The organism is Amycolatopsis sp. NPDC057786 (assembly GCF_042797905.1).
Lineage (GTDB): Bacteria > Actinomycetota > Actinomycetes > Mycobacteriales > Pseudonocardiaceae > Amycolatopsis.
In genome coordinates this window covers 1-53,455 of the sequence record NZ_JBHVKW010000056.1, presented here as the reverse complement: position 1 = coordinate 53,455, position 53,455 = coordinate 1, and the positions used below count along the sequence as shown (strand labels likewise).

The 53,455-nt window shown below is 70.7% G+C and carries 42 protein-coding genes and 1 pseudogene; 27 read left to right on the top strand and 16 right to left on the bottom strand.

Annotated elements, in window-relative coordinates; translation table 11 throughout:
* Window positions 1-168 precede the first annotated feature (168 nt).
* The gene (locus tag ACFVM3_RS25635; RefSeq protein ID WP_034316469.1) at window positions 169-600 is read right to left on the bottom strand and encodes an organic hydroperoxide resistance protein; all 432 of its coding nucleotides are present in this window, start codon (window positions 598-600) and stop codon (window positions 169-171) included.
* 138 nt (window positions 601-738) lie between these two features.
* Here ACFVM3_RS25635 and ACFVM3_RS25630 point away from each other — a divergent pair, with 138 nt between their 5' ends.
* On the top strand, window positions 739-2,304 hold the full coding sequence (locus ACFVM3_RS25630) for a BTAD domain-containing putative transcriptional regulator (RefSeq protein WP_378442430.1): 1,566 nt from the start codon (window positions 739-741) through the stop codon (window positions 2,302-2,304).
* On the opposite strand, the gene ACFVM3_RS25625 is transcribed toward ACFVM3_RS25630, so the two are convergent.
* The 6 genes from ACFVM3_RS25625 to ACFVM3_RS25600 form a co-directional block, all read right to left on the bottom strand.
* Complete coding sequence (locus tag ACFVM3_RS25625; RefSeq protein WP_378442428.1) at window positions 2,305-3,903, bottom strand: glycoside hydrolase family 13 protein; 1,599 nt, start codon at window positions 3,901-3,903, stop codon at window positions 2,305-2,307.
* 51 nt (window positions 3,904-3,954) lie between these two features.
* Window positions 3,955-4,824 carry a carbohydrate ABC transporter permease gene (locus ACFVM3_RS25620; RefSeq protein WP_378442426.1) on the bottom strand — a complete coding sequence of 290 codons (870 nt, stop codon included), beginning with the start codon at window positions 4,822-4,824 and terminating at the stop codon, window positions 3,955-3,957.
* The gene (locus ACFVM3_RS25615; protein ID WP_378442424.1) at window positions 4,821-5,795 is read right to left on the bottom strand and encodes a carbohydrate ABC transporter permease; all 975 of its coding nucleotides are present in this window, start codon (window positions 5,793-5,795) and stop codon (window positions 4,821-4,823) included. The genes ACFVM3_RS25620 and ACFVM3_RS25615 overlap by 4 nt, the downstream gene beginning before the upstream one ends.
* The gene (locus ACFVM3_RS25610) at window positions 5,773-7,146 is read right to left on the bottom strand and encodes an ABC transporter substrate-binding protein (protein WP_378442422.1); all 1,374 of its coding nucleotides are present in this window, start codon (window positions 7,144-7,146) and stop codon (window positions 5,773-5,775) included. Before ACFVM3_RS25610 ends, ACFVM3_RS25615 begins: the two co-directional genes overlap by 23 nt.
* Window positions 7,147-7,352: 206 nt before the next feature.
* Window positions 7,353-8,357 carry a LacI family DNA-binding transcriptional regulator gene (locus ACFVM3_RS25605; RefSeq protein ID WP_378442420.1) on the bottom strand — a complete coding sequence of 335 codons (1,005 nt, stop codon included), beginning with the start codon at window positions 8,355-8,357 and terminating at the stop codon, window positions 7,353-7,355.
* Between the two features lie 32 nt (window positions 8,358-8,389).
* A complete protein-coding gene (locus tag ACFVM3_RS25600) occupies window positions 8,390-9,586 on the bottom strand; it encodes an MFS transporter (RefSeq protein ID WP_378442418.1) in 1,197 nt (398 codons plus the stop codon).
* 57 nt (window positions 9,587-9,643) lie between these two features.
* On the opposite strand from ACFVM3_RS25600, the gene ACFVM3_RS25595 reads away from it, so the two are divergent.
* Window positions 9,644-10,189, top strand: a complete 546-nt coding sequence (locus tag ACFVM3_RS25595) for a hypothetical protein (RefSeq protein WP_378442416.1) — start codon at window positions 9,644-9,646, stop codon at window positions 10,187-10,189.
* Between the two features lie 114 nt (window positions 10,190-10,303).
* Window positions 10,304-11,689, top strand: a complete 1,386-nt coding sequence (locus ACFVM3_RS25590) for a PepSY-associated TM helix domain-containing protein (protein WP_378442414.1) — start codon at window positions 10,304-10,306, stop codon at window positions 11,687-11,689.
* Here the strand turns inward: ACFVM3_RS25590 and ACFVM3_RS25585 are convergent.
* From ACFVM3_RS25585 to ACFVM3_RS25570, 4 genes and pseudogenes are all read right to left on the bottom strand, one after another.
* Window positions 11,679-12,101, bottom strand: a pseudogene (locus ACFVM3_RS25585) (short-chain dehydrogenase); the annotation flags it as partial. The gene ACFVM3_RS25590 and the pseudogene ACFVM3_RS25585 sit on opposite strands and share 11 nt — an antisense overlap.
* 322 nt (window positions 12,102-12,423) lie before the next feature.
* Window positions 12,424-13,599 carry a 4-hydroxybenzoate 3-monooxygenase gene (locus ACFVM3_RS25580; RefSeq protein ID WP_378442412.1) on the bottom strand — a complete coding sequence of 392 codons (1,176 nt, stop codon included), beginning with the start codon at window positions 13,597-13,599 and terminating at the stop codon, window positions 12,424-12,426.
* A 32-nt stretch (window positions 13,600-13,631) separates the two neighbouring features.
* Complete coding sequence (locus ACFVM3_RS25575; protein WP_378442410.1) at window positions 13,632-14,402, bottom strand: IclR family transcriptional regulator; 771 nt, start codon at window positions 14,400-14,402, stop codon at window positions 13,632-13,634.
* 12 nt (window positions 14,403-14,414) lie between these two features.
* Window positions 14,415-15,692: an ArsB/NhaD family transporter gene (locus ACFVM3_RS25570; RefSeq protein WP_378442408.1), complete on the bottom strand. Its 1,278-nt coding sequence runs from the start codon at window positions 15,690-15,692 to the stop codon at window positions 14,415-14,417.
* 32 nt (window positions 15,693-15,724) lie between these two features.
* Between ACFVM3_RS25570 and ACFVM3_RS25565 the strand changes: the two genes are divergently transcribed.
* Window positions 15,725-16,948 (top strand): FAD-binding protein, encoded by a 1,224-nt coding sequence (locus ACFVM3_RS25565; RefSeq protein WP_378442406.1) that lies wholly within the window; start codon window positions 15,725-15,727, stop codon window positions 16,946-16,948.
* Here ACFVM3_RS25565 and ACFVM3_RS25560 read toward each other — a convergent pair.
* Window positions 16,945-17,274, bottom strand: coding sequence for a hypothetical protein (locus ACFVM3_RS25560; protein WP_378442404.1), 330 nt, complete (start codon window positions 17,272-17,274; stop codon window positions 16,945-16,947). The genes ACFVM3_RS25565 and ACFVM3_RS25560 overlap by 4 nt on opposite strands.
* 111 nt (window positions 17,275-17,385) lie before the next feature.
* On the opposite strand from ACFVM3_RS25560, the gene ACFVM3_RS25555 reads away from it, so the two are divergent.
* Window positions 17,386-18,555 carry a PLP-dependent aminotransferase family protein gene (locus ACFVM3_RS25555; RefSeq protein ID WP_378442402.1) on the top strand — a complete coding sequence of 390 codons (1,170 nt, stop codon included), beginning with the start codon at window positions 17,386-17,388 and terminating at the stop codon, window positions 18,553-18,555.
* A gap of 221 nt (window positions 18,556-18,776) precedes the next feature.
* On the opposite strand, the gene ACFVM3_RS25550 is transcribed toward ACFVM3_RS25555, so the two are convergent.
* Window positions 18,777-19,667, bottom strand: coding sequence for an alpha/beta fold hydrolase (locus ACFVM3_RS25550; protein WP_378442400.1), 891 nt, complete (start codon window positions 19,665-19,667; stop codon window positions 18,777-18,779).
* Window positions 19,668-19,759: 92 nt separating this feature from the next.
* Here ACFVM3_RS25550 and ACFVM3_RS25545 point away from each other — a divergent pair, with 92 nt between their 5' ends.
* On the top strand, window positions 19,760-20,368 hold the full coding sequence (locus tag ACFVM3_RS25545) for a TetR/AcrR family transcriptional regulator (RefSeq protein WP_378442398.1): 609 nt from the start codon (window positions 19,760-19,762) through the stop codon (window positions 20,366-20,368).
* Here ACFVM3_RS25545 and ACFVM3_RS25540 read toward each other — a convergent pair.
* Window positions 20,365-21,069: a FadR/GntR family transcriptional regulator gene (locus ACFVM3_RS25540; RefSeq protein ID WP_378442396.1), complete on the bottom strand. Its 705-nt coding sequence runs from the start codon at window positions 21,067-21,069 to the stop codon at window positions 20,365-20,367. The two genes, ACFVM3_RS25545 and ACFVM3_RS25540, sit on opposite strands and share 4 nt — an antisense overlap.
* 145 nt (window positions 21,070-21,214) lie before the next feature.
* Between ACFVM3_RS25540 and ACFVM3_RS25535 the strand changes: the two genes are divergently transcribed.
* From ACFVM3_RS25535 to ACFVM3_RS25520, 4 genes are read left to right on the top strand one after another with little or no spacing between them, the layout of a single operon-like run.
* On the top strand, window positions 21,215-22,492 hold the full coding sequence (locus ACFVM3_RS25535; RefSeq protein WP_378442394.1) for an SLC13 family permease: 1,278 nt from the start codon (window positions 21,215-21,217) through the stop codon (window positions 22,490-22,492).
* Window positions 22,493-22,503: 11 nt separating this feature from the next.
* Window positions 22,504-23,913, top strand: coding sequence for an acyl-CoA synthetase (locus ACFVM3_RS25530; protein ID WP_378442392.1), 1,410 nt, complete (start codon window positions 22,504-22,506; stop codon window positions 23,911-23,913).
* Complete coding sequence (locus ACFVM3_RS25525) at window positions 23,906-25,162, top strand: carboxyl transferase domain-containing protein (RefSeq protein ID WP_378442390.1); 1,257 nt, start codon at window positions 23,906-23,908, stop codon at window positions 25,160-25,162. Before ACFVM3_RS25530 ends, ACFVM3_RS25525 begins: the two co-directional genes overlap by 8 nt.
* A gap of 10 nt (window positions 25,163-25,172) precedes the next feature.
* Entirely contained in the window at window positions 25,173-25,994 is an 822-nt protein-coding gene (locus ACFVM3_RS25520) for an SGNH/GDSL hydrolase family protein (protein ID WP_378442389.1), read from the top strand.
* Here the strand turns inward: ACFVM3_RS25520 and ACFVM3_RS25515 are convergent.
* Window positions 25,975-26,904: a helix-turn-helix domain-containing protein gene (locus ACFVM3_RS25515; protein WP_378442387.1), complete on the bottom strand. Its 930-nt coding sequence runs from the start codon at window positions 26,902-26,904 to the stop codon at window positions 25,975-25,977. The two genes, ACFVM3_RS25520 and ACFVM3_RS25515, sit on opposite strands and share 20 nt — an antisense overlap.
* Before the next feature lie 99 nt (window positions 26,905-27,003).
* On the opposite strand from ACFVM3_RS25515, the gene ACFVM3_RS25510 reads away from it, so the two are divergent.
* Complete coding sequence (locus ACFVM3_RS25510) at window positions 27,004-28,005, top strand: saccharopine dehydrogenase family protein (RefSeq protein ID WP_378442386.1); 1,002 nt, start codon at window positions 27,004-27,006, stop codon at window positions 28,003-28,005.
* On the opposite strand, the gene ACFVM3_RS25505 is transcribed toward ACFVM3_RS25510, so the two are convergent.
* Window positions 27,995-28,501 carry a M15 family metallopeptidase gene (locus ACFVM3_RS25505; protein ID WP_378442432.1) on the bottom strand — a complete coding sequence of 169 codons (507 nt, stop codon included), beginning with the start codon at window positions 28,499-28,501 and terminating at the stop codon, window positions 27,995-27,997. The genes ACFVM3_RS25510 and ACFVM3_RS25505 overlap by 11 nt on opposite strands.
* Before the next feature lie 154 nt (window positions 28,502-28,655).
* Here ACFVM3_RS25505 and ACFVM3_RS25500 point away from each other — a divergent pair, with 154 nt between their 5' ends.
* The 16 genes from ACFVM3_RS25500 (at window position 28,656) to ACFVM3_RS25425 (ending at window position 53,128) form a co-directional block, all read left to right on the top strand.
* The gene (locus ACFVM3_RS25500; RefSeq protein WP_378442384.1) at window positions 28,656-29,387 is read left to right on the top strand and encodes a response regulator; all 732 of its coding nucleotides are present in this window, start codon (window positions 28,656-28,658) and stop codon (window positions 29,385-29,387) included.
* Window positions 29,384-30,790 (top strand): ATP-binding protein, encoded by a 1,407-nt coding sequence (locus ACFVM3_RS25495; protein WP_378442382.1) that lies wholly within the window; start codon window positions 29,384-29,386, stop codon window positions 30,788-30,790. Before ACFVM3_RS25500 ends, ACFVM3_RS25495 begins: the two co-directional genes overlap by 4 nt.
* Window positions 30,787-31,248, top strand: coding sequence for a GerMN domain-containing protein (locus ACFVM3_RS25490; protein ID WP_378442380.1), 462 nt, complete (start codon window positions 30,787-30,789; stop codon window positions 31,246-31,248). Before ACFVM3_RS25495 ends, ACFVM3_RS25490 begins: the two co-directional genes overlap by 4 nt.
* A gap of 296 nt (window positions 31,249-31,544) precedes the next feature.
* A complete protein-coding gene (gene dhbA / locus ACFVM3_RS25485) occupies window positions 31,545-32,294 on the top strand; it encodes a 2,3-dihydro-2,3-dihydroxybenzoate dehydrogenase (protein WP_378442378.1) in 750 nt (249 codons plus the stop codon).
* A 145-nt stretch (window positions 32,295-32,439) separates the two neighbouring features.
* The gene (locus tag ACFVM3_RS25480) at window positions 32,440-33,636 is read left to right on the top strand and encodes an isochorismate synthase (protein WP_378442376.1); all 1,197 of its coding nucleotides are present in this window, start codon (window positions 32,440-32,442) and stop codon (window positions 33,634-33,636) included.
* The gene (locus tag ACFVM3_RS25475) at window positions 33,633-35,255 is read left to right on the top strand and encodes a (2,3-dihydroxybenzoyl)adenylate synthase (RefSeq protein WP_378442374.1); all 1,623 of its coding nucleotides are present in this window, start codon (window positions 33,633-33,635) and stop codon (window positions 35,253-35,255) included. The genes ACFVM3_RS25480 and ACFVM3_RS25475 overlap by 4 nt, the downstream gene beginning before the upstream one ends.
* Window positions 35,252-35,923, top strand: a complete 672-nt coding sequence (locus ACFVM3_RS25470; RefSeq protein WP_378442372.1) for an isochorismatase family protein — start codon at window positions 35,252-35,254, stop codon at window positions 35,921-35,923. The genes ACFVM3_RS25475 and ACFVM3_RS25470 overlap by 4 nt, the downstream gene beginning before the upstream one ends.
* On the top strand, window positions 35,920-36,153 hold the full coding sequence (locus ACFVM3_RS25465) for a phosphopantetheine-binding protein (protein WP_378442370.1): 234 nt from the start codon (window positions 35,920-35,922) through the stop codon (window positions 36,151-36,153). Before ACFVM3_RS25470 ends, ACFVM3_RS25465 begins: the two co-directional genes overlap by 4 nt.
* Window positions 36,150-37,004: a siderophore-interacting protein gene (locus ACFVM3_RS25460; RefSeq protein ID WP_378442368.1), complete on the top strand. Its 855-nt coding sequence runs from the start codon at window positions 36,150-36,152 to the stop codon at window positions 37,002-37,004. Before ACFVM3_RS25465 ends, ACFVM3_RS25460 begins: the two co-directional genes overlap by 4 nt.
* A gap of 27 nt (window positions 37,005-37,031) precedes the next feature.
* On the top strand, window positions 37,032-38,033 hold the full coding sequence (locus ACFVM3_RS25455; protein ID WP_378442366.1) for an ABC transporter substrate-binding protein: 1,002 nt from the start codon (window positions 37,032-37,034) through the stop codon (window positions 38,031-38,033).
* Window positions 38,030-39,013 carry a FecCD family ABC transporter permease gene (locus tag ACFVM3_RS25450; RefSeq protein ID WP_378442364.1) on the top strand — a complete coding sequence of 328 codons (984 nt, stop codon included), beginning with the start codon at window positions 38,030-38,032 and terminating at the stop codon, window positions 39,011-39,013. The genes ACFVM3_RS25455 and ACFVM3_RS25450 overlap by 4 nt, the downstream gene beginning before the upstream one ends.
* On the top strand, window positions 39,010-40,032 hold the full coding sequence (locus tag ACFVM3_RS25445; protein ID WP_378442362.1) for a FecCD family ABC transporter permease: 1,023 nt from the start codon (window positions 39,010-39,012) through the stop codon (window positions 40,030-40,032). The genes ACFVM3_RS25450 and ACFVM3_RS25445 overlap by 4 nt, the downstream gene beginning before the upstream one ends.
* Window positions 40,029-40,805: an ABC transporter ATP-binding protein gene (locus ACFVM3_RS25440; protein ID WP_378442360.1), complete on the top strand. Its 777-nt coding sequence runs from the start codon at window positions 40,029-40,031 to the stop codon at window positions 40,803-40,805. The genes ACFVM3_RS25445 and ACFVM3_RS25440 overlap by 4 nt, the downstream gene beginning before the upstream one ends.
* On the top strand, window positions 40,799-50,710 hold the full coding sequence (locus ACFVM3_RS25435; protein ID WP_378442358.1) for an amino acid adenylation domain-containing protein: 9,912 nt from the start codon (window positions 40,799-40,801) through the stop codon (window positions 50,708-50,710). The genes ACFVM3_RS25440 and ACFVM3_RS25435 overlap by 7 nt, the downstream gene beginning before the upstream one ends.
* A complete protein-coding gene (locus ACFVM3_RS25430) occupies window positions 50,707-52,104 on the top strand; it encodes a DHA2 family efflux MFS transporter permease subunit (protein ID WP_378442357.1) in 1,398 nt (465 codons plus the stop codon). The genes ACFVM3_RS25435 and ACFVM3_RS25430 overlap by 4 nt, the downstream gene beginning before the upstream one ends.
* Entirely contained in the window at window positions 52,091-53,128 is a 1,038-nt protein-coding gene (locus tag ACFVM3_RS25425) for a 3-deoxy-7-phosphoheptulonate synthase (protein ID WP_378442355.1), read from the top strand. The genes ACFVM3_RS25430 and ACFVM3_RS25425 overlap by 14 nt, the downstream gene beginning before the upstream one ends.
* The last annotated feature ends 327 nt before the right edge of the window (window positions 53,129-53,455 follow it).

Below are 53,455 nucleotides of genomic sequence, written 5' to 3'. Positions count from 1 at the left end.
CCTTCAACGTTGCGAAAGTGGCTTTCGCAACGTCGGCCGTGGCCGTGCCCGGCACCGTCCTGGTGAGCATGTCGCGAAAGCCACTTTCGGGACATCAGACGTCTCGAAAGTGGCTTTCGCGACACCGCCTCCAGACCCCCAGGGCTTACCACTCACGAGAGCGATGGGTCACGCGACCGTCGCGTCCAGGGTGACCTCGACGTTCCCCCGCGTCGCCTTGGAGTACGGGCACACCTGGTGCGCGCCCTGGACCAGTTCGTCGGCGGTGGCCTGGTCGATTCCGGTGGCCTCCAGGTGCAGCGCGGCGCTCAGGTGGAATTCGCCCGCTTCGGTGTCGTGGTGCAGTGTCACCTCGGCGACGACGGCGAGGTCCTCCAGCTTGACCTTCTTGACGCCCGCGACGCGGCGGACAGCGCCGACGAAGCACGACGCCCAGCCCGCGGCGAACAGCTGCTCGGGGTTCGTGCCGTCGCCGGAGCCGCCGAACGCCTTGGGGACGGCGAGGCCGACGTCGAGCACGCCGTCGTCGGAGGTCGCCCGGCCGCCGTTGCGGCCTTCCGCGGTCGAAGTGGCGACGGCGGTGTACGTGGTTTCAGACATGCCGCAACCGTAGGAATCCAGGCCTGACGGCGGCGACCGTCGGATGACGTCATTTCTGTACGTCATGGCTGGACGACGTACGCCGATGACGTCGTCCGACGCTCGCGGCCGTCGCGCGCGCTCGCCTACCTTCCGTTCATGTCCAGCCTGCCGCAGGAAGTCAGGTATCGCTTCACCGTGCTCGGCCCGCCCGGTTTCACCAGCGGCGGCACCCGGCTCGACCTCGGCTCGCCGCAGCAGCAAGCGGTCCTGACGGCGCTGCTGGCCAACGCGGGCAGTTTCGTCCGGACCGCCGAGCTGATCGACGGGCTCTGGGGCGAGCGGGCGCCTGCCACCGGCGAGGCCGTCGTCCGCACTTACATCTCCCGTCTCCGGCGGCTGCTCTCCTTGCAGGGCTTGGGTTCGGCGATCGTCTCGCGGTCCGGCGGCTACCGGCTGGACCCGGATCGCTTCGAGGTGGACGCCGTCGAATTCGCCGGGCTGATCGAGAGCGCGCGTCAGGTGCACAACGTGGACACGGCGGCGAAGCTGCTGGAACGCGCGCTCGGGCTCTGGACCGGAACGGCACTGGCCGGCGTCCCCGGCGAAGCGGCAGAACGGGAACGCTCGCGCCTGGAGCGACTGAAGCTGACCGCCACCCAGGAACTGCTCCGGCTACGTCTCGAACTCGGGAAACACGACGAGGTGATGGCCGAAGTGCCCATGCTGATCGAGCGGAACCGCCTCGAAGAACCGCTGTACGAGATCCACCTTCTCGCCCTTCACCGAGCCGGGCGCCGGGCCGAGGCGCTCGAACTCTACCGCTCGATCCACGAACTGTTCGACGAAGAACTCGGGGTTCGGCCGGGGCCGAAATTGCGGGCGCTGCACGAGAAGGTGCTTCGTGCCGAGGACGATCCTGCACCCAGCCTCCGTGATCCGGCCCCGCTGTTCGTCGGCCGCGAGCGCGAACGCGCGGAATTCCGGCGGCTGCTCGCGAGAGACCCGGCCGACGGTGTCGAAGTCCTGTTCGTCACCGGACCGCCCGGCATCGGGAAGTCGACCCTGCTGCGGAAGTTCGCCGACGACGCGGCGGCCATGGGCAAGCCCGTGCGGCTGTTCGACGGGCTCGACGATCCGGCGGTTGCCCTGCGCCGCCTGCCCGAAGACGCCACGGCCGTGATCGCGGGCCGGACCGGGCCGGACGCCACACTGCTGGTCGATCCGGCGTGGGCGGGGAGGATCCGGGTCCGGAAGCTCGAAGCCTTGAGCGAGAACGAGTCCGTGGCGCTGCTCGAAGCACGCGGTGTCGGCCCCGCGCGGCGGAAGTCCATTGTGGACTTCGCGGCGGGCAACCCGTTCGCGCTCTCGCTGGCCGCCGAGGTCGGCAGGTCACCGCGGTCCGACGCGGCACGCTACGTGGTGGACACGGTGTACGCGCATCTTGCCGGTGATCCGCCGACGGAGGCACATCGGTGGGCGCTCTATGTGTGCGCGCAGGCGGAGCACACCACCGAAGACCTCCTCCGGTCCGTGCTGCCGGGAGGACGGACGTCGGAGCTGTTCGACTGGCTCCTCGACCACCCCTGCGTCGAGACCGCCCCGCACGGCCTCGTCATCGGCGGTGTGTTCCGCGAGGTGCTCGACAGGCACCTCCGGTGGCGTGACCCGGCGGGCCGCGCGCGGATGCGCGGCCGGATCAGCCGGGTCACGACCGGCCGTTGATCAGGTTCGCAGCCACACCGCCGTGTCGGTCGGGAGTTCACCGTCGACCGGGCCACTGGCCATGAGCACTTCGCGGTGCGGCGGCAACGCCACCGGCTTGTCCGAGAAGTTCAGCACGAAGGCGAAACCCGGCTCGCGGGTGAACGCGAGCACACCGTCGCCCAGTGGCAGCCACTCCATCTCGCCATGCCCGAGCGCGGGAAGTTCGCTCCGAAGGCGCAAACCGGCGCGGTAGAGCCGGAGCATCGACGCCGGATCGGCCGCCTGCGCCTCCGCTGTGCTGGCGCGCCATTCCCCGGGCTGGGGCAGCCACGTCCCGCCGGTGCCGAAACCGAACGGCGGCGCGTCACCGGACCAGGGGAGCGGGACCCGGCAGCCGTCCCGGCCGGGATCGGCGCCGTTCGTCCGGGTCCACACCGGATCCTGACGCAGCTCGTCCGGGATGTCCTCGATCTCCCACAGCCCGAGCTCTTCCCCTTGATAGACGTACAGACCACCGGGTAGCGCCATGGTCAGCAACGCCGCCGCCCGCGCCCGCCGGGTCCCGAGTTCGCGGTCCACCGGGGTGCCGTGCAGCCGGTCGGCGAACGCGAAGCCGGTGTCGCCTTCGCGTCCGTACCTGGTCACGTGCCGGGTGACGTCGTGGTTCGACAGCACCCAGGCCGCGGGCGCGCCGACCTCGTCGTGCGCCGCCAGCGTCCGCTCGATGACGTCCCGGAACCGCGCGGAATCCCATGGGCACACCAGGAAATCGAAGTTGAACGCCGCGTGCAGTTCGTCGCGGCGAAGGTACCGCGCGGCCCGCGACATGTCGGGCAGCCACATCTCGCCGACCATCACCCGGTCGCCAGGGTAGCTGTCGGCGATCTTGCGCCACGATCGGTAGATCTCGTGCAGCCCCTCCTGATCGGAGAACGGCGTCTCGTCGCCGGGATCGACGTCGGGCAGCCGCGGGTCCTTCACCAGGCCGTCGGCGACGTCGATGCGGAAACCGTCGACCCCGCGGTCGAACCAGAACCGCAGCACGTCCTCGAAATCGGCGCGGATATCCTGGTTGTCCCAGTTGAAGTCCGGCTGGCGCGAGCTGTAGAGGTGCAGGTACCACTCGCCGTCCGGGACCCGTGTCCACGCGGAGCCGCCGAAGCGCGACTTCCAGTTGTTCGGCGGCTCGGAGCCGTCCGGCCCGCGGCCCGGCCGGAACCAGAACCGTTGCCGCTCCGGTGATCCCGGCTCCGCCGCGAGTGCCTCCTTGAACCAGCGGTGCTCGTCGGAGCAGTGGTTCGGCACGATGTCGATGATCACGCGGATCCCCTTGGCGTGTGCCGCGGCGATCAGCTCCTCCGCTTCGGCGAGAGTGCCGAAAAGCGGGTCGATCTCCCGGAAGTCGGCGACGTCGTAGCCGCCGTCGTCCATCGGCGACGGATACCACGGGGTGAACCAGATCGCGTCGATCCCCAGTTCGGCCAGGTAGTCCAGCCGCGCGCGGACGCCGGCGAGATCGCCGACGCCGTCGCCGTTCCCGTCGGCGAAACTGCGGATGTAGACCTGGTAGATCGCCGCGCTCCGCCACCATCCGGCGGACTGCCCCAATGCGGTCACGGAAGTGCCCTCCTCAGTCGTTTCGTGGATACCCCGAATGCGGCGAAGAATTCAGCCCTTGAGGCTGCCGGCGGTGAGCCCGGCGAGGATGTGCCGCTGGAACGCCAGGAACAGCGCCACCATCGGCAGGCTGGCCAGCACCATGCCGGCGACGAGCACGTTCAGCGGCATGTCGATGGCCACTCGCTGCAGCATCACCGACAGCGTCTGCTTTTCGGTGTCCGGGAACACCAGCAGCGGCCAGATGAAGTCCTTCCACGCGGCCACCACCGCGAGGATCGAGACCACGGCCAGGATCGGCCGGGAGATCGGCAGGATGATGCGCCACAGCGTGCGCACCGGTCCCGCGCCGTCGAGCCGGGCGGCCTCGATCAGCTCGTCCGGAATCTGGTCGAAGAACCGTTTCAGCAGGTAGATGTTGAAGGCGTTCGCGGCGGCAGGCAGCCAGACCGCCGCCGGCGAGTTGATCAGGCTGATGTCCAGCAGCGGCAGGTCGGTGATCGTCACGTAGGTGGGCACCAGCAGCGCCGCCGCCGGGAGCATCAACGTCACGAGCATCAGCCCGAGCACGACGTTGCCGAACTTCGGCCGCAGCTTCGACAACGCGAACGCCGCGGGGACGTCGATGGCGAGCTGGGCCAGCCAGGCGCCGCCCGCGACGATGACGGTGTTGAGGAAGTACTTGCCGAGACTCAGCTGGTCCCACGCGTCGGCGAAGGTCTCCGGATGCCATTCGTTCGGGATGAACGTCGCCGGCGTTTGCGCCAGCTCCTGCGGTGACTTCATCGCGCCGGTCACCGCCCAGTACAGCGGGAACAGGAACGCGATGACGAACAGGAGCAGGGTGCAGCCGAAGATCACGGCGTACCCGATCTTGCCGCCGGGGCTGCGGAGCGTGCTGGGGGAGACGAGCGTCCTCATGACTCATCCGCCTTCCGGGTCAGGCGCACGTACAACGCGGAGAACACCCCGAGCGCGACGAACAGCAGCAGGCTCAACGCGCTGGCCGAGCCGAAGTCGTTGTAGACGAAGGCGTAGCGGTACAGCAGCAGGAGCACGGTGACGGTCGAGTCGTCCGGGCCACCGCCGGTCATCACGTACGGCTCGGTGAACACCTGCATGGTCGCGACGACCTGCAGCAACAGCAGCACCAGCAACACGAACCGGGTCTGCGGCAGCGTGACATGGATGAGGCGCTTCCACAGTCCGGCGCCGTCCAGCTCCGCGGCTTCGTAGAGCTCACCGGGGATGGTGCCGAGCGCGGCGAGGTAGATCAGCGTGGTGCTTCCCATGTTCGCCCACGTCGACACGAACACCAGCGACAGCATCGACGTGTCGCTCGAGTCGAGCCACTGGCCGCCGGGCAGGCCCACGGCGCCGAGCGCGGAGTTGAACAGACCGGCACCCGGGTCGTAGAACCACTTCCACATCAGGGCGGTGACCACCGGCGGCAGCATCACCGGGAGGTAGACCGCGAGCCGGAAGAACGCCTTGGCGTGCCGCAATTCGTTGAGCAGCACGGCGGTCACGAACGGCACCACGAACCCGAAGACCAGGGCGAGCACGGTGAACAACACCGTGTTGCGCCAGGCGATGCCGAACAGCGGGTCTTCGAACAGGCGGGTGAAGTTGTCGAAGCCGACCCACGTCGGCGGGTTGACGAAGTCGACCTGCTGGAAGCTCAGCAGAACCCCGCGCACGATCGGGTACCAGGAGAACAGCGCGAACACCACGAGCGCGGCGCACAACAGGCCGTACGCGGTGAGATTCTCCTTGACCTTGCGGCGCAACCGGTTCCGGCGGCGTTCCTTGGCCGAAGCGACCGGGCGACCGGCCCGCGACGACGCTGTCGCGGGCCAGTCGAGGACGCTACTTGACCTGGGCGAGGACACTGTTGACCTTCGACACGGCCGACGACAGCTGCTGATCGATATTCGCGTTCCGATCGGTGAGCACCGCCTGCATCACACTGTCGAGAATGGCGTAGACCTGCTGCGCGTTCGGCGGTTCGATACTGCCCTTGATCCGCGAACTCGCGTCCACATAGGACTGGTAGTTCTCGGCGGGAACGTTGGCGTGCTTTGCCTTGATCGCGAGCTGCTGGTCGCGGACCGCGCCCTGCCAGACGTCCGGGGTCGGCTCGGCGGGCAGGCCCACCGGCTGTTTGCCGTCGACGTACTGCTGGACGTGCTTCTCGAAGCGCTCCGGGTTGAGGTACTTCCAGCGGACCCATTCCAGACCGGCCTTGATCTTCTCCGGCGAGGCCTTGGGGTTGATCATGTAGCCCTCGCCGCCGAGCAGCGTGCCCTGCCCGCCCGGCATCCCGGCGACGCCGTAGTCCTCGTACTTGCCGTTGAACTGCTTGACCAGCACCGGGACGTTGTCCGGGGCGGCCATGTACATGCCGAGCTGGCCCGCGCCCATCATGCGCTGGACGTCCTGCGCTTCGAGCAGTTGCTTGCTGCCCATGGTGTCGTCTTCCCACCGCATGGCGCGCAGCTGGTTCAGGGCGGACTTGGCCTTGTCGTTGTCGAACGCGGCGACCCATTTGTCGCCTTCCTTGCGGGCGACTTCGCTGCCCATCGAGTAGAGCCAGGCGGTCAGATGCCAGCCGCCCTGGTTGTTCTTGCTGTAGTCGGCGTATCCGACGGTGCCGTTGCCCAGCGCGGCGATCTTCTTCGCGGCCGCACGCACCTCGTCCCAGGTCTGCGGCGGTTTGTTCGGGTCGAGACCGGCCTTCTGGAACAGCGGGCGGCTGTAGACCAGGCCCATGCTGTAGTTCATCGTCGGCAGGCCGTAGAGCTTGCCGTCGGAGTCCCGGAAGTTGTCCAGTAGTTCCGGTTTGATGTCGCCGAAGTTCTTCAGGCCCTTGGCCGCTTCGGTGATGTCGGCGGCTTGGCGGCGCGCGATGATCTGCGCCGGATCGGTGAAGTAGACGTAGTAGACGTCTTCGAGCTGTCCGCCGGCGAGCTTGGCGGAGAACGTCTTCGGATCCATGAACCCTTCGTGGGGCTCGATGTCGATGTCCGGGTGGGTCTCCTCGAATTCCTTGACGTCGGCGTCGAATACGCCGCGCTCGAACGGCTGACTGGTCGGGGGCTGGCCGGTCACGGTGATCTTGACCTTGCCCCCGGTGCCTTCACCGGAACCGGAACCGCAGGCGGCCGCCCCCAGGGTGAGTCCACCCGCAAGGAGCAGGCAGAACATCCGGCGGCGCACGGTGGGGGACCAAGTGCTGCTCATCTTCAAGCCTCATCTCGGGATCGCGACGGCTGTCACGTGATTGCGGTCACTCTAAAGTGAAGCCCCGGATTAACGCAATAACTGGATGAGAACTTGCAACTTTTCGACAGGCGATGCCCACGAGGTGCCTCAAGTACACGAAGGCCCCCTTCATGGCGCTAGGCGCAAGGAAGGGGGCCTTCGTGTACTTGAGGGCGGTTGGTCGGCTAAACGCGGCGGGCGGTGGAGCCCCGGACGACGAGTTCGGGGGCGAACAGCAGCTCCTCGGCCGCGACTTCACCACCGTTTATGCGCTTGACCAGCAGTTCGACCACGGCGCGGCCCATCGCCTCGATCGGCTGGCGGGTCGTGGTGAGCGGCGGGTCGGTGCAGTTCATCAGGGCCGAATCGTCATAGCCCACCACCGAGATGTCTTCGGGCACCGACAATCCCTGGCGCCGGGCCGCGCGGATCGCGCCCAGGGCCAGGAGGTCGCTCGCGCACAGCACGGCCGTAGCGCCGCGCGGGTACAGCCTGGCCGCGGCCGCGTGCCCGCCTTCGATGGAGAACATGCCGTGTTCGACGAGTTCGTCCAGGACCGGGAGCCCGAGTTTCGCCGCGTAGGCGCGGAACGCCTCGAGTTTGCGCTGCGAGGGCACGTGGTCGTTCGGGCCGAGGACGAGGCCGATCTTCTCGTGGCCGAGCGAGCTCAGGTGCCCGACGACCTGCTCGACGGCGACCGCGTCGTCGCACGAGATCTGCGGCAGTCCGAGGTGGTCGACGGCGGCGTTGATCAGCACCGTCGGCAGGCGGCGCTCGGCGAGATGGTGGTAGTGCGAATGCACCGCGTCGGACTGGGCGTAGAGCCCGCCGGCGAACACGACACCGGAAACCTGCTGTTGCAGCAGCAGTTCGACGTACTCCGCTTCGGAGACGCCACCCGCGGTACGGGTGCACAACACCGGGGTGAATCCCTGCTGGGCGAGTGCGTTGCCCATGATCTCGGCCAGCGCGGGGAAAATGGGGTTCTGGAGTTCGGGAAGGACCAGTCCGACCAGGCGGGCACGATCCCCGCGCAGCTGGGTCGGCCGTTCGTAGCCCATCACGTCCAGCGCGGTGAGGACGGCGGCCCTGGTGCTCGCGGAGACCCCGGACCGGCCGTTGAGTACCCGGCTGACCGTGGCTTCACTGACCCCGACCTTGCGGGCGACTTCGGCAAGACGACGCGTCATGGCTGCAACTTTACCGCAAGCGAGCGCAAAACCTAGACACTCTTGATCGGTGCGGCGGCCCGGAAATCCCGTGAAGAGGGAACGAGGGCGGCCGCGGCAGGTGCGGCGAAGCAGACGACCGCGCACGCCGCGAGCACCGGCGCCGCCCCGAACCGGTCGATCGCGGGGGCGATGAGCGCGAGCCCGGCAGGCGCCAGTCCGTAGGAGAACAGGAAGTCCAAAGAGGACACTCGCGCGAGCTTCCCCGGCTCGACCTCCCGCTGGGTCGCGGTGAACCACGGGACGTTGAACAGCTCGATGCCCAGCCCGGCGACCGCGTAGGCGGCGACGACGAAGGCCGGGTGCACCGGGAACAGCAGGCTCAGAGGCGCGAAGCCGTAGCAGCCGAGCCCGGCCAGTGCCGCCCATCCCTGCCGTTCCGGCCGCCAACGCGCGATGACGACGGCGCCCGCGAGCGCGCCGACGGTGTACGCGGTGAGCCCGGCGGCCAGGACGGCTTCGGTGTCGTAGCGGTCGCGGCTGACCAAGGGCAGTACGACACCGGTGGCGGAATAGCCGGTCGCGATCACGGCGGTCAGCGCGCCGAGCCCGGCCAGGAACCACGGATGACGGCGAGCTTCGCGGAGACCGTCGGCGAACTCGCCGAAGAAGCGGACCTTGGTCGTGGCCGGGCCCGGCGCGTAAGTGCCTCGCGGCGGGATCAGTGCCGCGCCCAGCCACAGCACCCCGGTCCCGATCACCAGGGCCGACGTCGAGGTGAACTGCGAGAGCAAAGCGGTGAGCCCGGGGGCGACCAGGGTCGTGACCCGGACGGCGAGCGTCATCGCGGCGTTGGCCTGCTGGCGCCGGTCTTCGGCGATCACTTCGGCGGTCAGCGCCTGGAACGCCGGGCGGCACGCGCCCTGCCCGACGCCGACGACGGCGGCCGCGACGGCCATCACCACGACCGAACGGCCCATACCGACCGCGATCAGGGGAGTGGCGACACCCGCGACGAGACCGGCCCAGAGCACGACCCCGCGCCGCGAGTACCGGTCGGCCAGCACCCCCGCCACCGGGACCGCCACGAGGAATCCCGCGGTCCGCGCGGCGAGCACGATGCCGAGGTCCACAGCCGAAAGCGACCGTTCCAGCACCGCGAGTCCGAGGATGAACGGCAGCGCCCAGGTCGCCAGCCCGGAGGCGGTGTTCCCGGTCCAGAGCCGGAGGAACGACAGGCTGCGGAACACCGGGGTGACGATAGCAAGGAGAGACAGCAGGCCCTTCCGCGCTCTACTCTGCCTCCCGTGCGCACGCCGACCTCGGCCCGAGGCCCGGCCAGGCGCCTCCGCGGCGGGGCCGTGGGGGTCCTGACCGGCGCTTTGGCGACCGGTGCGCACGCGGGGACCAGTGGACGCGTTCCCGACCTGGGCGTGGTCGTGCTGCTCGTCGCCCTGCTGAGCTGGGTGGCGTACGCGTTCGCGGGACGCCGTCGCGGGCCGCTCGCCATCCTCGGCCTGGTGGCGGGCGGGCAACTGGCGATGCACGCCTGTCTGACGTTCCTGACCTGGCAGTCGCACGCTCACCACGACGAGACCACGGGGAACGGCCTGGCCATGGCGGCTGGGCACGCCGCGGCGACCCTTGTGGTGGCGATGGTGCTCGCGGGCACCGAGCGCGTCCTGTTCGCGCTCACGGCACTGATCGCGTCGGTCCTTCCACACCGCCTGACACCGCGGCCGGCGACGGCACCGCTGCGGATCCACGTCCCGCTCGTGGTGAAGTTCCCCGCGACCGAGGCGCTCCTGCGTGACGTGCTTTCGCGGCGCGGCCCGCCGGTGACGTTCGCCTGATCCCCGAAACCCTGCCGAGACCCGTGTCGCGGCAGGGCTCAGCGCGCGTGCCGTGACCATCCCGGCGCGCGGCGCAGGCGCACGCCTCCCCACCGACGCCTCAGGAGTTTCCCCATGGCAACACGAATCGAATCGACCACGAGCCCGCCGCGCGCCTCCGGCTGGCGCGGACTGTTCCTCCGTCTCCACTTCTACGCCGGCGTTCTCGTCGGACCGTTCGTCCTCATCGCCGCGCTCACCGGCGTTCTGTACGCGGCGACTCCGCAGATGGAGTCCTGGATCTACGCCGATCAGCTCCGGGCACCCGTCGGGCTGAACCAGGTCTCACTGGCCGACCAGGTCAAAGCGGCTCAAGCCGCGAACCCCGGCGGTGACCTGGTCGCCATCCGGCCCGCCCCCGAACCGGGCGACACGACCCGCGTGCTCTTCGCCGAGGAGGGCCTCGGCGAGTCCGAACGACGCGCGATCTTCGTCGACCCCGCCACCGCGCAGGTGCGCGGAGATCTCGTCGCGTACGGCTCGAGCGGTGCCTTGCCGTTCCGGACCACGCTCGACCACTTGCACCGGAATCTGATGCTCGGCGAACCGGGACGGCTCTACAGCGAGCTGGCCGCGTCCTGGTTGTGGGTGGTCGCGCTGGGAGGCCTCGTGCTGTGGGTGAGCCGTCGCCGTGCCCGCCGGAACGAGAAGACCGAGTCCGAGCGGGGGAGGTCGGTGCGCCGTCACGGATCCGTCGGGTTGTGGGTGCTGCTCGGCGCGCTGTTCCTTTCCGCGACGGGGCTGACGTGGTCGACGTACGCGGGGGAGAACGTCTCGGCGCTGCGTGAATCCCTCGGCTGGGCCACTCCGGCGCTGAAGGTGACCGGCGCCGGCGAGCACGCGGGCCACGGCGAGCACTCGGGTCACGGCGAAGCGCCCGCCGCGAAACCCGAAAGCGTGGACGCGATGCTCGCGTCGGCCCGTGCCGCCGGGATCGACGCACCCTCGGTGGAGATCGGACTGCCCAGCGAACCCGGCGCTCCCTGGCAGGTGGCGGAAATCGAGCGCGGCTGGCCGACACAGGTCGACGCCGTCGCGGTCGACGGGACCACCGGGCAGATCCTGGGCGAGGTCCGGTTCGACGACTACCCGCTGATGGCGAAGCTCGCCCGCTGGGGGATCGACGCGCATATGGGCGTGCTGTTCGGCTGGCCCAACCAGATCGTGCTGCTCCTGCTCGGCGCCGGTCTGGTCACGCTGGTCGTGCTCGGTTACCGCCTGTGGTGGCGGCGCCGTCCGACCCGCGCCACCGGGCTGACCTTCGGCCGACCCATCCCGCGTGGTCAGTGGCGCAAGGCGCCGCCCGCCTTGGTGGTGGGCCTTCTCGTCCTCGCCGCCGCGATCGGCTGGTTCGTGCCGTTGTTCGGGCTCAGCCTGCTGGCGTTCCTCGTGATCGACCTGCTGCTGGGCCTGCGGTCCCGCGGCCGGTCCACACCGGACTCGACCGACGTCACCGTGTGAGTTCCGCGCTCGCCGCCCACAACCGGGCGGCGAGCGCGGTGTCGGCGAGTTTTCCCGCGGACCGGTTCCCGGCGTGGTTCGCCGCGCAGGCCGAACACCCGTGGGCCGAACATCTCGCCGCGCGCACAGCGGGATCGAGGACGGCGCTGACAGCGGGCCATGCTCCGGTTTCCTTGCCCTGCAACAGAAGCCCGGCAGGGAATTTTCGCCCGGCCGGCGCCGCGTGCACCGGCCGCGGCGGGGTCAGGGAATCGAGCGCGCCACCGGGATGGTCGACGACACTCAACACTGTGCTGTCTGCCGCGCGCAGCCGCCTGTCGAGCTCGAAGGCGAACAGTATCTGGGCCAGCTTCGAGCGCGCATAGGCGCCTTCGGGCTGGTAGTCGCGTTTGCACTGAAGGTCGTCCAGGTTCGAGTTCCGCGCTGAGCCGGCCGAGACGGATCGCCGAAACGAGGAAGAACACCCCGCCGAGGAAGGCGTGTCCGGCCAGGTTCAGCAGTGTGGCGTCCGGTTGGGCGGCCTGCAGGGTGAAGGAAGTTCCGGCGAGGGCCGAGATGGCCCCGCTGGCGATCATCGCCCACTGGCCGCCCAGCTCGCGGAAGCCGATGCCGGCGATCGCGCTGATCGCGGTCACGATGTGCTGGCCCCCGTGGGGCGCGCTCAGGCCGAACTCGCGGCCCGGCGCTTCGCCCTGCTCCGGACGGTTAGAACCGTCCCTACCACTCACGAGGCTTCAGAACCCGATGGGCAATCCCGCGTAGTTCTCCGCCAGTCCCGCTCGTCCTGCCTCGCTCCGCGCCAGCCACCGCAACTGCGAGAGCTGCAACTGCCGGTCGAACGGGTCACCGGATTGGTGCAGCATCGTCGTCATCCACCACGAGAAATGCGTACACCGCCAGACCCGGCGCAGCGCGGTGTCGGAGTACGTGTCGGCGAGCGCGAAGTCCTTGTCCCGTACCAAAGCGGCCAGTGCGGGGGCGAGGAGGGCGACGTCGGCGACCGCGAGGTTGAGGCCTTTCGCGCCGGTGGGCGGCACGATATGGGCGGCGTCGCCGGCGAGGAACAGGCGGCCGTGCCGCATGGGCTGCTGCACGAAACTGCGCATGGGCAGCACACTCTTGTCGGTGATCGGTCCCGGCGTGAGGGTCCAGCCGTGCTGGCCGTGGCCGAGCCTGGCCGCGAGCGCTTCCCAGATCCGGTCGTCGGACCAGTCGCCGATGTCGGTGCCGTTGGGCACCTGGAGATAGAGCCTGCTGACGGTGGCCGAGCGCATCGAATGCATGGCGAAACCGTCGGGATGCCAAGCGTAGATGAGCTCGTCGGTCGAGGGGGCGACATCGGCGAGCACGCCGAGCCACGAGTACGGGTAGGTGCGTTCCCAAGTCTGCTTCGCGGCGTCGGGGATCGCGGTGCGGCAAGGCCCGAAGGAGCCGTCGCAGCCGACGACGACGTCGGCGTCCAGCCGTTGCTGTGCGCCGTCCGCGTCGGTGAAAGTGACGTAGGGCCGCTCGGTCTCGATGTCGTGTACGGCGGTGTCGGTGACTTCGTAGTGGATCTGCTGCCCGGCCGCCGCACGCGCCTTGCCGAGGTCCTTCGTCACCTCGGTCTGGCCGTACACGGTGACGCTTCGGCCCACCAGGTCCACGAAGTCGAGGTGGTGCCGTTCCTCGGGCCATTGCAGGTAGATACCGCGATGCTCGTCGCCTTCGCGGTCGAGCCGGTCACCGAGTCCCGTCTCGCGAAGCAGGTCCACTGTGGACTGTTCGAGGATGCCCGCCCGGATCCGCGCCTCGACGTACTCGCGCGAGCGGGTCTCCACGATCACCGATTCGACCCCTGCCAGATCGAGCAGATGCGACAGGAGCAGTCCGGCCGGGCCGGCGCCGACGATGGCGACTGGGGTGCGCATGACCGGAGTCTGATCGCGCGGCGGCGGAATCGCTAGCGGTCGCTTCCACTCAGTGAAACCCGAAGGCTCCGGCCGATTCCGGCGGCCGCGACCTGGAGCGCGGAGATCAGCCGGGCCCGGCCGCGGCTCAGATCGGGGACGACCAGGCCGAGCGCCGCGACGACGTCGCCACCCGACGGCCGGATCGGGACGGCGACCGAGCAGGCGCCCCGGCTCATCTCCTCGACGGTCTGCGCGTAGCCCTCTCGCCGGACGCGGCGCAACTGTTCGCGCAGGCGGCCAGGCTGGGTGATGGTGTACGGCGTGACCCGGGTCAGCGACGCGAGCACTTGCCTCTGGACGTCCTCCGGTGCCCAGGCCAGCAGGACCTTCCCGACTCCGGTGGCGTGCAGCGGCAGCCGTCCGCCGATCCGGCTGACCACCGGTACGGACGCGTTCCCGGAGAGCCGGTCGAGGTAGAGCACCTGGTCACCGTCACGTTCGCCGAGGTGCACGGTGGCACCCGTCGCGCCGTAGAGATCCTGGAGGAAGGGGGCGGCGACCTGCCGCAGCTCGAACTGGACGGGCGCGAGCAGTCCGAGATCCCACAGGCGCCTGCCGACGGCGTACCGGTCCTCGCGCCGCTCCAGCGCGCCCAAGCCCACGAGTTCGCGGGCGAGCCGGTGCGCGGTGGGCAGCGGCAGGCCTGCTCGCCGCGCGAGGTCGGTCAGCGACAGCTCACGATGGTCGACGTCGAAGGCGCCGAGCAGTGCGAACGCCCGCGACGTGACGCTGGCGCCGGGTGTCGACAGGTTCCCGGGCATTGGCCCATCTTCTCACTGAGTGGAAGTCAGGGCGAGCCCGAGCCACAGCCCGCCGACCGCGAGCACGATGGACGCCGGGACGGTGAGCAGCCCGAGCCGGGTGAACTCGCCCAGTTCGGCGCGGGTGTCGTGCCGGTGCAGGATCCGCCGCCACAACAGCGTCGCCAGCGAACCGACGTAGGTGAGGTTCGGCCCGAGGTTGACCCCGATCAGCACGGCCAGCACCACCGGTGTCCCGCCGCCGGCGGCGAGCGGCAGCAGCACGAGCACGGCGGGCAGGTTGTTGATCAGGTTGGCGAGGACGGCCGCCACCGCGGCGGCGCCGAGCAAGGCGAGGAACGAGGTGGAAGCCGGCACCAGGTGGCTGAGTGCCTCGTCCAGTCCGTTGTCGACGACGGCGCGGACCACGATCGCCAGCGCGAGCACGAAAGCGACGAAAGGGATGCTCGCCGACCGCACGATCGCGGCGGGCGAGGTCCGCCGCCGCACGAGGGCACGGCAAGCCAGGACCGCGGCACCCGCGAACGCGGCCCACGCGGGGCTGACGTCCAGCAGCGACGTGAGCACGAACCCCGCCAGTGTCAGGCCGAGCACCACGAGGACGAACGCCGGCACCTTCCCGGCCGGGACCGCCTTGCCTCCCCGCGGCCGGGCCGCCAGATCGGCGGCGAAGAACCGGCGGAACACCAGGAATTCGGTGAGCACCGCGGCCAGCCAGGGCAAGGTCATCAGCGCGGTGAACCGCAGGAACGAGATGCCGGTCGTGGCGACGGCGAGCAGATTGGTCAGATTGGACACCGGGAGCAGCAGCGAGGCCGAGTTCGCCAGATGCGTGCAGGCGTAGGCGTGCGGTTTGGCCCGCGCGCCCATCCGCGCGGCGGTGGCGAACACGACCGGGGTCAGCAGGACGACGGTGGCGTCCAGGCTGAGCACCACGGTGACCGCCGCGGCGACGACGAACACCGCGGGAAGCAGCCGTTGCGGACGTCCCCGGCTGAAGCGGGCCATGAGCGTCCCGGCCGCCTGGAACAGTCCTTCGTCGTCGCACAATTTGGCCAGGACGAGCACCGCGGCGAGGAAACCGGCGACCGGGGCGAGCCTGGTCACTTCGTCGAGGGCGTCGGGGAACGAGATCGCTCCGGTCACCAGGACGATCGCCGCGGCGGGGACGGCGGCGACCGCCTCCGGGAGCCCGCGTGGCCGGATCACCGCGAAGGCCAGGACCACCAGCAAGAGCGCGATGGACAGCAACTCGCCCGGAATGCCTGTCAGTGCGAACCTCCTCCGCATGAAGCCGACTTCGGCAATCTAGGCTGGGCCTGGTGCGAGAGACGAACTGGGCGGGAAATCAGACCTTCTCCGCGGAGCGGATCCTCCAGCCACGCACGATCGGGCAGGTGCAGGAGGCCGTCGCCGGGGCGAGAGCGGTCAAGGCGCTCGGCAGCGGGCACTGTTTCAACGACATCGCGGACAGTCCGGGTGGCGTCCTGCTCGATCTGTCCGTGCTCGACGTGGAGACCGGCCTTGACACGGAGTCGGCGACGGTCACGGTGCCCGCGGCGGCCCGCTACGGCGACATCGCCGTCCAAGTGCACCACGCCGGGTTCGCGCTGGCCAACCTCGCCTCACTGCCGCACTGCACGGTGGCGGGTACCGTCGCGACGGCGACCCACGGCTCCGGGCGGCGTAACCAGAGTCTGGCGTCGGCGGTGTCCGGTTTGGAGCTGGTGACCGCCGACGGTGAGCGGAAGACCTTCTCCCGGCACGACGGCGTGGTCGTCGGCCTCGGCGCGCTGGGGGTGGTGACCCGGCTGACCCTGGACCTGGTGCCGTCGTTCTACCTCCGCCAGGACGTCTTCGACGGCCTGCCCTGGGAATCGATGTACGAGCACTTCGACGAGATCCAGGACGCCGGTTACAGCGTCAGCCTCTTCACGAACTGGGCCCGCGACGAGGTCGACCAGGTCTGGGTCAAAGGACCGGGGCAGCCGGGCGTGGACTTCTTCGGCGCGACGGCGGCGGACGGGCCACGGCATCCGGCCCACGCGGCGGGCATCCCGGCGGACAACTGCACGCGGCAGCTCGGCGTCACCGGCCCGTGGCACGAACGGATCCCGCATTTCCGCCTGGACTTCACGCCCAGCATCGGGAACGAACTCCAGACCGAGTACTTCGTGCCCATCCGGCACGCCGTCGAGGCGATGGAGGCGATGCGCGGACTCGGGCACCGGCTGGCACCCGTCTTGCTCACGTCCGAGATCCGCACGGTCGCGGGGGACGAGCTGTGGCTCAGCCCGTTCCACGGCGGCGACCGGCTGGCCCTGCACTTCACCTGGCTGCCGGACGAGAAGGCCGTGCGCGAGCTGCTGCCCGTGATGGAGGAGCGGCTGGCACCGTTCGACGTCCGGCCGCACTGGGGAAAGCTCTTCCACCACGCGGCGGATTACCCGAAGCTGGCCGATTTCCGGTCGCTCGCCGGCGAACTGGACCCGGACGGCAAGTTCCGGAGCCCGTTCGTCCGGCGGCACGTGTTCGGGGAGCGCTAGTCGGATTGCGACCAGGCCGCGACGGGCAGTGAGAGGTACACGCCGACGTCGTCGATCCCGGTCGCGGCTTCGATGCTCGTGCGGAGCAGGTCCACCCGGCTCGGAAACCACTTCGACCGGGCCTCCACCAGGAGGTCGAGTCCGAAGCGGTCGAACGGTCCCGGTGTGCGGAAACGCAGTTCGACGTCGCCCGGCTGGAGGTCGCCGTCATAGGGTTCCTCGGGGCATTCCACCGCGACGGACACGAGATGCGGAAGAACCGAACCGAGCTCTCGCAGCTTGGCTTCGGGAAGATGAGGCGCGTAGGTGATTTCCACGAGAGGCACGGCACAAGCCTAGGGGCGGGCGAAACTGCTATCCTGGCGCCAGTTGCTTGCTCGCGCGGGAAGATCCCCGGCTGCTGCACTGGAGCCGCACGTTTCTCCCGAGGAGCCTCCATGTCTCTTCCCCTCGCCCGTCGCATGGACGGCGTCACCAGTTCTCCCGTGCGCGACCTGCTCGCGCTCACCGCCCGCCCGGGCGTGATCTCGTTCGCCGGCGGGATGCCCGCGCCGGAACTGTTCGATGTGGACGGTCTCCGCGCCGCCTTCGACCGGGCACTCGCCGACAGGTCCGCGTTACAGTATTCGCCCACCGAAGGGAATCCGCGGCTGCGTGAGCTGCTCGCACAGCGGCTGTCCGATCGCGGCGTCGCGACCACTGTGGACGATCTGCTGATCACCACGGGTTCGCAGCAGGGCCTGCAACTGCTGAGCACCGCGTTGCTCGACCCCGGCGCCACCGTGCTGGTGGAAGAACCGGTGTATCTGTCGGCGCTGCAATGCTTCCAGCTCGCCGAGGCACGCGTCGTGCCCGTTCCCGGTGACGCGGAAGGGATCGACCCGGCCGCGCTGGACGAGATCGCGGCCAGGGAACGGCCCGCGCTGCTCTACCTCGTCCCGACGTTCTCGAATCCCTCCGGGCGCACGGTCGGTCCGGAGCGGCGCCGCGCTCTCGCGGAAGTGATCGCGCGGCACGGGTTCTGGCTCGTCGAGGACGATCCGTACCACGAACTGCGGTATCGCGGCGAACGCGAGGAACCGCTTTCGGCCCGTCCCGAGCTCGCCGGGCGCACGATCTATCTCGGCACGTTTTCGAAGGTGATCGCGCCAGGAATGCGGGTGGGCTGGTTCCGGGCGCCGAGGGAACTGCTGCGCCGGGTCACGATCCTCAAACAGGCGACCGATCTGCACAGTTCGACCGTCGACCAGGCGGCCGCCGCCGAATATCTGGCCGTCGCGGATCTCGACGCGCACGTGCGGAAGCTGTGCGCGACCTACCGCGTGCGCCGCGACGCGATGCTGGCCGAGCTGCCCGCGATCACCCCGCCCGGGACGACGTGGACCGACCCGGACGGCGGGATGTTCGTCTGGGTCACGTTTCCCGGCGGCGCGGACACGGACCGGTTGCTTCCCGAGGCGCTGCGGCAGGACGTCGCCTTCGTGCCCGGCTCGGCATTCCAGGTGGGGGAGCCGGATCGGTCGGCGTTGCGGCTGTCGTTCGCGACGCACGCGCCGGAGACGATCGCCGAGGGTTTGCTGCGGCTGGGCAAAGCGCTGGCGCAGTGAGGTAAGCGTCGTTCGGGGTCTCGTACCGGCCCGGGCGCGCGAGGGGCGATTCGGGTTGGAACCAACCGTGTCTCAAGGGACGACACACGTGTCCAGGTGGACGACACACGTGATCCGACGGACGACACGCGTGTCCAGGTGGACGACACGCGGCGGACCGGCCGCGGGCGTGTGCCGTCCCTCTGATCACGTGTGCCGTCCATCCGGTCACGCGAGGCCTCTCACAGAAGCTGCCGCGCCCATTCGGTGATCACGGCGGCCGTCTTCGCCGGCTGGTCCTCGGCCGTGTAGGCGTAACTGTCGGGAATGGTCTTCAACGGCGCGTCCAGTCGTTCGGCGAACCGCCGCGCGTGGGCGAGCGGGAACACGCGGTCCTCCGCGGCCCAGGCCAGCAGGATCGGTTTGCCGAACCGGGCCGGGAGGAGGGCGGCCGCCTCGCGGCTGTATCGCGCGGACACGCTGCCGATGGCCTTGCGGCCGTCGTGGCGGATCGCCGGATCGGTCAGGACGGGGCCGATGAAGCTCTCCATGGCCCGTGTGTCGACGGGGTATTTGGCGAGCCACCCGTAGGTGTTGCGCCGGCGCCAAGTGCGGCGGATCCGCAACGCCTGGTAGAGCGCGCGGTAAGTCGCGGGATGGGCGGCGGTCGCCTTGAGGAGCCCGAAACCGCCGGGCTTGGGCGGCCAGGAGCACTCCGGGGTTTCGCAGCTGTTGAGTACCAGGCGCGCGATCCGGTCGGGGTACGTCGTGGCGACGATCTGGCTGTAGGCGCCGCCGGAATCGTTGCCGATCAGCGTGACCTCGGTCAGGCCGAGGGCGTCGAGGAACTGCGCGATCACGGCGGCCATCCCGGACGGGGAAAGGTCGGCGTCGCGGCGCATCGGGATCAGATGGGCACCGAGCGGCCAATCCGGTGTCACACAACGAAAAGCGGGGGAGAGTAGCGGGACGAGCGCGCGCCACAGGTTCGCGTTCACCAGGTAGCCGTGGACGAAGACGAGGGTCGGCCCGGACCCGCTCTCGTGATAGCGCAAGGTGCCCGAGGGGAGTTCGACCTCCTTCGCGGCGCCGAGCCGGGGATCCCGCCAGCCGGTGCCCGCCCAGTTCGTCATGCCCGCCGCCTTTCGCCGGAGAGTTCTTGTAACCGTTGCAAGAACTGTAGCGCGGTTCTTGCAACGGTTACAAGAACCGCTAAGCTCGCAGCGTGGACCCGCGCAAGGAACGGACCGTCGCCGCGCTCCTGCGCGCCGCGGACGAGGTCTTTCGGGAACGTCCGGCCGATGACGTCACGGTCGAAGAGATCGCCGAGTCGGCGAAGGTCTCGGTCGGCTCGCTCTACAACCATTTCGGCTCGAAGGCGGGTCTGCACGCGGCGGTGGTGGAGCGCGCGCTCCAGACTGATCGCGAATACATGGATCGCGCCTATGTCCCCGGTCGCAAGCCGATCGAGCAGATCTACGCCGCGGCCGACGAGTACCTGGCGTTCTATCTGGCCAATCCCGACTACTTCCGGATGCTGGCGTTTCCCCGTGAGCCCGGCGGCTACGCCGCGGGCCGTGAACTCGCGGATCGGCTCGCCCGGTCGGTCGCCGAGCAGAACGCGCGGCTCGTGCGCGCCCTACACGAAGGGGTGGAGGCCGGCGAGTTGCGGGACGTCGACCCCGAGGAGGCCGCCACCGTGTTGTGGGCGGCGTGGAACGGCATCATCAGTCTCGGCTGGCGGCCGGATGCGTTGCGCCGCGACGAAGAACAGCTGCGTGCCCTGCTCGCCGCGGCGACCGAGATCGCCGCGAACGGCTTGGTGAAGCGCTAGTCGACCTGCGGGTCCCAGGTCAGCAGCCGGACCTTGCTGACGGTCTGGACATGCCGTCGCATCGCGTTCGCGGCCGCCTTCGGGTCGCCGTTCCGGATGGCCTCGGCGATGTTGTGATGCTGGCTCAGTGAGCGCCACGGCCTGCCGGGCTGCCGCAAGGACTCGTTGCGGCTTTCCGCGATCTGCGTGTCGATCGAACGCATGAACTCGGCGAGGAGGGCGTTGTTCGCGGCGGCGGTGATCGCTTCGTGGAACCGGCGATCCCCTTCGGCGCCGTGCCCGCCGTCCTCGATCTCGGTCTTCATGTACTCCAGTGCCGCGTCGATGGCGGCGAGATCCGCGTCGGACCGCCGCGCGGCGGCCAGTTCGGCGAGCTTGGTCTCCATCGCCTCGCGGGCTTCGAGCACTTCGGGAAGTCGCCTGCGGCGGGCGACGAGTTCGTCGACCGGTTCGACGTCGAGGTGATCGTTGCGCAGGTAGGTGCCCCCGCCGTGCCGGGATTCGAGCAGGCCCTGCACCTCGAGCACGACGATCGCCTGCTTGATCGACGCGCGGCTGACCCCGAGCCGCTCGGCGAGGTCGCGTTCGCTGGGGAGTTTGTCGCCCGCGTGCAGGCCGGACTCCTCGACGTGCGCCTTGATCCGCTCGACGACCTGCTCGTAGAGCTTCGCCCGGTTCAACCGGCTCAACGCCTCCGGCACTCGGTCCCCTCCCTCGACTGGACAAGTGGCTCAGCCAATTTACCACTCATGGGTTGACAGGTGGTCACCGTCACAGGGAAAGTGGCTCAGCCACTAGTCCACTCGGCCACTCGCCAGGGGGCTCCTGCCGTCAAGGAGGACGGTCATGTCCGCCCAGCTGATCTCGATCCTCGTTCTCGTGGTGATCTTCGCCCTCGCCACGACCCGCTCGATCAACATGGGGGCGCTCGCCTTCGCCGGCGCGTTCCTCGTCGGCACCCTCGCCGGTGGCCTGGACACCGACGGCATCTTCGCCGGTTTTCCCGGCGACATCTTCGTGGTGCTGGTGGGCGTCACGTACCTGTTCGCCATCGCCAGGGCCAACGGCACCACCGACTGGCTGGTCGCCGCGGCCGTCCGCCTGGTCGGCGGGCGGATCGCGCTCATCCCGTGGGTGATGTTCGTGGTCACCGGCGCGCTGACCGCGATCGGCGCGGTGAGCCCCGCGGCCTGCGCGATCGTCGCGCCGATCGCGCTCGGTTTCGCCGCCCGCTACAAGATCAGCCCGCTGCTCATGGGTGCGATGGTGGTGCACGGCGCGCAGGGCGGCGGGTTCTCGCCGATCAGCGTCTACGGCTCGATCGTCAACGGGATCGTCGAGCGCAACCACATCGCGGGCAGCCCCGTGGTGCTGTTCTTCGCGAGCCTCGGGATGAACCTCGCCATCGCGGGCGTCCTGTTCGTCGTCCTCGGCGGGACCAAACTCCGGCGCCGCCGGCTCGTGACGGCGGGCGCCGGCGGAGTCGAGGCCGACGAAGAACCGCTGCCGCACGAACAGCGCATTCCCTTGGACGGGCCCAAGATCGTCACGCTGACCGGCCTGGTCGCGCTCGTGGTCGGCACCCTCGTGTTCGACCTCGACCCGGGCCTGACCGCCATCACCGTCGCCGTACTGCTGAGCGTCGCGTGGCCCAAGACCAGCCGTTCCGCCGTCTCCGAGATCACCTGGCCGACCGTGCTCCTGATCTGCGGTGTGCTGACCTACGTGGCGGTGCTGAAGGAGATCGGCACCATCGACTACGTCGGCAACGCGGTCACCACCGTCGGGATCCCGCTGCTCGCGGCGCTGCTGCTCTGCTACATCGGCGGTATCGTCTCCGCTTTCGCGTCCTCGGTCGGCCTGATGGGCGCGCTCATCCCGCTCGCCGTGCCGTTCCTGGCGCAGGGCACGATCGGGCCGGTCGGCATGATCGCCGCCCTCGCGGTCTCGGCGACGATGGTGGACGTCAGTCCCTTCTCCACCAACGGCGCGCTCGTCCTCGCCAACGCGAAGGACGTCGACCGCGACAGGTTCTTCAAACAACTTCTGGTCTACGGGGCGCTCGTGGTGGCCGTCGTGCCGCTGATCGCCTGGCTCGTGTTCGTCGTGCCCAACTGGGGCTGAGGAGGAGATCCATGCTGGTTGCCGGGAAGAGTGACCGCGTCGCCCTGCGGTTCGGCGCCGAATCCCTGACCTACGGCGAACTCGCGCGCGTCGCGGGTCCGCTCGCCGCCACGCTGACCGGCCGCACACGGGTCGCGGTGTGGGCGACACCGACGCTGCGGACCTGCGTCGCGATCGTCGCCGCGCTGACCGCCGGAGTCCCGGTGGTACCGATCAACCCGAAGGCCGGTTCCCGCGAACTGGCGCATATCGTCGCCGACAGCTCGCCGGACCTCGTGCTGGCCGCGCCGGACGCCGAGCTGCCACCGGAACTCGATGTGGCGCAGCGAATTCCGGTCGAGCTGGATACGTCGGGCACACCTTGGCAAGGTGAGGAACCGGATCCGGAGAGCCCGGCGTTCGTCATCTACACCTCGGGCACCACCGGACCGCCGAAGGGAGTCCTCCTCCCGCGCCGGGCGGTGGCGTCGAATCTCGACGCGCTCGCGGAGATCTGGGACTGGACCGACGCCGACGTCCTCGTGCACGCCCTTCCGCTGTTCCATGTGCACGGCCTGATCCTGGGCGTCGTCGGCCCGCTGCGACGAGGCGGTTCGCTGCACCACCTCGGCCGGTTCTCGACCGAAGCGGCCGCGAAGGAACTGGCCGGTGCGGGCACGATGCTCTTCGGTGTCCCGACGATGTACCACCGGCTCGCGGCCGACTGCGAGGCCGATCCCGCGCTGGCCGCCGGAGTGGGCGCGGCGCGGCTGCTGGTCTCGGGCTCGGCGGCTCTGCCGGCCACCGACCACGAGCGGATCACCGCCGCGACCGGACAACGGGTCGTCGAACGCTATGGCATGACCGAAACGCTGATGAACTGCGGTGTCCGCGCCACGGGGGACCGGCGGCCCGGTGCGGTCGGCCCGCCGGTGCCCGGCGTCGAACTGCGGCTGGTCGACGACGCGGGAGAACCGCTCACCGGCGAGTCCGTCGGCGAGATCGAGGTCCGCGGTCCGAACCTGTTCCTCGGCTACCTGAACCGGCCGGACGCCACGGATGCCGCGATGCGCGACGGCTGGTTCAAGACCGGTGACATGGCGGTGCGCGATCCGGACGGCTACGTGCGGATCGTGGGCCGCCGCGCCACCGACCTGATCAAGAGCGGCGGCTACAAGATCGGCGCCGGTGAGATCGAGAACGCGCTCCTGGAGCATCCGGGGGTCGCGGAGGCGGCCGTCACCGGGGAGCCGGACGACGACCTCGGCGAGCGCATCGTGGCCTGGATCGTCCCGGCCGGGGCCAAGCCGACGGCGGGCGAACTCGCCGACCACGTCGCCGGTCTGCTGTCCCCGCACAAGCGGCCGCGGGTCGTGCACTATCTGGAAGCGTTGCCCCGCAACGAGATGGGCAAGGTCCTCAAGCGGGCTCTCCATGACTGACCCGCTGGGCTGGGACGGTTACGCCGCTTCCCTGGCACACGCCAGGGAACGCACGGGCACGGACGAGTCGGTGGTCTGGGAGCGCGCGAAGATCGGCGGCCACGAGGTCGTGGTGATCCGCTTCGAGTTCGGTTTCCTCGGCGGTTCGGTCGGGACCGGCACCGGCGCGCTCATCGAGCAGGCGCTCGACGAGGCGCGCTCGCACCGCCTGCCCGTCGTCTCGCTGCTGTCCACGGGCGGCACCCGGATGCAGGAGGGCGTCCCGGCGCTGCGGCAACTGCAGCGGATCGCGCGCGGTCTGGCGTCGCTGCGCGAAGAGCGGCTGCCGCACATCACCGTCGCGCGGCATCCCACCACCGGCGGGGTGTGGGCGTCCCTCGGCGCCGACGCCGATGTCGTGCTCGCCGTCCCCGGCGCCCAAGTGGGGTTCGCCGGACGCCGGGTGCGGCAGGAGCGGTACGCCGACGATCCCGCGTACACGGCGGAAAGCCAGTACGCGGCCGGATATGTCGACGAACTCGTGGCCGAAGAGGCGATCACCGACCGGCTGGAGGTCTGGCTCGGTCTCCTGACCGGTGCTCCCCGGAACCGTCCGGCGGATCTGCCCCGCGCGCTCGGCGCCCTCGATCCCGCCCCGGACGGCTGGCAGGCCGTTCTCCGCGCCCGGTCGGCGGACCGCCCCCGCGCGAGCGCCTACCTCGACGACTACTTCGACACCCGCGTCGCCCTCCGGGGCGGCGCCGACGACGGCGTCCTCTGCGGGTTCGGAAACAGGGGCGGGCGGGCGATCGCCTTCGCCGCGCAGACCGGGACCGCGACCACGCCCGCCGGTTTCCGGACGGCGACCCGGCTGATCCGCCTCGCCGACCGGCTGGGGATGCCGGTGCTGACCCTCGTCGACACCCCGGGCGCGGCCGCCGATCCGGCCGCGGAGACGGACGGCGCAGGGAACGCCATCGCCGAACTGTTCGGCACGATCGCGGCGGCGGAAGTGCCGATCACGACCCTGGTGGTCGGGGAAGGAGGATCGGGCGGAGCGCTCGCCTTCTGCTCGGCCGACCGGATCTGGCTGACCCCGGACGCCTGTTTCTCCGTCATCGCCCCGGAACTGGCGGCCGGGATCCTCAAACGGGATCCTGAAGAGATCCCAGCCCTCGCCGACGCGCTGAAGCCACGTCCCGAAGATCTGCTCGCCCTCGGTGTCATCGACGGCATCGCGGGACCGGAACCGGTCACCTTCCTGAGATAAGGGGTTCGCCATGTTCAAGCGGATTTCCGTCGCGGTGCTCGCCGCGGTCACGCTCGGTCTCCTGGCCACGCCGCCCGGCCAAGCCGCCGGAGCCGCCCGCTACGTCGCCATGGGCAGTTCCTTCGCCGCGGGGCCCGGAATCCCGCCACAGCAACCAGGAACCCCCGCGGCGTGCGGACGTTCGACGAAGAACTACGCGACTCTCGTGGCCGGGGAACGCGGATTCGCCCTCACCGATGTCACGTGCAGCGGAGCGACCACGGCGAACATCCTCACCACCGGACAGGCCGGGCAACCGCCACAGATCGACGCCGTCACCAGGGAAACCCGGCTGGTGACCGTCACCATCGGCGGTAACGACGTCGGCTACGTCGGGAGCCTGTTCACCTATGCCTGCCAGAACACCGGCGGCGCGAACTGCGGCCAGGTCGACCAGGACGCCGTCCGCGCGGCACTGGCCACGGTGCACGAGAAGATCGGCGCCGTCATCGCGGCGGTCCATCGGCGCGCGCCGCGAGCGCGTGTGCTGGTCGTCGACTATCTGACGATCGTGCCGCGCACCGCGCCCGCCTGCGACGGCGTTCCCCTCACCCCGGAGCAGCTGGCCTTCGAACGCGAGGTCGCGGACCGGCTCGCGGCGGCGACCCGGCGGGCGGCCCGCGCCGAACGGGCCACCCTGATCCCGGCGGCCGCGTCCAGCGCGAACCACGACGCCTGTGCCGCCGTTCCGTGGATGGAGCGGTACGCGGCCGCGCCGGGACGCGTGCCGTATCACCCGAACGAGGCCGGCATGGCGGCTGTCGCGGACCTGATCACGGCACGGCTGCCTTAGCGCGGAAAGTGCGGCGGTAGCTGTCCGGCGGCACCCCGACCGTGCGGTTGAAGTGCCGCCGCAGCGTGGCGGCGGTACCCATCCCGGTGGCCTCGGCGATCAGGTCGACGCTGTCGTCGGTCCGCTCCAGGAGTTCTTGTGCGCGGCGGATGCGCTGGTTCAGCAGCCAGCGCAACGGCGTCGTCCCGGTCGCCGACCTGAAGTGCCGTGCCAGGTTGCGTGAACTCATGTTCGCGTGCCGGGCGAGGTCCTCGACGGTCAGCGGCCGGTCGAGCCGTTCGGTGACCCAGGGGAGCAGGCCGCCGAGCGGATGGTCGTCCTGGTCGGGCACCGGGGCGGTGACGAACTGGGCCTGTCCGCCCGCGCGGTGCGGCGGGACGACGAGGCGGCGGGCGATGGAGTTCGCGACCGCCGAACCGTGGTCGGTCCGGACCAGATGCAGGCACAGGTCCATCGCGGCGGCCTTGCCCGCGGAGGTGAGCACGCTGCCGTTGTCGACGTAGAGGACGTCCGGATCGACCTCCACCGAGGGAAACCGGGCGGCGAGGACGTCGGTGTGCGCCCAGTGCGTCGTCGCCCGGCGTCCGTCGAGCAGACCGGCGGCCGCCAGCACGAACGCGCCCGTGCACAGGGACGCCACCCGCGCCCCCGCTTCGTGGGCGGCGCGCACGGCCTCGACCAGATCCGGCGGCGGATCGACGTCGATGTCGGCCCAGCCGGGGACGATGACGGTGCGGGCGCGCTTCAGCTCGTCGAGCCCGTGATCGGGTTCGAGCAGGAACCGGCCGACCTTCACCGGTTTCGAGCCGTAGACGCCGAATTCGTACAGGCCCGTGTCGAAGACCTCGTTGGCGATGGACAGCTCGAACTGCAGCATCCCGTCCGTGGCGGCGAGGGCGACGGTACTCATGTCCGAAAGTGTACGCATGATGGCGTTCCGGACACTGTCGATCGGCCGGATCGGCCGACAGGATGGTCCACAGTGGATCGACCGAAGGCAGGAGAAACCATGGGTACGTACGACGTCGCGGTGTTCGGGGCTTACGGGCACACCGGACGGTTCGTGGTGGCGGAGTTGCGCGAACGCGGGTTCGGCGTGCTGGCCGTGGGACGTGACGAGGCGAAACTGCGCGGCCTGCCTTGGCCCGATCTCGACGTGCGCCAGGCGTCGGTCGACGACCCGGCCTCGCTAGACCGCGCGTTCGCCGGCGCGGACGCGGTGATCAACGCCGCCGGACCCTTCGCCGACACCGCCGCTCCGGTGATCGAAGCGGCGCTGCGGGCAGGCGTCCCGTACCTGGACGTGGCCGCGGAGCTCGAAGCGAACATCGACACCTTCGCGCGGTTCGGCGACCGCGCCGCGGGAGCGACGGTGATCCCGGCGATGGCGTTCTTCGGCGGCCTCGGCGACCTGATGGTCACCGCAGCGATGGGTGACTGGACGTCCGCCGATGAAGCCCACGTCGCCTACGGGCTGAGCAGCTGGCACCCGACGGAAGGGACTCGCGCGGCGGGCAGGGTCTCGCGGGAGCGGCGCGACGGAAAGCGGATCCGCTTCTCCGGCGGCCGGATCGAACACCGTGACGACGCGCTGCCGGAGCTGGACTGGGACTTCCCCGCGCCGCTCGGGACCCGCGCCGTGCTCGCCGAGTTCACGATGGCCGACGTCGTCACCGTCCCCAGTCACCTCGACATTCCCGAAGTGACCACGTACATGACCGTGAACGCGGCCCGCGAGGTCGTGAGACCCGAGACCCCCGCGCCTCCCGCCGACGGCCCGTCCTCGCAGGAGTTCGTGGTCGACGTCGTGGTGCGATCCGGCGGCGAAGAACGGCGGATCGTCGCGCGGGGGCAGGACATCTACGCGATCACGGCTCCGCTGGTGGTGGAGGCCGTCCAGCGCGTGCTCGATGGCCGGACCAAGGCGACCGGGGTCGTCTCGGCGGGTGAGGTCTTCGACGCGGCAGGCTTCCTTGCGGCGCTGGCGCCGCGGATCACCGTCACGGGATGACACCGGCTCGCCAGCCCGGATGCGGCAGCCGCACGGGCGGAGTCTCACCCGGCCGGTACTCGAAATGCCACCACTCGTTGTCGTAGATCCGGTAAAGCGCGAAGCGGGCGCCGTGGTCCTCCAGCCACTGCGCGCCCTCGCGCGGCCGGACGTCCAGCGCGGTACCGCTGACGTGCGCGGAATCCTGCGGCGGCAGGACACGCTTGCCGCCGCGGGCGGTCTCAGCGAGGTACAGCCGATGCTGCTCGGCGGCGTCCCGGTGTCCCGAGGTGACGCCGAGGAGGGTGCGGTGCCGCCAGAACGCCTCGGTCCTGGCGGCGGTGAACGCGGCGAGCGTTCCGGCGGTGAGCCCGGCGAGGTTTTCGGCGGGGAACCGCAGCGACAGCGCCCACCCGCAGGCGAGCCGGCGTGCCTGGCCGGGGGATCGCAGCCACGCCGGGATCAGCAGTAGTACCGCGAGGACGCGGGTGATCGCCGCGAGCACGAGTTCTTTCATGGCGTCGACACTCGCCGACGCCTGTGCGAACCCGATCGCGGCGACGTGCGCGGACGCCGACGAAAATGTCACCGTTCCGCACGGAGCGCGCCGTGACAGAACCAAGACATTCCGTGGACGTTCCGTGGAAACGGGATCGGCACCATGGCGTGTCATGGACGAGCGGATTCCGTCCGGCGCTGCGATAGTCGTCGGCATGCCCAGGGTGCTGCTCATCGAGGACGATCAAGCCGTGCGTGACGGGCTCAGCATGGCGCTGGGCGGCCGCGGCCACGCGGTCGACGCGGTGGCCACCGGCGAGGAAGGCCTCGCCCGGCTCGCGTCCCGGCCGCCGGATATCGTCGTACTGGACCTGATGTTGCCCGGACTCGACGGTTTCGAGGTCTGCCGCCGGATCCGGGCGGCGGGGGATCTGCCGATCATCATGCTCACCGCGCGCAACGAGGACATCGACGTGGTGGCCGGGCTCGCCGCCGGCGCGGACGACTACGTGGTCAAACCCGCCAGGGCCCAGGTGCTGGAGGCGCGGATCCGCGCGGTGCTGCGCCGCAGCGGGCAACCCGCGGCGGTGCCCACGCCTGCCGAGATCGAGCGGCACGGCGACCTCGGCATCGACCGTGCCGCGCTGACGGTGACCAAGGGGGACAAGCCCGTCGCCCTCGCCCCGACCGAACTGCGGCTCCTGCTCGAACTCACGCAGGTACCCGGCCGGGTGCTCAGCCGTCAGTATCTGCTGGAAAGCGTGTGGGAACACGGGTACTTCGGCGACTCCCGTGTCGTCGACGCCTGTGTGCAGCGGCTGCGCGCGAAGATCGAGGACGACTCGTCCGCGCCGGTGTACGTGCAGACGGTCCGCGGATTCGGCTACCGCTTCGGGCCACTGTGAAGCTCGGTGGCCTGCGCACCCGGCTGCTCCTGGCGTTCAGCCTGCTGGTCGTGATCACCGCCGCGACGGTCGCCGGTGGCGCCTACGTCCAGTCCCGCACAGTGATCCTTCAGCAGGCGCAGGACGCCACCGCCCGCGTCCTGGTCGACAAGGCCACCGCGCTGTTCCCGCTCGGCCCGCTGCCGCCGGGGGACGGGACGCTGAGCCGGATCAGCGGCGAGCTGTCCGATCGGAATCTGAGCTCTCTGGTCCTGTACGAGGACAAGTCGAGCGGGACCGAACAGATGCGGGCGCTGATCTCGCCCGAGCTTCGTGAACGGGTCCGGTCGGGAAACGTCGCCTGGCAGCGAGTCGACTCCCGCGGCACGCCGATGCTGGTGGTGGGCACCAGGTTCACGGTGCTGCTTCCCGGTGGGCAGGAACGGGATTCGGGCATCGAGGCCTACATCGCGCGCAGCATGGCGCCGGAGGCGAAGAGCATCGACCAACTCGCCACCCGTGCCTGGCTGATCGGCGGGGTGGCGCTCGTCTTCGCCATCGGGCTGGCGTTGCTGGCCGCCCGCGGGGTCCTGCGGCCGGTGCGGGAACTGGGTGACGCGGCACGGCGGCTGGGAAAGGGCGACCTGCGGGCGCGGATCAGCGTCCGCGGCTCGGACGAACTGGCCGGGGTGGCGCGTACGTTCAACGAGACGGCCGAAGCGCTGGAGCGGCACGTCGGCGAGCTGGAACGGATGGAAGCCGACGCGCGGCGGTTCGTCGCCGACGTCTCCCACGAACTGCGCACCCCGCTCGCCGCGATGACCGCGGTCGCGGACGTGCTGGAGCAGGAGGCGTCGAAGCTGCCGGGTGACGCCGGTCGCGCGGCGAAGATGAGCATCGAGGAGACGCACAACCTGACGCGGCTGGTGAACGACCTCATCGAGGTCTCCCGCTTCGACGCCGGGGCCGCCGCGCTGGCGCGGGAGGAGGTCGACGTCGCCGAGGTGGTCACGGCGAGCTTGCGCATCCGGGGCTGGACGGGCGAAGTGGAGGGAGACCTGCCTTCCGGGATCTTCGCCGAGTGGGATCCGAGGCGGGTGGACGTCATCGTGGCGAACCTGGTCGGGAACGCGTTGCGGCACGGGGGAAAGCCGGTCGCGCTCCGGCTTACGGAAGCGGGGGAATGGATCACCCTGGAGGTCTCGGATCGCGGTCCCGGGCTGGCGCCCGAGGTGCTCCCGCACGTGTTCGACCGGTTCTACAAGGCGGATTCGGCCAGGGCGAGGTCCGGCGGCAGCGGACTCGGACTGGCGATCGCCTGGGAGAACGCCCGGCTGCACGGCGGAACCTTGAGCGCGGCCAACGGCGTCGACGGCGGCGCGGTGTTCACGCTGCGCTTGCCCCGGCTGGGAGTGACGGCATGAGGAAGAACTGGCTTTCGGCGCTGTTTGTCGTCTTCTTGGTCGCGGGCTGCGGAGTCCGGCCCAGTGCCGTGATCTCCGGAGCACCCGCGCCGGCGGGTCCGGCGAACGGTGCGGTGCTCTACTTCCTGTCCGGCGGGCAGCCGGTGCGCGTGTTGCGTCCACTGGCGCGGGAACTGCCTCCGGCGAGTCCTGTCGATCTGCTCGCCGCCGGGCCGGACGAGAGTGAGCGGGAACGGGACTACACCACGGAAGTCCCGCCCGGCACCGCGGTTCTGGACCAGACGCCCGCGCCGAACGGGGTCACGGTGACCCTGTCGGTGGGCGTCGCCGGGTTGTCGGCGAGGGCGGTCGACCAGATCGTGTGCACCGCCAGGGACGCTCTCGGCGGGAGTGCGCAGATCACGTTGCGGGGTGAGGGAACCGTGCGTGGTCCGCTGTCGTGTCCCTTGCCCGGCTAGGCGATCTCGCGTGCCCGGACACGCAACTCACGTGATTGGAGGCGTAACTCGCGTGATCAGGCTCCGCACACTCGAGTTCCGCCTTCGATCACGTGAGTTCGGCGTCTGATCACGTGAGTTACGTCTTCGGCCTGCCGCTTTCCAGGTCAGGCACACGCGGACGACACGTGCCACTGCATTTTTACCCGCACGGTCCCCACCGGAAGTGTCCCGGATCACCGGTGTCGGTCCCTCGCTTTGTCTCGATCGGCCCGCTAGCTTAGGCAAGGCTAAGCAAATGGAACGGGGGTTGTGGCGTGGAGGGGATCGAGGGCAGGGTCGCACTCGTCACCGGAGGCGCGCGCGGGATCGGGGCGGCCGTCGTGGACGGGCTCGCCGGGGCGGGCGCGATCGTGGCGGCCGTGGACCTGGTGGAAAGCTCTCCCCGGGACGGAGTGACGTCGTTCGTCGCGGACGTCGGCGATCCCGCCGCCGTCGCGCGGGTCGTCGACGAGGTCGAACGCGAACTCGGGCCGATCGGGGTCGGCGCGTCCGTCGCCGGGGTACTGAAGCCGGGGTCCGTCTGCGACACGAGCGACGAAGACTGGGCGGCGACCTTCGCGGTCAACTCCACCGGTGTTTTCACCGTGCTCCGCGAGATTTCTCGCCGGATGGTGCCCCGCCGGAGCGGTGTGCTCGTGACCGTCGGGTCGAACGCGGCGGGAGTCCCGCGCAGCGGGATGGCCGCCTACGCCGCGTCGAAGGCGGCCGCGACGATGCTGACCCGCTGTCTCGGACTCGAACTCGCCGGCTCCGGAATCCGCTGCAACATCGTCTCTCCCGGCTCGACCGACACCGACATGCAACGTCTACTGTGGACAGACGCGAACGGCGCGGACCGTGTCATCGCGGGGAATTTGGGGCAATACCGTGTCGGCATACCGTTGGGCCGGATAGCCGAACCGGCCGATATCGCCGACGCGGTCCTGTTTTTGGCCTCCGACCGCGCGCGGCACATCACGATGCAGAACCTCTACGTCGACGGCGGGGCCACGCTCCGCGCGTGATCTCGATGACGCAACGAAGACTTTTCGGGTCCGTACGATTAGGTTAGGCTAACCGAAGAGGCGCGTCCGGGGATCGCGTTCCGCGCCGCACAGGGCACCACGGGTGCCGACCTGGTCAGTAGTATTCGCGAAAGGGAATCCAGTCGTGTCCTCACCTGCACCGGCCCGACCAAGGCCGGTCCACCAGGCGGCCGATCTGCTGGCGGCATACCTGCCCGGATCGTTCTACTACTCGTCCGCTCGGGGATCGCTTCTCGCCGACGGGGTGTATTCCCCGGTCCACGCGGCACCGGGCAAACGTGCCCGTGCCGCCGCCGAAGTCCTCGACGCCGCCCTTGTGGCGGGGGTGACCGAACCCGTGGTCGCCGGGGCCATCGGATTCCGGCCCGACGCGCCGAGCAGCCTGGTGGTGCCCGCCGTGGTGCGCCGGGCCGGACCACCGAAGCAGAGTGGTCCGGTCGCCCCGCTCGGCGGCGGGACCTGGGCGGTGTCGTCGCGACCCGCGCCGGAGGTCTACACCACCGCGGTCGCCAAGGCGCTGAACGAGATCCGCGACGGTGCCCTGCGCAAGATCGTGCTGGCCCGCTGCCTCGACGTCACCGGTGGCGACCCCATCGCCGTGCCGCGGCTGCTGGCCCGTCTCGTCCACGCGGACCCGGCGGCCCACGCTTTCGCGGTCGACGTCAGCGCGCCCGGGGACCCCGCGCCGCGCACCCTGGTCGGCGCGAGCCCGGAACTGCTGGTTTCCCGTCGCGGCCGGGTCGTGACGGCGAACCCGCTCGCCGGGTCGCGGAAGAGGGTGGGCGACGACGTCGAAAACGCCCGCCGGATCGAGGATCTGCTGGCGTCCGAAAAGGACCGTGCCGAACACGCCCACGTCGCCGCCCAGGTGGCCGAAGTCCTGGGCCGGTTCTGCGTCGACCTCGACGTCCCGGCCGAACCCGAGGTCATCGGCACGCCCACGATGTGGCACCTCTCGACCAGGATCAGCGGACGGCTCGCCGACCCGGGTGACGCCGGTTCGTCCGCGCTCGGGCTGGCGGAAGCGCTGCACCCGACACCCGCCGTCTGTGGCGTGCCGACGGCGCTCGCCCGCGACACGATCGCCGCGCTGGAGCCCGAGGATCGGGGCTATTACGCGGGTCTCGTCGGCTGGACCGATCAGGACGGTGACGGCGAATGGGTCGTCACCATCCGCTGCGCCGAGGTCCGTGACCGTACCGTGCGGCTGTTCGCCGGCGCGGGAGTGGTGGCGGGTTCCGATCCGGCGGCCGAACTCGCCGAGACCGGCGCGAAGTTCGGCACCATGCTGCGCGCGCTCGGCCTGGAGGGGGCGGTATGAACCCCGATCACGTGCCTTGGCCGCCCGAAACGGCCGCGCGCTACCGGGCTTCGGGATATTGGCGCGGCCAGACCTTCGGCAAGCTGCTGACCAGTCTCGCCGAGGCGTACGCCGAGCGCTCCGCCGTGATCGGCGAGAACGCCCGCTGGACCTTCGCCGAACTCGACGAACGGGCGCACCGGCTCGCGGCCGGGTTCGCCGGTGCCGGGATCCAGCCGGGCGACCGGGTCGTCGTGCAGCTGCCGAACGTGCCGGAGTTCGCGTCCGTCGTGTTCGGACTGTGGCGGGCGGGCGCGTTGCCGGTGTTCGCGCTGCCCGCGCACCGGGCGAGCGAGCTGCGGCACTTCGCCGAGCAGAGCGAGGCCGCGGCGATCCTGACCATCGGCGAGCACGAGCGGTTCGGCCACGCGGCCATGGCACATGCGGTCGCCGCCGAAATCCCTTCGGTGCGCAACGTCTTCGTCGTCGGCACGGAGGAGTTCGCCGTGCTCGAAGCGGCGACACCGCGTGCCCTGCCCGATCCGGATCCCGCCGGGGTCGCGTTCCTCCAGCTGTCCGGGGGCAGCACCGGCCTGCCGAAACTGATCCCGCGCACCCACGACGACTACCTCTACAGCGTCCGCGAGAGCGCCAGGATCTGTGGCCTGCGCCCGGAAAGCGTGTACCTGGCCGCGTTGCCGGTCGCGCACAACTTCCCGCTCAGCTCGCCCGGTCTGCTCGGGGCACTGCACGCGGGCGCCGCCACGGTGTTCGCGCCGCGTCCCGACGCCGACACCGCGTTCCGGCTGATCGAAGCCGAGGGCGTGACGATCACCGGGCTCGTGCCGCCGCTGGCCGCCGCGTGGGCACAGGCGGCCGCGCGAACCACCCGCGATCTGTCCTCTTTGGACGTCCTGCTGGTCGGCGGCGCCAAATGCGCGCGCGAGCTGGCCGAGAAGATCGGGCCCGCGCTGGGTTGCCGTCTGCAGCTGGTGTTCGGCATGGCCGAAGGACTCGTCTGCTACACCCGGCTCGACGATCCGGACGAGTACGTCCTCGCGACACAGGGGCGGCCGATCTCGCCGGACGACGAGGTCCGCGTCGTGAACCCGGACGATCCACTGTCCACTTCGGATGATGTGGTCGCGCCGGGCGAGGTCGGCGCGTTGCTGACCCGCGGCCCGTACACGATCCGCGGCTACTACCGCGCCGCCGAGCACAACAAGACCGCGTTCACCGAGGACGGTTTCTACCGCACCGGGGATCTCGTGCGGCAGCACCCGTCGGGGCACCTCGAAGTCGTCGGCAGGGCCAAGGAACAGATCAACCGCGGCGGCGAGAAGGTGGCCGCGGAAGAGGTCGAGAACCACCTGATGGCCCATCCCGGCGTGCTCGACGCCGCCGTCGTAGCGGTGCCGGACCCGTATCTGGGCGAGCGCACCTGCGCCTACGTCGTCCCCGCTGCCGGTGCCGAGCCCGTCGCGGCGGAACTGCGCCGGTTCGTCCGCGAACGCGGGGTGGCGGCGTTCAAGGTGCCCGATCTGGTCCAGGTCGTGCCGGAGTTCCCGGTGACCGGCGTCGGCAAGACCAGCAAACGCGAGCTGAGGGCGGCGTTGGCCGCCCTGGCGAAGGAGAAGTGAACGTGTCACTGCCCAAGATCGAGCCGTACGCCCTGCCGACGGAGGCCGAGCTGCCCGCCGGCCGGGTCGGCTGGAAGCCCGATTCCGCCCGCGCCGCGCTGCTGGTGCACGACGCGCAGCGCTACTTCCTCGCGCCGTACGAAGGATCCCCGGTGCCGGAGATGGTCGCGAACATCGCCGCGCTGGCCGACGCCGCCCGCGCCGCGGGGGTCCCGGTGTTCTACACCGCGCAGCCCGGTCACCAGGCCGCCGAGGATCGCGGCCTGCTCACCGAGTTCTGGGGCGACGGTATCGGCGCGGTCATCGACGAAGACCCCGCCGCCGCTGACGTGGTGCCCGAACTCGCCCCGAAACCGGGTGACAAAGTCCTGACGAAGTGGCGCTACAGCGCGTTCCAGCGCAGCACCTTCACCGAGCAGCTCGCCGAAGCGGGCCGGGACCAGCTGCTGATCACCGGTGTCTACGCGCATATCGGCTGCCAGGCCACCGCGGTCGAGGCCTTCATGCGCGACATCCAGCCGTTCCTCGTCGGCGACGCGGTCGCGGACTTCTCCCGCGAGCGCCACGACCAGGCCTGCGAGTACGTCGCCCAGCGTTGTGGCGCGCTGACCACCACGGCCGCCGCGCTCGCCGCGCTGGCCCCGATCCACGCCGGAGCGCGCTCATGAGCCTCACTGTCGAAAAGATCCACGCCGACGTCGCCGAGCTGCTCGGCTGCGATCCGGCCGAGCTGAAGCCGGAGACCGACCTCACCGACCTCGGTCTCGACTCGATGCGGATCATGGGCCTCGTCGAGCAGTGGCGCACCGAAGGCGCCGACACCCTGGAGTTCGCCGACCTCGCCGAACAACCGACCCTCGGCCGCTGGACGCAGGTCCTCACCGGGAGCACCGCGTGAGCCGCGCCGACCATCGCCACCGGCACCTCGAACGCATCGCCGAAGTCCGCGTGGGCGAGCACGCCGAGAAGGTGGGCTACCCGATCCGCGTGCGGACGGCCGAAGTCGTCCGCACCGCGATGATCGGTTCCGGACTGCTCCGCGTCACCCTGGGCGGTCCTGGAACCGCGGGTTTCGAGGCGCATTCGCCCGACGAGCACGTGAAAGTCCTGTTCCCCGAGCTGGATCCCGAGCCGCGGCTGCCGGTCCAGGACGGCGACATGCTGCGCTGGCCCAAGCCCTCGCCGACTTCGCGCGAGTACACGGTCCGCCGGTACGACCCGGCTTCCGGGGAACTCGACCTCGACGTCGCGCTGCACAAGGGCGGGCTCGGATCCGGCTGGGCGGAGAAGGTCGCCCCCGGCACCCCGGTGCACGTCGCCGGCCCACCCGGCGGGCTGATCGTGCCGCACACCTACGACCGCTACCTGCTCGCCGGTGATCTCACCGCGCTGCCCGCGATCGCCCGCTGGCTCGAAGAGCTGCCGCGCACCGCCGCGGGCTGGGCGTTCATCGAGGTCACCGACGCGAGCGAGGAGATCGAGCTGTCCGCGCCTGAAGACGTCGAGGTGCATTGGCTGCATCGCGGCGACGTCGCGCCGGGCGCCTCGGACATGCTCGCCCGCGCGGTCATGACGATCGAGGTCCCCGCCGGTGAACGGCTCTACGCCTGGGTCGCCGGTGAAGCCGGACAGATCAAGCCGTTGCGCCGCTGGCTCAAGAACGACCTCGGGCTCGGCAAGGACGACCACGACGTGACCGGCTACTGGAAACGCGGCGTCGCGGACTTCGACGACGAGCACGACCACTGATCCCCACCAAGAAAACCGAGGAAACCCATGCGGACCACCAGAACCCGCCGTCTCGCCGGAGCGCTCGCGCTCGCTTTGACGGTCGCGACCGCGGCCACCGCCTGTGGGTCCGGCGACGCCGGGCAGGCGGACGGCGGTCCGACCCGGGTGTTCGCCGCCGACAACGGCCAGATCACCATCCCGGTCTCGCCGAAGCGGGTCATCGCGACCGGCTACGCCGTGCCCGCCCTGCTCGAAGCGGGCGCGCCGCTGGTCGGGGTGTCCAGCTGGAAGCGCGGCATCCCGCTGTTCAACGAGCAGGAGCGCAAGAAGTACGACGAGCTGGCGAAGGTCGCGGGCGAGTCGGCGGCGGAGACGAACTACGAGGCGATCGCGCAGGCCGACCCCGACCTCATCGTCATCGGTGTGCCGAAGCCGGTTCTCGCCGACATCGACATCAAGCGGCTCGAAGCGATCGCGCCGGTCGTGGCGATCGGCCCGTCGGTGCCGTCGATGTGGCGTGAGCTGTCCCGCAAGCAGGCTGACGCCGCCGGCGCCGCCGCCGGGTTCGACGCCGTCAAGACCGCGTACGAGACCAAGGCCAAGGGGCTGGCCGAGAAGTACAAGGCCGTGCTGCCGCAGCTGAAGCTGGGCCACGTCGGTGCCTACGGCGAGGTCGCCAAGGGCAACTTCCAGCGCGAGTTCAACGGTTCCTGGGGCACCAACATCGCGCAGGACATCGGCGCCACCTACTACGGCCAGGTCAAGGTCAAGGGCGGCGGCTCGAAGGACGTCAGCGAGTATCCCTCGATCGAAGAGCTGTCGACGGCGTTCGCCGAGGCCGACGCCATCACCTACTCGGTCGCCGCCGACGGTTCCGTGCCCGCGCCGGTCAAGTACGTCCTCGACTCGCCGCTGTGGAAGGAACTCCCCGCGGTGAAGGCGGGCAAGGTCTACCCGTTCCGCTACACCGAGGCCGCCACCTACCGGGCCGCGACGTCCACTTTGGACGCCGTCGACCAGGCGTTCGCGCCGCTGCTCAAGCAGTGACCACCACCGGGCGGTCCGCGCTGCTCGGCGCCGCACTGCTCGGGCTCGTCGTGGTCGCCGTGCTGAGCGTCGGCATCGGCGCGCACGCCATCGCCCCCGGCGAGGTCGTGCGCGCCCTGTTCGGCGACGGGAACCCGAGTGACCGGGCGATCGTCCTGGACATCCGGATGCCGAGGGCGGTGCTCGCGATCGGGGTCGGCGCGGCACTCGCCGTCGGGGGTGTGCTCGTGCAGGCCTTGTCGCGCAACGCCTTGGCCGAACCCGGCGTGCTCGGCGTGACCGCCGGGGCCGGGTTCGCCATCGCGGTGGGGTCCTCGTTCGGGCTCGCCGCGTCGGCGCCCGTCGAGCTGGGCCTGGCGGTGCTGGGCGCGCTCGGCGCTTCGGCGCTGGTGTACGCGGTCGGCAGCAAGTCGCCCCTGCGGCTGGTGCTCGCCGGGACCGCGTTGAGCGCCGTGCTGCTGGGGCTCACCCTCGGCCTGCGGCTGCTGTTCCCGGACACCTTCGACGTCTACCGGTTCTGGTCGGTGGGTTCGCTGGCGGGCCGCGAACAGGCGCCGACCACGGTCCCACTGATCATCATCGGCCTGTCCCTGCTGGGCGCGTTCGCGGTGAGCCGTCAGCTGAACGCGATCGCGCTCGGCGAGACGGTCGCGCACACCCTCGGCGCGAACGTCGCCAGGGTCCGGACGATCACCTTGCTGCTGATCACGCTGATGGCGGGCGCGGCGACCGCGCTGGCCGGGCCGATCCTGTTCGTCGGGCTGATCGTGCCGCATCTGGCCCGCCGGGTGGCGGGCGCGTCGATCCCGTGGCTGATCGCGTTCGCCGCGCTGCTCGGCCCGGTCCTGATGCTGGCCGCGGACGTCGGCTCCCGGGTCCTGCTGCCGACGGGCGAGGTCCCGGTCGCGATCGTCACCGCGTTCCTGGGCGGCCCCGTGCTGATCTGGGCCGTCCGCAAATACGGGGCGGCGCCACTGTGAACGCACTCGTCCTGCGGCGCGGGAGGTTCTCCGCCCGGATCGAACGCCGCACCCTCGTCTTCCTCGTGGCGATGCTCGTGGTCATCGCCGGTCTGACGCTGCTCGGGCTTTGTTACGGCGCGGCGTGGGCGAGTCCCGCCCGCGTGTTCGCCGCGCTCACCGGTTCCGGTGGCGGTCCCGGCGTGGTCATCCGCGAATGGCGCCTGCCGCGCGTACTGGCGGGGCTGGTGTTCGGCGCCGCGCTCGGCCTGGCGGGCGCGATCTTCCAGAACATCACCCGCAATCCGCTCGGCAGTCCGGACGTGATCGGCCTCGACGCCGGCGCGTACACCGGCGCGCTGTTCGCGATCACCGTGCTTTCGGGGACGTCGACGCAGCTGACCGTCGGTTCGGTGCTCGGCGGCGTGCTCACGGCGGCGATCGTGTACGCGCTGTCGCTCGGCGGCGGGCTGTCCGGGCTGCGGCTGATCGTCATCGGGATCGCGGTCAACGCGATGCTGACGGCGCTCAACTCGTGGATCGTGCTGCGTGCCGAACTCGAGATCGCGATCGCGGCCGTCGGCTGGAACGCCGGTTCCCTCAACGGGATCGGCTGGGACGACGTCGCGATCCCGTTCGGGGTGCTCGCGGTGCTGTTCGTCGTGCTGTTCACCAGGGCGCCGGCGTTGCACCAGGCCGCGCTCGGCGGCGCGCTGGCGGTCACCACCGGTGTCCGCTGGGACCGGCTGCGGCTGGTGCTGGTGCTGATCGGGGTCGGCTGCACGGCCACGGTCACCGCCGTCGCCGGTCCGATCGCGTTCATCGCGCTGGCCGCCCCGCAGATCGGACGGCGGCTGGCCCGCACGCCCGGTATTTCCCTGCTGCCCGCCGCCCTCACCGGCGCCGTGCTGCTGACCAGCGCCGACCTTACCGCCCAAATGCTGCTCGCGCCGGAAGCGCTGCCGGTCGGTGTGATCAGCACCGTGATCGGCGGCGGCTACCTGATCTGGCTGCTCACCAAGGAGGTGCGGCGCATATGAGTGCCCGCTTGACCGCCAGGGATCTGACCCTGCGCTACGGCGACCGGGTCGTGTCGACCCGGCTGAGCCTCGACGTGCCCGACCGCGCGTTCACCGCCGTCGTCGGACCGAACGCGTGTGGCAAGTCGACGTTGCTGCGCGCGTTCGTCCGGCTGCTGCGTCCGGCCGACGGCGAGGTCCTGCTCGACGGCAAGGACGTCGGTTCCTTCCACGGCAAGGGATTGGCGCGGGAACTCGGGTTCCTGCCGCAGGATCCGGTGGCGCCGGAGGACGTCCGCGTCCGGCAGCTGGTCGCGCGCGGCCGGTTTCCGCACCAAACGCTGTTCGCGTCGTGGTCCGAAGAGGACGAACGCGCGGTGCTGGAGGCGATGACCGCGGCCGGGGTGGCGGGGCTGGCCGACCGGCCGGTGCAGGAGCTTTCGGGCGGGCAGCGTCAGCGCGTGTGGGTGGCGCTGGTGCTGGCGCAGAAGACGCCGTACCTGCTGCTCGACGAGCCGACGTCGTTCCTCGACATCGCGCACCAGTACCAGCTGCTGAACCTGCTGGCGCGCCTGCGCGACGAGGGCCGCACGGTGATCGCCGTCCTGCACGACATCAACCAGGCCTGCCGGTACGCCGATCACCTCGTCGCGTTGCGGGACGGCCGGATCGTCGCGGAGGGCGCGCCCTCCGACATCGTCGACGCCGAGCTGATGAAGGAGGTCTTCGATCTCCCCAGCGTCGTCGTGCCCGACCCGGTGACCGGAACCCCGATGGTGGTGCCCTCATGCTGAATCTCACCGGTGCCCAGCTGGGTATCTGGACCGCGCAACGCCTCGAACCCGACTCGCCTTACTACGTCGTCGGTGACGTCATCGAAATCGTCGGCGAAAAGCCGGTCGACCTCGACGCGCTGACCGAGGCGATCCGCGCGACCGCCGACGAGGCCGACAGCCTGCGGCTGCGCGTCTTCGAGACGCCGGAGGGGCCACGTCAGGTGGTTTCGGACGACGCGGTGCCGTCGCCGGACGTGGTGGATCTGCGCGGCGAGGCCGATCCGGTGGCCGCCGCCCACGCGCGGGTCGACGCCGAACGCCGCCGGGTCGCGGAGGCTTGTCGCGGCATGGTGGACCGGCCGTTGTTCGCCCATCTCGTGCTGCGGCTTTCCGACTCGCACGTGTGGTTCACCCAGCTCGGGCATCACCTCGTGTTCGACGGCTACACCGCGGCGATGCTCGCCCGCCGGACGGCCGCTCGCTACACCGCTTCGGTCCAGGGCAAGGAAGTTCCGCCCTCGACGTTCGCGCGGTTCGCCGATCTCGTCCAGGCCGACCAGGCTTACCGCGAGAGCGAACGGTTCGTCCAAGACCGCGAGTACTGGCGCGAGCGGTTCACGCCGTTGCCGGATATCGACGACGGCGGCAGCGCCTCGGGGCCGCCCGAGCACACCGTGACCGCGCGGGCCGTCCTGCCCGCTGCGGACGTGGCCCGGTTGCGTGAACTGGGCAAACGGGCCGGGACGACCTGGGGCGACGCGCTGATCGCCTGCTACGCCGCGTTCCTGCACCGAGTCCTCGGCTGGACCGACGTCGTGTTCGCGATGCCGTTGATGTGCCGCGAGGGGGCGGCGCTGCGGACTCCGGCGATGGCGGTCAACGTGCTGCCGCTGCGGGTCACGGTGCTCCCGGACGACTCGGCGGCCGGGCTGACCGCGCGGGTCGCCGGTGCGCTGAAGGAGATGCGCACGCACCAGCGGTATCGCGGCGAGGATCTGCCGCAGGATCTCGCGGTGCCCGGCGCCGGGGCGCTGCTGCACGGCCGCGGCATCAACCTCAAGGCGTTCGACCTGAAGCTCGACTTCGCGGGCTCGCACGGCACGATGCGCAACGTCGCGGGCGGACCGCCGGAGGACATGGGGCTGTCGGTGCTCCCGACCTCGGACGGCGGTTTGCTGCTCGGTTTCGAGGTCGACGCGCGGACCCACGACCAGGCCGCCGTCGACGCGAAACTGACCGCGCTGCGCTGCCTGATCACCGCCCTGACCGAACCGGACGGCCCGTCGATCGCCGGTGCGGATCTCGTCCCGCCGGGGGAGCGGGACACGCTGCTGGCGGCGTGGTCCACGCCCGCTCCGGACAGCGAACTCCTTGGCGTACCGGAACTCCTCGCCCGACTCGATCCCGGACAGACCGCACTGGTCTTCGGTGAAGAACGGCTGACCGCGGACGAACTCGTCACGCGCGTCCATCGTCTCGCCCGTGCCTTGCGCACACGCGGTGTCGGGACCGACGACGTCGTCGCGCTGGCCCTGCCGCGGTCCGCGGATCTCGTCGTCGCCCTGCTGGCGGTGCTCGACGCCGGCGCGGCGTTCCTGCCACTGGAACTCGCCCATCCCGTCGAGCGGTTGCGCGAGCTTGCCGCCGAAGCGGGCGCGGTGCTCACCGTCGCTCACGACCCGGAGATCGTGCCGGGGCCGCAGCTGCTGCTCGGCGAGACCGATCTGTCCACTCTGGACTCTGCGCCGCTGGATATTCCGCGTCATCCGGAACATCTCGCGTACGTCATCTTCACTTCCGGGTCCACCGGCCGCCCCAAGGGCGTCCTCGGGCGGGCCGGCGGACTCGCGACGCTGCTGCGCCATCACCGCGCGACCACGGTCGCCGAGACCGAACGCGCCGCGGGCAGGCGGCTGCGCGTCGCGCACACCTACTCGTTCGCCTTCGACTCCGCGCTCGACCAGCTGATGTGGCTCCTGTTCGGGCATGAACTCCACGTCTACGGCACCGACGTCGCGCGGGACGCCGACGAGCTGCTGGCCGCGTTCGCCCGCGACCGGATCGACGTCGTCGACACCACGCCGTCGATGGCCGCGCCGCTGGTCGACGCCGGACTGCTCGACGGCCTGAACGCGCCCGCGCTCCTCGTCCTCGGCGGCGAGGCGACTGCGCCGGCGCTGTGGCGCAAGGTCGCGGAGTCGGGTGTCCGCGCCCGCAACATGTACGGCCCGACCGAGGCCACTGTGGACGGTGCCGGATCCTGGCTGGACGACGGGGAGCCGACGATCGGCACCGCGGTGCCCGGTACGGCGGTCCGGGTGCTCGACGCCGCGCTGCGTCCAGCGCCCGCGGGAACTCCGGGTGAGTTGTACCTCGCGGGACCACATCTCGCGCGCGGCTATCTCGGCCGCCCCGGCGCGACCGCCGAACGGTTCGTCGCCGACCCGTACGGCGCACCCGGCGACCGCATGTACCGCACCGGGGACCTCGCCCGCTGGGTACCCGGCCGCGGTCTGGAGTATCTGGGCCGCCGTGACGGCCAGGTGAAGGTGCGCGGTCACCGTGTCGAACTCGGCGAGGTCGAGGCCGCGTTGGCCGCCGTTCCCGGAGTACGGGCGGCCGCCGCCGCGGTGCGCGGGCCCCGGCTCATCGGCTACGTCGTCGGCGAGGTCGTCCCGGACGAGGTCCGCTCGGAGCTCACCGGGCGCGTGCCCGAGCATCTCGTGCCAGCGGCGGTCGTCGTCCTCGACGCGCTTCCGTTGACCTCCAACGGGAAGATCGACCGTCCCGCGCTGCCCGCCCCGCGCGCGGCGGCGGGAAGGACCGCCGCCACCGAACGCGAACGGCTGCTGTGCGCCACCATCGCCGAGGTGATCGGTGTCGAAGAAGTCGCTGTCGACGACGACTTCTTCGCGCTGGGCGGCGACAGCATCACCGCGATCAGCGTCAGCAGCAGGCTGCGCGCGCACGGCCTCGACCTGCGGCCGCGCGATCTGCTCGCCCGCCGCAGCTTCGAGGCGCTGGCCGCGGCGAGTGCCGAGATCGGCGCACCCGTCGCTCCGCCGGACGAGCCGGTCGGTGTGGTGCCTGCCCCGCCGATCGTCCGCGCCCTGCTCGACCCGCATCCGGACGTCCCGACGATCGCCGGATACACGCAGTGGACGGCAATCCGGCTCGACGAGGATCTTCCTCCCGCTCTGCTGACCGAAGGCGTCCAAACGCTCCTGGACCACCACGACGTCCTCCGGCTGCATTTAGCGGACGAAATGCGGGTTCGCGAACGCGGCGCGGTGAAGGCGTCCGACGTCGTCATCGAGACGACGGGTGACCCGGCCGAGGTCGCGGCGCAACTGGCGGAGTCCCTTGACCTCCGGGCCGGAGTGCTCAAGGTCGCGCTGCTGCCCGACCACCTCGTCATCGTGATCCATCATCTGGCGATCGACGGTGTCTCCTGGCGGGTCCTCCTGCCGGATCTGCGCGCCGCGTGCGCCGGTCGGCCGCTTGAACCGGTCGGTACTTCCTGGCGGCGTCACGCGCTTCTCCTTGCGGAGCAAGGGGCTTCCGGTGCCCGGCGCGGTGAACTCGAGCATTGGCGCGACGCGCTCGACGGTCCGCGTCTCGGCCACCGGCCGCTCGACCGGGCCGTCGACACGGTCGCGACCGCGCGGCGTTCGGTCACCGTCGCCACTGCCGAGCAGACCGAAGCGGTGCTCAACGGCTTGCCCGCCGCCTACCGCGCCGGACCCGACGACGTCCTGCTCGCCGCGCTCGTACTCGCTTTGCGGTCGTGGCGTGATGCCCCGGTGGAGGCCGAAACCGTGTCCCTCGAAGGACACGGCCGGGATCGAGACAGCCTGGACCTCTCGCGCACCGTCGGCTGGTTCACCGCCGAATATCCGTTGCGTGTTCCCTCTGGCGCAGCGGAGGCCGGAAGGCTGCTGCGAGCTGCCAAGGAAGCCAAACGCGCGGTCCCGGACAACGGCGTCGGCTTCGGCGTGCTGCGGTATCTCGACCCGCTGACCCGGGACGAACTCGCCGCCATCCCGCCGCCGGACGTCGTCCTGAACTACCTCGGTCGCTTCGCGGCCCTGCCGGGCACCGGCTGGCGGCTGCCGGAGGAGGACCCGTTCGCGGTCACCGAACCGGCGGCCAAGTCACTGGAGCAGGTGCTGGCGCTGAACTGCTTCGTCCGTGAGGACGGCCGTCCCCGGCTCGCCGTCGAGTGGACCGCGGCGGGCAAGGTCCTGACACAGGAAAGCGTTGAGGCGCTTCAAGAAGCGTGGTCCCTGGCGCTGGACGCCCTGACCGCGCACGCGACGCGGATCGGACCGGACGGCGGCGGGCTCACGCCGTCGGATCTGCCGCTGGTCGGCCTCGGCCAGGCCGACATCGACGCGCTCGAACGCCGCGGCCGGCTCGAAGACGTGCTGCCCGCGACCCCGTTGCAGACCGGGCTTTCGTTCCACACCCTGGCGCGCGGCACCGAGGACACCGACGTCTACGTGGTCCAGGCCGTCACCCTGCTCAGCGGCGCGCTCGACGCCGACCGCATGCGCGAAGCCGCGGCGGAGGTGCTACGGCGGCATCCCGCGCTGCGGGTCCACCTGCACACCACCGACGCGGGCGAGGTCGTTCAGGTGGTCCCCGCCGAGGTCACGCTGGACTGGCGGTTCGCGCAGGTCTCGCCGGACCAGGTCGAGGCCGAGTGCCGCACGGAACTCGCCCGTCCCTTCGATCCCGCGATCCCGCCGCTGATCCGGTTCCTGCTGCTGACCCTCGGCCCGGACGAGCACCGTCTGGTGCTCACCAATCACCACGCGCTGCTCGACGGCTGGTCGATGCCACTGGTCGGCCGCACGCTGCTGGCCACCTACGCCGAACTCGGCGGCGGCCCGGCGGCCCCGGTCGCGCCCCCGCTTTCGGAGTACCACCGCGTGCTCAGCGAGCGCGACCCAAACGCGGCACTGGAGGCGTGGCGCGAGGCGCTGGCCGGGCTCGACGAGGGCACCCGCCTCGCCCCGGCGAGCGTCGAGTCCACTGTGGAGCGTCCAGAGCGCGTCACCGTGGAACTGGGCGAGGAGTTCAGCGAACGGCTGCGCGCCTTCGCCCGCGAACGCGGGATCACCCCGACGACGGTGTTCCAGACCGCGTGGGGAGTGCTGCTCGCCAGGCTGACTGGCCGCCGCGACGTGGTCTTCGGCTGCCCGGTCTCCGGGCGCCCGGCCGACGTCCCCGGCGTCGAGCGCATGATCGGCCAGCTCGGCAGCACGATCCCGGTACGCGTGCGCTTCGCCGCCGCCGACACCGCGGTCACCGTGCTGGAGCGCGTGCACACCGAAAGCGTCCGGCTCACCGAGCACCATCACGCCGGGCTGCCGGACATCCAGCGAGCGGCAGGCGTCGGCGACCTGTTCGACACGATGCTCGTGATGGAGAACTTCCCGCTCTCCAGCCGTGCCCGCACCACGCTGGCGCCGGGCCTCGACCTCGTCGGCGTCGACATCACCGACGCCACGCACTATCCCCTCACGGTGATCGTGCTGCCCGGCGACGAGTTCACCGTCGGCCTCGGCTACCAGCCCCAGGCGTTCACCCGCGAGGAGGCCGAGTCCTACGGCCGCTGGCTGCGTGCCGTGCTGCACGAGATCGTGGCCGATCCGGCGCGGCCGGTCTCCCGGCTGCGCGCGCTCGACACCGAGGAAGAACGCGCGATGCTGCGTCTCGGCGAAGGGCCGGAACCGAAGCGCGAACGCGGCGGCATGCTGGCGGAGTTCGGCCGCTGGGTCCGGGAGACCCCGGACGCGGAAGCCGTCGTGTGCCGGGACCGGAGCCTGACCTACGCCGAACTGGACCGCCGCGTCAACCGGCTCGCGAACACCCTGATCGACGCCGGGGTGCGACCGCAGGATCCGGTCGCGGTCCTGCTGCGCCGCGACGTCGATCTCGTGGTCGCGTTGTTCGGCGTGATCAAGGCGGGCGCGGTGCACGTGCCGATGGACCCGGACTATCCGGCCGACCGGCTGACGTGCATGCTCGGTGACATCGAGCCCGCCGCCGTCGTGTCCACTTCGGACGTCGGCGGCCTTCCGGTGATCGACCCGGCCAAGCTGTCCACAAAGGACACGGACCCGGGAATCCGGCTCAGCGAGGACGCGATCGCCTACGTCATCTACACCTCCGGCACCACCGGGAAACCGAAGGGTGTGGCGGTACCGCATCGCGGTGTCCCGAGCCTGATCGCGTTGCAGGAGGACATCGTCGGGATCGGGACCGCCGAGCGGTACCTGCATTTCGCCTCGACGAGTTTCGACGTCGCGTTCTGGCAGTTCATGCTGCCGCTGCTGTCCGGCGGCACGTCGGTGATCGCGCCGGAAGAGGTGCGGACCTCCGGCGACGACCTGCTGGCCTACGCTGCCGAACACCGCGTCACCGGGCTCAACCTGCTGCCTTCGTTCCTCTCCGCGATGCCCGACGACGCGACCGTCGACCCGGACGTGTTCTTCGTCGTCGGCGCCGAACGGCTCGACCCGGACCTGGCCCGGCGCTGGGGGAACCGGCGCGCGCTGTTCAACGCCTACGGCCCCACCGAGGTCACCATCAACTCGGTCACCTGGCACTACGACCCCGCCGACCCCGGCCCGCTCCCGATCGGCCGCCCGGACCCGGAGGTCCGCGCGTACGTGCTCGACGGCGGGCTGCTCCCGGTCGGGACGAACGTCACCGGCGAGCTGTACCTGGCCGGGCCGAAGCTCGCGCAGGGTTACGTCGGCCGGGCAGCGCTGACCGCCGAACGGTTCGTCGCCGACCCGTTCGGGCCGCCGGGGGAGCGCATGTACCGCACCGGCGACCTGGTCCGCTGGCGCCCGGACGGGCAGATCGTGTTCCTCGGCCGCGCCGACCACCAGGTCAAACTGCGCGGGTTCCGGATCGAACTCGGCGAGATCGAGACCGCGCTGACCGCGCACGACGACGTGCGCGCCGCAGCGGTGATCGTCCGCGAGGACCGGCTGGTCGCCTACGTCGTCCCCGTGGACGGCGCCGAACCCGGCCCGGCCGCGCTGCATGAGTACCTCGCCGCGGAACTGCCCGCGTACATGGTGCCGACCGCGTTCGTCGCGCTGGACCGGCTTCCGCTCGGTCCGAGCGGCAAGCTGGACCGCGCCGCGCTGCCCGCCCCGGAGGCTCGCTCCGACGGCGGGCGCGAACCCGCCACTCCCGCGGAAGCCGTGCTGCTGCGAGTCGTTAGCGAGCTGCTCGGACCCGACGTCGGCCTGGACGACGGCTTCCTGGACGCGGGCGGCGACAGCATCGCCTCGCTGCGGGTGGTCTCCCGTGCCCGCCGCGAAGGGCTGCACCTGACCGCGCGCGACGTCCTCGAAGGCGGCACGGTCGCGGGGATCGCCGCGCGCTGTGGCGAACCCGAACAGGCCGAGGAAGCCCACGCCGTCGGCGACGCTCCGCTCACCCCGATCATGCGCGATCTGCTGCGGCGCGCGGGAAAGGCGGCCGACGGGTTCTGCCAGTGGGTCGAGGTCTGCGTGCCTTCGGCGGACGACGTTCCTCGCTGGCGCTCGGTGCTCGACGCCGTTCTCGCCCGTCACGACGTCCTGCGTGCGCATCTGGTCGAGGACGCGCTCCGCGTCCCGGACGTCGGTGCCGTGACCGGTGCCGACGTGCTCACCGCCGTCCGCGTGACCGGTGATCCGCGAGCAGTGCTGGACGCGCAGATCGAGCAGATCGTCGCGCGGATGGACCCGCGTACCGGTCCGCTGGTGCGGGCGGTACTGGCCGACGTTGGCGACCGTCCCGGACGGTTGCTGTTCGTGGCGCACCATCTTGTAGCCGACGCGGTGACCTGGCGCGTGCTGCTCGACGACGTCGAACAGGCCTTCCACGGCAAGACCCTGCACCGGCGCGGGCAGTCGTTCCTGGGCTGGGCGCGGTCACTGCGCGCGGCCGCTCCGCATCGAGAGGACGAGTTGCCGTACTGGCGAGGGATCGCCGCCGCGCCGGAGACCACGCTCGGCCCCACCCGGCTCGATCCGGCGCGCGACACCGTGGCGACGGCGCGGCATCACCGGCTCGACCTCGGCGAGGACACCACCCACGCCGTGCTCACCGCGCTGCCCACGGCGTATCGCACCGGCCCGGACACCGTGCTGCTGACCGCGCTCGCCCGCGCCGTCGCCGCCTGGCGCGGGACCGGCGCCGATCTGGTCGTCGCCGTCGAAAGCCATGGCCGGCCGGGGCATACCCCCGACTTCGCGGGCACGGTCGATCTGGCGCAGACCGCCGGCTGGTTCACCGCCGTGCATCCGGCGCGGATCGTCCCACCGGACGGACCGTTGCCGGACGCGCTGCGGGCGGTGCGTGACCATCTGCGCGCTGCGGGGGACGGCCTCGGGCACGGAATCCTCGGCGTCGACGGCCCACGGCCCGAGATCGCCTGGAACTATCTCGGCCGGTTCCCCGAGGCTCCGGTCGAGGACACCTTGTGGCAGCGCCCGCCGGACGCCGAACCGCTCGGTTCCGGCGGCGGTGCGGAGATGCCGCTGCCGTACGCGCTGACGGTCAACGCGATGGTCCCCGACGGCGGCACGCTCGGTGTCCGTTTCACGTGGCCGTCCGCGCTGTTCACCGAAGACGAGATCGCCGTGCTGGGCGAGCATTTCCGCCGGGAGCTGGACGCGCTCGCCGCCGATGTGCCGGGGCCCGGCGAGATCATGCCGCTGACGCCGTTGCAGGAGGTGATCCTGCGCGAGTCCCGCGCGGCGGACGAGGATCCGTATCCGGTGCAGGCCGCGTTCACGCTGTCCGGTGATCTGGACGTCGAGGCACTGCGGTCGGCGGCGGACGCGCTGGTGCGACGGCAGCCGAACCTCGGCGCGGTGTTCCCGGCGTCGCACGAGGTCCAGGTGATCCCCGTCGAACCGCGTGCCGGGTTCAGTGTCCGCGAAGTGTCCGATTTGGACAGTGCGTTGGACGAGGAACTCGCGGAGCCGTTCGACCTGGCGGACGGTCCGTTGTGGCGGGTCACGGTGCTGCGGCACGGGCCAGGTCGTCAGACTCTCGTGCTGACCAGTCACCATCTGCTGTCCGACGGCTGGTCCGCGCCGCGCATCCTCGGCGAGCTGTTCGCCCTGTACGCGGGGAAACCGTTGCCGGAGCCGGTGCCGCCGACGCGGTACACCCGCCTGCTCGCCGCCGCCGATCACTCGGCCGACGTCCGGGCCTGGCGGGCGGAACTCGCCGGTCTGCCCGAAGGCGACCATCTGCCGCGTGCCGGTGGGTCCGCCGAACCCGCTCTGTTCACTGTGGACAGTCAGCTGGTCGCGGAGCTGACCGAACTGGGCGCGGCACGCGGGCTGACCGTCAACACTCTGTTGCAAGGCGCGTGGGCGGCCGTCCTGGCGACGCACGCCGGACGACGGGACGTCAGCTTCGGGGTGATGACCTCGAACCGGACGTCCGATGTGGACGGTATCGAGGACATCATCGGCCTGCTGGCGAACAGTGTTCCGGTCCGCGCCCGGTTCACCGGGACGGTCGCCGAGGCGTTCGCCGACCTGCAATCGCGGCAGCAGGCGATGACCGCGCACCACTGGATGGGCCTGCCCGAACTCGCCTCGCTGGCCGGGCGCGAGCGCCTGTTCGACAGTCTGCTCGTGTTCGAGAACTACCCGGTGGACCCGGCGAAGTTGCGCGAACCCGCGCCCGGCCTGACCGTCACCGGAACGAGGTTCCGCGAACGCACGCATCACCCGGTGAGCGTCACCGTCGTCCCGGGCGAGCACGGGTGGGAAGGCGTTCTGTACGCGAGGGAGACCGACGCCCGGTCACTCGCCGACGACTTGGTCGGCTTCCTGCGGAAACTGCCGTCCTGGCTCGACGGCGACGCCGCAGGTTTCGTGGGGGAGCGGTGACCGCGCGCCCGATCGACGCCGCCCTGTGGCGCACGGCCGCCGTGCTGGTGCTCGGCACGTTCATGGCGACCCTGGACAGCACGATCGTGTCGGTCGGCGTCGACACCCTCGCCGACGAGTTCGGCGCGCCGGTCACCGGCGTCCAGTGGGTGACGACGGCGTACCTGCTGGCCGTGGTCACAGCGGTACCGGCGTCGGGGTGGCTCGCCGACCGGTTCGGCGGACGTCGGGTCTGGCTCACCGCCGTCGTCGTGTTCCTGCTGGCGTCCCTGTTGTGCGCGCTGGCACCGACCCTGCCCGCGCTCATCGCCTTTCGTGTCCTGCAAGGGCTCGCGGGCGGTCTGCTCCCGCCGACCGGTCAGGCGCTCCTGGCGCGGGCGGCGGGACCGGACCGGATCGGGCGCGTGATCAGCGTCGTCGGTCTCGTACCGCTGTTGTCGCCGGTACTCGGCCCGATGGCGAGCGGCACGATCCTCGCCGTCGCGGACTGGCCGTGGCTGTTCTACGTCAACCTCCCGGTCGGCGTGGTGGCGGTGATCCTGGCTCGGCGCTGGGTGCCGGCGAGTGAACCCGGCGGCAAGGGGGAGCGCTTCGATTTCCGGGGCGCGCTGCTGCTTTCGCCGGGGCTCGCCGTCCTGGTCTTCGGGCTCACCTGGTTCGAACAGGGGACCCCGCTGGCCGCCGGAATCGCCGTCGCGCTCGGCGTGGTGATGCTCGCGGTGTTCGTGCGGCACGGTCTGCGCGCCGAAGCACCCTTGCTGGATCCACGCTTGTTCACGCGGCCGCCGTTCGGGGTCGCCGCGCTGGCGCTGGTGCTGCTGGGCGCGTCGGTGTTCGGCACGATGTTCCTGCTCCCGCTCTACCTTCAGCGCGGCCCTGGACTGTCCACTTGGGACACCGGACTGCTGCTGGTACCCCAGGGCATCGGCGCGGCTGCCGGTTCCATATTGGTGAACCGCCTGGTCGACCGGATCTCGCCGCGCGCACTGGTGCTGAGCGGCATCGGCCTGGTCGCCCTCGGCACCGCGCCCTTCACCCAGCTCGGTCCCGGTCTTCCGGACTGGGTCATCGTGGTTTCCCTGCTGCTGCGCGGTTTCGGCGCGGCGATGATCGGCGCGCCGGTGATGACGATCGTCTACCGCCGGGTCGAACCCGCCCGGCTGTCCCGCGCCGCCGGGGCGCTGAACCTGCTCAACACGCTCGGCGGCTCGATCGGCACCGCGGTACTGGCCGTGGTGCTGCAGGCCCGGCTGGCCGCCCGCGGCCCGGACGTCGCCGCGGCCTTCGCCGACGCCTTCTGGTGTGTTCTCGGCCTCGCCGTCGTGGCGGTGGCCGGTGCGACGCGGCTGCCCCGGGCCGCCCCCGACAAGAAGAGAGGTCATGCGAATGCTTGACCAGCTGCCCAGCCCGGCCGAGGTGGCCACGACCGGGTTCGTCCCGGAGGAGATCACCCGGCACCGGGAAACCGTCGCCGACGTCCTCGCCCGCCGCGACAACCGGCTGCTCGTCGTCATGGGCCCGTGTTCCGTGCACGACACCGACGGCGCGCTCGAGTACGCGCACCGACTCGCCGAAGCGTCCCGCCGGTTCGCCGACGACCTCGTCGTGGTCCTGCGCGCCTACCTGGAGAAACCGCGGACGATCGCGGGCTGGACCGGTCTCGTGCCCGACCCCACCCTGGACGGCAAGGGCGATCTCGCGTCCGGTGTCCGCATCGGACGGCGGTTCCTGGACGACGCCGCCGCGACCGGGCTGCCGCTGGCGTACGAGTTCGTCGACCCGTTCCTCGCGCCCTACTTCGCGGACACCATCAGCTGGGGCGCGATCGGCGCGCGGACCGTCGCGAGCCAGCCGCACCGGCACCTGGCGTCGTGGCTGCCGATGCCGATGGGCATGAAGAACTGCGTGTCCGGACGGCTGGACACGGCCGTCGACGCCGTCCGGGCGGCCGCTCTGCCGCACGTGTTCCCGGGAGCCGCGGCCGACGGGCGCCCCCGGATCCAGCGCAGCGCCGGTAATCCGGACGCGCACCTCGTCCTGCGCGGTGGCCCGAAACCCAACCACCACGCGCACGCGGTCGCGGACGCCCTCGACGCGCTGACCGCCGCCGGTCTGCCGCACCGGCTCGTCGTCGACGCCTCGCACGGCAACAGCGGCAAGGACCACAACCGGCAGCCCGTGGTCGTCGCCGACCTGGCGGACCAGATCTCGGCTGGCAACCACGCGCTGGCCGGGGTGATGATCGAGTCGTACCTCGCCGACGGCAGGCAAGACGCCGGTTCCGCGCCGCCCCGGCCGGACCTGAGCATCACGGACGCCTGCCTGGGCTGGGAGCGGACCGTCCCGCTGCTGGAATCCCTCGCCTGCGCCAACGCGGTGAGGCGGCTGAGCGGCCCGGTCGGGTCGCCCCGCGCCTGATCGGACGAAGGGGAACGTCGTATCCGGCTCGACGATCTCGTGTGACCGAACCCGTAACTCGCGTGATCAGAGGCCGCACACACGAGTTACGCCTCCAATCACGTGAGTTACGCCCTCAATCACGTGAGTTCGGTATAGCGGAGCAGCGAAATAGTTCACGGCGCGCCACGAGTGCCTTGCCTTCGGAGCGACGGGTGAGTTGCGAAGGCCACTTTCGCAACCTTCAACGTTGCGAAAGTGGCTTTCGCAACGTCGGCGGCGACGGTACGTACGCGCGGCATGAGCCGAAGCGCGTGAAGGCCCCCTTCCCTCGGCTCAGCCGAGGGA

Coding starts and splice junctions, on each gene's coding strand:
- ACFVM3_RS25465 (WP_378442370.1), top strand. CDS start 35,920: ATGAGCCTCACTGTCGAAAAGATCCACGCCGACGTCGCCGAGCTGCTC.
- ACFVM3_RS25440 (WP_378442360.1), top strand. CDS start 40,029: ATGAGTGCCCGCTTGACCGCCAGGGATCTGACCCTGCGCTACGGCGAC.
- ACFVM3_RS25520 (WP_378442389.1), top strand. CDS start 25,173: ATGTTCAAGCGGATTTCCGTCGCGGTGCTCGCCGCGGTCACGCTCGGT.
- ACFVM3_RS25530 (WP_378442392.1), top strand. CDS start 22,504: ATGCTGGTTGCCGGGAAGAGTGACCGCGTCGCCCTGCGGTTCGGCGCC.
- ACFVM3_RS25505 (WP_378442432.1), bottom strand. CDS start 28,501: ATGAAAGAACTCGTGCTCGCGGCGATCACCCGCGTCCTCGCGGTACTA.
- ACFVM3_RS25605 (WP_378442420.1), bottom strand. CDS start 8,357: ATGACGCGTCGTCTTGCCGAAGTCGCCCGCAAGGTCGGGGTCAGTGAA.
- ACFVM3_RS25630 (WP_378442430.1), top strand. CDS start 739: ATGTCCAGCCTGCCGCAGGAAGTCAGGTATCGCTTCACCGTGCTCGGC.
- ACFVM3_RS25610 (WP_378442422.1), bottom strand. CDS start 7,146: ATGAGCAGCACTTGGTCCCCCACCGTGCGCCGCCGGATGTTCTGCCTG.
- ACFVM3_RS25425 (WP_378442355.1), top strand. CDS start 52,091: ATGCGAATGCTTGACCAGCTGCCCAGCCCGGCCGAGGTGGCCACGACC.
- ACFVM3_RS25575 (WP_378442410.1), bottom strand. CDS start 14,402: ATGCCCGGGAACCTGTCGACACCCGGCGCCAGCGTCACGTCGCGGGCG.
- ACFVM3_RS25590 (WP_378442414.1), top strand. CDS start 10,304: ATGGCAACACGAATCGAATCGACCACGAGCCCGCCGCGCGCCTCCGGC.
- ACFVM3_RS25580 (WP_378442412.1), bottom strand. CDS start 13,599: ATGCGCACCCCAGTCGCCATCGTCGGCGCCGGCCCGGCCGGACTGCTC.
- ACFVM3_RS25570 (WP_378442408.1), bottom strand. CDS start 15,692: ATGCGGAGGAGGTTCGCACTGACAGGCATTCCGGGCGAGTTGCTGTCC.
- ACFVM3_RS25515 (WP_378442387.1), bottom strand. CDS start 26,904: ATGAGTACCGTCGCCCTCGCCGCCACGGACGGGATGCTGCAGTTCGAG.
- ACFVM3_RS25555 (WP_378442402.1), top strand. CDS start 17,386: ATGTCTCTTCCCCTCGCCCGTCGCATGGACGGCGTCACCAGTTCTCCC.
- ACFVM3_RS25490 (WP_378442380.1), top strand. CDS start 30,787: ATGAGGAAGAACTGGCTTTCGGCGCTGTTTGTCGTCTTCTTGGTCGCG.
- ACFVM3_RS25550 (WP_378442400.1), bottom strand. CDS start 19,667: ATGACGAACTGGGCGGGCACCGGCTGGCGGGATCCCCGGCTCGGCGCC.
- ACFVM3_RS25500 (WP_378442384.1), top strand. CDS start 28,656: ATGGACGAGCGGATTCCGTCCGGCGCTGCGATAGTCGTCGGCATGCCC.
- ACFVM3_RS25525 (WP_378442390.1), top strand. CDS start 23,906: ATGACTGACCCGCTGGGCTGGGACGGTTACGCCGCTTCCCTGGCACAC.
- ACFVM3_RS25455 (WP_378442366.1), top strand. CDS start 37,032: ATGCGGACCACCAGAACCCGCCGTCTCGCCGGAGCGCTCGCGCTCGCT.
- ACFVM3_RS25510 (WP_378442386.1), top strand. CDS start 27,004: ATGGGTACGTACGACGTCGCGGTGTTCGGGGCTTACGGGCACACCGGA.
- ACFVM3_RS25620 (WP_378442426.1), bottom strand. CDS start 4,824: ATGAGGACGCTCGTCTCCCCCAGCACGCTCCGCAGCCCCGGCGGCAAG.
- ACFVM3_RS25635 (WP_034316469.1), bottom strand. CDS start 600: ATGTCTGAAACCACGTACACCGCCGTCGCCACTTCGACCGCGGAAGGC.
- ACFVM3_RS25435 (WP_378442358.1), top strand. CDS start 40,799: ATGCTGAATCTCACCGGTGCCCAGCTGGGTATCTGGACCGCGCAACGC.
- ACFVM3_RS25475 (WP_378442374.1), top strand. CDS start 33,633: ATGAACCCCGATCACGTGCCTTGGCCGCCCGAAACGGCCGCGCGCTAC.
- ACFVM3_RS25535 (WP_378442394.1), top strand. CDS start 21,215: ATGTCCGCCCAGCTGATCTCGATCCTCGTTCTCGTGGTGATCTTCGCC.